The organism is Kitasatospora sp. NPDC022785, assembly GCF_055561295.1.
Window position 1 is genome coordinate 224216 of record NZ_JBVHHB010000008.1, and the last position, 56552, is coordinate 280767.

48 protein-coding genes and 5 tRNA genes (2 of these 53 running past the window's edge) are annotated in these 56552 nt (G+C 72.0%); 12 read left to right on the forward strand and 41 right to left on the reverse strand.

The annotated features are described in order from the left end of the window. Both ACZ3YO_RS15990 and ACZ3YO_RS15995 read left to right on the forward strand, forming a co-directional pair. On the forward strand, positions 1-1135 hold the 3' portion of the coding sequence (locus ACZ3YO_RS15990; protein WP_465569510.1) for a DUF2786 domain-containing protein. 179 nt of this gene lie to the left of the window's left edge; the window shows 1135 of its 1314 coding nt (coding positions 180-1314); its start codon lies beyond the left edge, outside the window; its stop codon occupies positions 1133-1135. 89 nt (positions 1136-1224) lie between these two features. Beyond that, a complete protein-coding gene (locus ACZ3YO_RS15995; protein ID WP_396321481.1) occupies positions 1225-2325 on the forward strand; it encodes an ADP-ribosylglycohydrolase family protein in 1101 nt (366 codons plus the stop codon). A gap of 58 nt (positions 2326-2383) precedes the next feature. Here the strand turns inward: ACZ3YO_RS15995 and ACZ3YO_RS16000 are convergent, their stop codons facing one another. The 21 genes from ACZ3YO_RS16000 to ACZ3YO_RS16100 all read right to left on the reverse strand — a co-directional run bounded on the left by ACZ3YO_RS16000 (position 2384) and on the right by ACZ3YO_RS16100 (position 26722). Continuing rightward, complete coding sequence (locus tag ACZ3YO_RS16000) at positions 2384-3721, reverse strand: serpin family protein (RefSeq protein WP_465569512.1); 1338 nt, start codon at positions 3719-3721, stop codon at positions 2384-2386. Positions 3722-3849: 128 nt separating this feature from the next. After that, entirely contained in the window at positions 3850-4845 is a 996-nt protein-coding gene (locus tag ACZ3YO_RS16005; protein ID WP_465569514.1) for an ADP-ribosylglycohydrolase family protein, read from the reverse strand. Between the two features lie 8 nt (positions 4846-4853). Continuing rightward, positions 4854-6068 carry a cytochrome P450 gene (locus ACZ3YO_RS16010; RefSeq protein ID WP_465569516.1) on the reverse strand — a complete coding sequence of 405 codons (1215 nt, stop codon included), beginning with the start codon at positions 6066-6068 and terminating at the stop codon, positions 4854-4856. Positions 6069-6131: 63 nt separating this feature from the next. Continuing rightward, positions 6132-6872 (reverse strand): SIR2 family NAD-dependent protein deacylase, encoded by a 741-nt coding sequence (locus ACZ3YO_RS16015; protein ID WP_465569517.1) that lies wholly within the window; start codon positions 6870-6872, stop codon positions 6132-6134. A gap of 275 nt (positions 6873-7147) precedes the next feature. Then, on the reverse strand, positions 7148-7756 hold the full coding sequence (locus ACZ3YO_RS16020) for a hypothetical protein (protein WP_465569519.1): 609 nt from the start codon (positions 7754-7756) through the stop codon (positions 7148-7150). Positions 7757-7954: 198 nt separating this feature from the next. Next, on the reverse strand, positions 7955-8644 hold the full coding sequence (locus tag ACZ3YO_RS16025) for a response regulator (protein WP_465569521.1): 690 nt from the start codon (positions 8642-8644) through the stop codon (positions 7955-7957). Next, positions 8641-9828: a sensor histidine kinase gene (locus ACZ3YO_RS16030; protein WP_465569523.1), complete on the reverse strand. Its 1188-nt coding sequence runs from the start codon at positions 9826-9828 to the stop codon at positions 8641-8643. Before ACZ3YO_RS16030 ends, ACZ3YO_RS16025 begins: the two co-directional genes overlap by 4 nt. A gap of 82 nt (positions 9829-9910) precedes the next feature. Next, a complete protein-coding gene (locus ACZ3YO_RS16035) occupies positions 9911-10582 on the reverse strand; it encodes a DUF4097 family beta strand repeat-containing protein (RefSeq protein WP_465569525.1) in 672 nt (223 codons plus the stop codon). A 198-nt stretch (positions 10583-10780) separates the two neighbouring features. Beyond that, positions 10781-10854 (reverse strand) — tRNA-Met (locus ACZ3YO_RS16040). Positions 10855-10998: 144 nt separating this feature from the next. Further along, entirely contained in the window at positions 10999-14889 is a 3891-nt protein-coding gene (locus tag ACZ3YO_RS16045) for a DNA-directed RNA polymerase subunit beta' (RefSeq protein WP_396321490.1), read from the reverse strand. Positions 14890-14992: 103 nt separating this feature from the next. After that, entirely contained in the window at positions 14993-18469 is a 3477-nt protein-coding gene (rpoB, locus tag ACZ3YO_RS16050) for a DNA-directed RNA polymerase subunit beta (RefSeq protein WP_396321491.1), read from the reverse strand. A 737-nt stretch (positions 18470-19206) separates the two neighbouring features. After that, the gene (rplL, locus tag ACZ3YO_RS16055; RefSeq protein WP_380608299.1) at positions 19207-19590 is read right to left on the reverse strand and encodes a 50S ribosomal protein L7/L12; all 384 of its coding nucleotides are present in this window, start codon (positions 19588-19590) and stop codon (positions 19207-19209) included. Between the two features lie 90 nt (positions 19591-19680). Beyond that, positions 19681-20244, reverse strand: coding sequence for a 50S ribosomal protein L10 (gene rplJ, locus ACZ3YO_RS16060; RefSeq protein WP_148644361.1), 564 nt, complete (start codon positions 20242-20244; stop codon positions 19681-19683). Between the two features lie 388 nt (positions 20245-20632). Then, a complete protein-coding gene (locus ACZ3YO_RS16065) occupies positions 20633-21493 on the reverse strand; it encodes an SCO4651 family lipoprotein (protein WP_465569528.1) in 861 nt (286 codons plus the stop codon). Between the two features lie 179 nt (positions 21494-21672). Next, positions 21673-22497, reverse strand: coding sequence for an SCO4651 family lipoprotein (locus tag ACZ3YO_RS16070; protein ID WP_465569530.1), 825 nt, complete (start codon positions 22495-22497; stop codon positions 21673-21675). Positions 22498-22593: 96 nt separating this feature from the next. Beyond that, positions 22594-23379, reverse strand: a complete 786-nt coding sequence (locus ACZ3YO_RS16075) for a hypothetical protein (RefSeq protein ID WP_465569532.1) — start codon at positions 23377-23379, stop codon at positions 22594-22596. Between the two features lie 247 nt (positions 23380-23626). Next, positions 23627-24349 carry a 50S ribosomal protein L1 gene (rplA, locus tag ACZ3YO_RS16080; RefSeq protein ID WP_396321495.1) on the reverse strand — a complete coding sequence of 241 codons (723 nt, stop codon included), beginning with the start codon at positions 24347-24349 and terminating at the stop codon, positions 23627-23629. A gap of 76 nt (positions 24350-24425) precedes the next feature. Next, on the reverse strand, positions 24426-24860 hold the full coding sequence (gene rplK / locus ACZ3YO_RS16085; RefSeq protein ID WP_376155943.1) for a 50S ribosomal protein L11: 435 nt from the start codon (positions 24858-24860) through the stop codon (positions 24426-24428). A gap of 162 nt (positions 24861-25022) precedes the next feature. Continuing rightward, positions 25023-25946, reverse strand: coding sequence for a transcription termination/antitermination protein NusG (gene nusG / locus ACZ3YO_RS16090; RefSeq protein WP_465569535.1), 924 nt, complete (start codon positions 25944-25946; stop codon positions 25023-25025). 212 nt (positions 25947-26158) lie between these two features. Further along, the gene (gene secE, locus ACZ3YO_RS16095; RefSeq protein ID WP_465548948.1) at positions 26159-26500 is read right to left on the reverse strand and encodes a preprotein translocase subunit SecE; all 342 of its coding nucleotides are present in this window, start codon (positions 26498-26500) and stop codon (positions 26159-26161) included. Between the two features lie 149 nt (positions 26501-26649). Further along, positions 26650-26722: transfer RNA gene (locus tag ACZ3YO_RS16100), tRNA-Trp, on the reverse strand. Positions 26723-27101: 379 nt separating this feature from the next. Between ACZ3YO_RS16100 and ACZ3YO_RS16105 the strand changes: the two genes are divergently transcribed. Together ACZ3YO_RS16105 and ACZ3YO_RS16110 are read left to right on the forward strand one after the other, a co-directional pair. After that, positions 27102-28349, forward strand: a complete 1248-nt coding sequence (locus tag ACZ3YO_RS16105) for a pyridoxal phosphate-dependent aminotransferase (protein WP_465569537.1) — start codon at positions 27102-27104, stop codon at positions 28347-28349. Positions 28350-28443: 94 nt separating this feature from the next. Then, the gene (locus tag ACZ3YO_RS16110) at positions 28444-29478 is read left to right on the forward strand and encodes an adenosine deaminase (RefSeq protein WP_465569539.1); all 1035 of its coding nucleotides are present in this window, start codon (positions 28444-28446) and stop codon (positions 29476-29478) included. 9 nt (positions 29479-29487) lie between these two features. On the opposite strand, the gene ACZ3YO_RS16115 is transcribed toward ACZ3YO_RS16110, so the two are convergent. From ACZ3YO_RS16115 to ACZ3YO_RS16140, 6 genes are all read right to left on the reverse strand, one after another. Continuing rightward, positions 29488-30531 (reverse strand): UDP-N-acetylmuramate dehydrogenase, encoded by a 1044-nt coding sequence (locus ACZ3YO_RS16115; protein WP_396321547.1) that lies wholly within the window; start codon positions 30529-30531, stop codon positions 29488-29490. Between the two features lie 84 nt (positions 30532-30615). After that, entirely contained in the window at positions 30616-31038 is a 423-nt protein-coding gene (locus tag ACZ3YO_RS16120; protein WP_405360177.1) for a MaoC family dehydratase, read from the reverse strand. Between the two features lie 4 nt (positions 31039-31042). Continuing rightward, positions 31043-31501, reverse strand: a complete 459-nt coding sequence (locus ACZ3YO_RS16125; RefSeq protein WP_148644350.1) for a MaoC family dehydratase N-terminal domain-containing protein — start codon at positions 31499-31501, stop codon at positions 31043-31045. Between the two features lie 115 nt (positions 31502-31616). Further along, complete coding sequence (gene rpmG / locus ACZ3YO_RS16130) at positions 31617-31781, reverse strand: 50S ribosomal protein L33 (protein WP_006604855.1); 165 nt, start codon at positions 31779-31781, stop codon at positions 31617-31619. Positions 31782-31864: 83 nt separating this feature from the next. Beyond that, positions 31865-31937, reverse strand: a tRNA-Met gene (locus ACZ3YO_RS16135). Positions 31938-31980: 43 nt separating this feature from the next. Continuing rightward, positions 31981-32053: transfer RNA gene (locus ACZ3YO_RS16140), tRNA-Thr, on the reverse strand. Positions 32054-32304: 251 nt separating this feature from the next. On the opposite strand from ACZ3YO_RS16140, the gene ACZ3YO_RS16145 reads away from it, so the two are divergent. Continuing rightward, positions 32305-33576, forward strand: a complete 1272-nt coding sequence (locus tag ACZ3YO_RS16145) for an amidohydrolase family protein (protein WP_465569542.1) — start codon at positions 32305-32307, stop codon at positions 33574-33576. Between the two features lie 317 nt (positions 33577-33893). Here the strand turns inward: ACZ3YO_RS16145 and ACZ3YO_RS16150 are convergent, their stop codons facing one another. The 8 genes from ACZ3YO_RS16150 to ACZ3YO_RS16185 form a co-directional block, all read right to left on the reverse strand. Further along, positions 33894-34568 carry a response regulator gene (locus tag ACZ3YO_RS16150; protein WP_465569544.1) on the reverse strand — a complete coding sequence of 225 codons (675 nt, stop codon included), beginning with the start codon at positions 34566-34568 and terminating at the stop codon, positions 33894-33896. After that, on the reverse strand, positions 34561-37170 hold the full coding sequence (locus tag ACZ3YO_RS16155; protein WP_465569546.1) for an ATP-binding protein: 2610 nt from the start codon (positions 37168-37170) through the stop codon (positions 34561-34563). Before ACZ3YO_RS16155 ends, ACZ3YO_RS16150 begins: the two co-directional genes overlap by 8 nt. A 131-nt stretch (positions 37171-37301) precedes the next feature. Next, positions 37302-37949 (reverse strand): K(+)-transporting ATPase subunit C, encoded by a 648-nt coding sequence (gene kdpC / locus ACZ3YO_RS16160; RefSeq protein WP_465569547.1) that lies wholly within the window; start codon positions 37947-37949, stop codon positions 37302-37304. A 16-nt stretch (positions 37950-37965) separates the two neighbouring features. Beyond that, positions 37966-40122: a potassium-transporting ATPase subunit KdpB gene (kdpB, locus tag ACZ3YO_RS16165; RefSeq protein WP_465569549.1), complete on the reverse strand. Its 2157-nt coding sequence runs from the start codon at positions 40120-40122 to the stop codon at positions 37966-37968. Continuing rightward, positions 40122-41783, reverse strand: coding sequence for a potassium-transporting ATPase subunit KdpA (gene kdpA, locus ACZ3YO_RS16170; protein ID WP_465569551.1), 1662 nt, complete (start codon positions 41781-41783; stop codon positions 40122-40124). Before kdpA ends, kdpB begins: the two co-directional genes overlap by 1 nt. Position 41784: 1 nt before the next feature. Next, positions 41785-41874, reverse strand: a complete 90-nt coding sequence (gene kdpF / locus ACZ3YO_RS16175; protein WP_465548966.1) for a K(+)-transporting ATPase subunit F — start codon at positions 41872-41874, stop codon at positions 41785-41787. A 329-nt stretch (positions 41875-42203) separates the two neighbouring features. Continuing rightward, positions 42204-44198: an APC family permease gene (locus ACZ3YO_RS16180; RefSeq protein ID WP_465569622.1), complete on the reverse strand. Its 1995-nt coding sequence runs from the start codon at positions 44196-44198 to the stop codon at positions 42204-42206. A gap of 291 nt (positions 44199-44489) precedes the next feature. Further along, a complete protein-coding gene (locus ACZ3YO_RS16185; protein ID WP_465569553.1) occupies positions 44490-46325 on the reverse strand; it encodes an APC family permease in 1836 nt (611 codons plus the stop codon). 372 nt (positions 46326-46697) lie between these two features. On the opposite strand from ACZ3YO_RS16185, the gene ACZ3YO_RS16190 reads away from it, so the two are divergent. Together ACZ3YO_RS16190 and ACZ3YO_RS16195 are read left to right on the forward strand one after the other, a co-directional pair. After that, positions 46698-47363: an HAD family hydrolase gene (locus ACZ3YO_RS16190; RefSeq protein ID WP_465569555.1), complete on the forward strand. Its 666-nt coding sequence runs from the start codon at positions 46698-46700 to the stop codon at positions 47361-47363. A gap of 58 nt (positions 47364-47421) precedes the next feature. After that, positions 47422-48162, forward strand: coding sequence for a hypothetical protein (locus tag ACZ3YO_RS16195; protein ID WP_465569557.1), 741 nt, complete (start codon positions 47422-47424; stop codon positions 48160-48162). Here the strand turns inward: ACZ3YO_RS16195 and ACZ3YO_RS16200 are convergent. Beyond that, a tRNA-Tyr gene (locus ACZ3YO_RS16200) sits at positions 48134-48214 on the reverse strand. The two genes, ACZ3YO_RS16195 and ACZ3YO_RS16200, sit on opposite strands and share 29 nt — an antisense overlap. Before the next feature lie 216 nt (positions 48215-48430). Between ACZ3YO_RS16200 and ACZ3YO_RS16205 the strand changes: the two genes are divergently transcribed. After that, entirely contained in the window at positions 48431-48919 is a 489-nt protein-coding gene (locus tag ACZ3YO_RS16205; protein WP_465569559.1) for a YajQ family cyclic di-GMP-binding protein, read from the forward strand. 66 nt (positions 48920-48985) lie between these two features. Here ACZ3YO_RS16205 and ACZ3YO_RS16210 read toward each other — a convergent pair whose 3' ends face one another. The 3 genes from ACZ3YO_RS16210 to ACZ3YO_RS16220 all read right to left on the reverse strand — a co-directional run bounded on the left by ACZ3YO_RS16210 (position 48986) and on the right by ACZ3YO_RS16220 (position 50521). Continuing rightward, entirely contained in the window at positions 48986-49594 is a 609-nt protein-coding gene (locus ACZ3YO_RS16210) for a hypothetical protein (protein WP_465569561.1), read from the reverse strand. Positions 49595-49733: 139 nt separating this feature from the next. Beyond that, positions 49734-50225 (reverse strand): hypothetical protein, encoded by a 492-nt coding sequence (locus ACZ3YO_RS16215; RefSeq protein WP_465569563.1) that lies wholly within the window; start codon positions 50223-50225, stop codon positions 49734-49736. A 41-nt stretch (positions 50226-50266) separates the two neighbouring features. Next, entirely contained in the window at positions 50267-50521 is a 255-nt protein-coding gene (locus ACZ3YO_RS16220) for a hypothetical protein (protein WP_465569564.1), read from the reverse strand. Between ACZ3YO_RS16220 and ACZ3YO_RS16225 the strand changes: the two genes are divergently transcribed. The 4 genes from ACZ3YO_RS16225 to mug all read left to right on the forward strand — a co-directional run bounded on the left by ACZ3YO_RS16225 (position 50484) and on the right by mug (position 54707). After that, entirely contained in the window at positions 50484-50810 is a 327-nt protein-coding gene (locus ACZ3YO_RS16225) for a hypothetical protein (RefSeq protein ID WP_465569566.1), read from the forward strand. The genes ACZ3YO_RS16220 and ACZ3YO_RS16225 overlap by 38 nt on opposite strands. Positions 50811-51674: 864 nt before the next feature. Further along, the gene (locus tag ACZ3YO_RS16230; protein ID WP_465569568.1) at positions 51675-52793 is read left to right on the forward strand and encodes an aminopeptidase P family protein; all 1119 of its coding nucleotides are present in this window, start codon (positions 51675-51677) and stop codon (positions 52791-52793) included. Between the two features lie 105 nt (positions 52794-52898). Further along, complete coding sequence (locus ACZ3YO_RS16235) at positions 52899-53948, forward strand: phosphatase PAP2 family protein (protein WP_465569570.1); 1050 nt, start codon at positions 52899-52901, stop codon at positions 53946-53948. A gap of 189 nt (positions 53949-54137) precedes the next feature. Further along, positions 54138-54707, forward strand: a complete 570-nt coding sequence (gene mug, locus ACZ3YO_RS16240) for a G/U mismatch-specific DNA glycosylase (RefSeq protein WP_465569572.1) — start codon at positions 54138-54140, stop codon at positions 54705-54707. Between the two features lie 29 nt (positions 54708-54736). On the opposite strand, the gene ACZ3YO_RS16245 is transcribed toward mug, so the two are convergent. Both ACZ3YO_RS16245 and ACZ3YO_RS16250 read right to left on the reverse strand, forming a co-directional pair. Then, entirely contained in the window at positions 54737-55411 is a 675-nt protein-coding gene (locus tag ACZ3YO_RS16245) for a response regulator (protein WP_465569624.1), read from the reverse strand. 59 nt (positions 55412-55470) lie between these two features. Beyond that, positions 55471-56552, reverse strand: the 3' portion of a protein-coding gene (locus ACZ3YO_RS16250; RefSeq protein WP_465569574.1) for a sensor histidine kinase. Its footprint extends 208 nt past the window's final position; 1082 of the gene's 1290 nt are visible here — the last part of the coding sequence; its start codon lies off the right edge, out of view; it ends in the stop codon at positions 55471-55473.

Sequence of the window (56552 nt, forward strand, 5' to 3'; positions counted from 1 at the left end):
GCTGGGGTACGCGGACACCGCGGTCGGACGGTGCTGGTCGGCGGGGTGGCGGCCGGCCGACCTGGCCCGGGTGGTGCGGCGGGAGCTGAAGCCGGTGCACCTGGCGCTCGCGCTCGACCTGATCGCCGCCGAGGGGCGACGGCGCCCGGCGGCCGCGCCGGACCGGCGCTGGCAGGAGCAGCTGCGCGAGCTGGAGGCCCAGGTCTGGTGGCAGGGCGACGAGGCCTACCTCGCCGCCTTCGCGCACCGGCACCGGCTGGACCGCTTCGCGCTGGCCACGGCGGTGCTGGAGCTGCTGCGGTCATGGGGCCGGCTGCCCCCGATCGCGCCGGTCGGCCCGGCGCCCGGCCGGGCCGGGGGCGGGCCCGGGACGCACCGGTCGTCGTCCGGCCCGGTGCCGGGTGAACCGCGGATGCTCTCCCGGATCCGGGCGCTGCTGGCGAAGGCCGAGTCCACCGAGTACCCGGAGGAGGCCGAGGCACTGACCGCCAAGGCCCAGCAGCTGATGGCGCAGCACAGCATCGACGATGCCCTGCTCGCCGTCGCGGCCGCCGACCGCAACGCCCCGGCGTCGCTGCGGATCGGCGTGGACAACCCGTACGAGGGCCCGAAGACGATGCTGCTGGACGCGGTGGCGGCGGCCAACCGGTGCCGGGTGGTCTGGGCGAAGGAGTTCGGCTTCTGCACCATCATCGGCTTCGACGCGGACCTCGACGGCGTCGAGCTGCTCTACACCTCGCTGCTGGTGCAGGCGACGCACGCGATGAACAAGGCCGGCTCGCGCCAGCACCTGGACGGCGCCTCGCGCACCAAGGCGTTCCGGCACTCCTTCCTGGTGGCGTACGCGGCCCGGATCCGCGAGCGGCTGGTCGCCGCCACCGAGCAGGCGACCAGCGACGCGGCGGCCGGCCGGCACCTGCGCGAGGACGGCACCGCGGAGCAGCTGGTACCGGACGAGCGGCTGCTGCCGGCGCTCGCGGCCCGGACCGAGGCGGTGGACCAGGAGGTCGGGCGGATGTTCCCGAAGCTGGTCTCGCAGCGGGTCCGGGTGAGCGACGGAGAGGGCTGGGCGGCCGGCCGCGCGGCCGCCGACCGGGCCGCCCTGCACGGCCGGGCCGGCGAGATCCGGTCGTAGGACGTCCCGCCACCGGCGGGGACGGGCGGGGCGGGAGCGGCCGGGCCTGATAGAACGGACTCCGGTAGACGCGAGGGGGAACGGTGGCGGTGACGGAGTCGGGGTACCCGGACCGGGTGCGCGGGGCGCTGCTCGGCGGAGCGGTCGGGGACGCCCTGGGCTGGCCGGTGGAGTTCCAGCAGCTGTACCAGATCCGTGAGCAGCACGGCCCGGCCGGCGTGACCGGACTGCCGTCCGGCGGCCGGATCGCCGAGGTCACCGACGACACCCAGATGACGCTGTTCACCGCCGAGGGCCTGATCCGCGGCTTCGTCCGGGGCTGGTCGGGCGGAGGCGGCTCCGTCCCGGAGGCCGTCCACGGCGCCTACCGGCGCTGGCTGCTCACCCAGAGCCAGGGCGCGCCGGACCAGCATCCGCTCCCCCGCCCGTACGACGGCTGGCTGCTGCGCCAGCCGTTCCTGTACGCGCGGCGGGCGCCGGGCAACGCCTGCCTGAGCGGGATGTCGTACCACCCGGAGTTCCAGGCGCCGGCGCCGTTCGGGCAGCCGGGGCCGATCAACGCGCACTCCAAGGGCTGCGGCACGGTGATGCGTTCGGCGCCGTTCGGGCTGGCCCGGCTGGGCGCCGAGCAGTCCTTCGGGCTGGCCGCGCAGTGCGCGCAGCTCACCCACGGGCACCCGACCGGCTACCTGGCGGCGGGCGCGTTCGCGGCGCTGGTGGAGCGGCTGGCGGACGGGGTGGAGCCGTGGGCGGCGGTCGGGCAGACCGTCGACCAGACCCGGGAGTGGCCGGCGTCCAAGGAGACCGTCCAGGCGCTGGCCCGGGCCGTCCGGGTGGCCGAGGAGTCCGAGCCGTCGGCGGAGGCGGTGGAGCGGGTCGGGCTCGGCTGGATCGCCGAGGAATGCCTGGCCATCGCGGTGTACTGCCTGCTGGCCGCCGGCTCCGAGCCCGACCCGGCCCGGGCGGCGCTGCTGCTCTCGGTGAACCACTCCGGGGACAGCGACTCCACGGGCGCGGTCTGCGGCAACCTGGTCGGCGCGGCCTACGGCGCCGCCGCCCTGCCGGCCGCCTGGACCGAGGCGGTGGAGGGCAACGAGACGCTGCTGCGGGTGGCGGACGACCTGCTGGTGTTGTTCGGCAGCCGGGAGCCGGCCCACCCGGCGCTCGGCGGCCGCTACCCGGCCTGGTGACCGGGTAGCGCTCAGCGCGCCTGCGGGTCGGTGACCTGGCCGAGGAAGAGCGGCCGGCTCAGCGCGCCTGCGGGTCGGCGACCTGGCCGAGGAACAGCGGCCGGCCGGTGGCGGTGTCCCGGATCAGGAACAGGAACGGCCGGTCGATGTGCAGCTCGACGGGGCGCTTCGGGGCCGCCGCGCCCGCCGCCTCCATCCCGACGCCGCTGCCGGCGGCGGCCACCGTGCCCTCCTCGTCCACCTCGATGGTGGCCTTCTGGACGACCGTGCCGATCTTCAGCCGCTCCTTCGCGCCGGGCCCGGGGATGCCGCCGAAGTCCGCGGCGTCGAAGGCGGCGTTGACGCCGAGCGCGCGCAGCGTCGGGGTCAGCTCGTTGGCCGTGTCGAAGTGGAAGCGCGGCAGTGTCAGGTCGACGGACTGGTCGGCGAGTTCGCCCAGGATCCGGTCCAGTTGGGCCTGGTCCAGGCCCTTGGTGAAGGCCGCGAAGCCGCCCTGCGCGGGCACCAGCAGGTCCATGGCCAGCCCGCCGTCCGCGTACGGGAGTTCGACGGCCTGCCAGGGCTCGCCGAGGATCCCGCCGGAGCCCTCGGCGTAGCGGAAGGTGCCGGTCCGGCCCATGGTGCTGACCGCGGGGGCCGAGCCGTCCAGGCGGTGGAACGGCTTGTCGGCGGTGTTCTCGGGCTTGAACGGGGTGGCCCACTTCGCCTTGAGATAGAGCGCGTCGGTGAGTGCCAGCCGGGTGTCCTTGTTGATCGCCTTCTCGCCGAAGAGGTCCTTGATCCGGCCTTCGGTGGCCTTCTCCACGGCCGCGTTGACGCTCTTGCGGGCGCCCTCCGGGTCCTTCGTGAAGTCGGCGGTGTGCACACCGGTGTCGAAGGCGGCGGCGAGGGTGGCCAGGTAGTCCTGGTTCAGCGGGAAGCCCTGCTGGGCCCAGAGGTCGTCGGACTGGCGCAGGGTCAGTCCGCCGGTGGGCGGGAGGCTGCGGGCGAGGGCGCCGGTGGCGAGGGCGTACTGCTGCGGGGTGAGCTCGGTGTGCAGGGCCTTGGCGAGCTCGTCGGCGGTGGCGCCGCGGGCGCCGGGCAGCACCATGGCGAGCGCGGTGGCCAGGCCCGACGGCGAGAGCACCATGTTGCGGCCGGCCTGGTCGGGCGCGGCGGTGAGGGTGTGCAGGAGGTCCAGGCCGAAGGCGTTGGCGGCGGCCGCGGTCGCGGCGACCTGGGCCGGGTCGGCGGGCGGCGACGAGGCGGGCGTGGAGGCGCGGACGACGAGGGGCTCGGCGGCGCCGGTGGAGCCGCAGCCGGTGAGGAGCAGCGGGGCGGCGAGTGCGGCGGTGACGGTCGCGGTGAGGAGCAGGACGGCCGGGCGGCGGCCGGTCCGGCGGGTTCGACTGGTCATGGCGGTTCGACGCGGCCCCCGCCCGGACGGTTCCGCCCGGCAGGCTCGTGCCGGGCGGAACCGTCCGGCACGAGGGTGCGCGGCCGGCCGCCGCCGGGGGCTGCCGCTCGCGGCACCGCGCCGGCGCGTCAGTCCCAGAGCGCGCCGAGCGCGAGCAGCTCGTCCCGGTGCTCGATCCGCTCCACCCAGTCCGCGGGCCAGGCCGACGCGCCGTGGTGGGCACCGGCGAAGGCGCCGGTCAGACAGGCGATCGAGTCGGAGTCACCGGAGGAGTACGCGGCCCGGCGGACGGCGGCCACCGGGTCGTCCGGCAGCAGGAGGAAGCAGAGCAGGCCGGTGGCGAGCGCCTCCTCGGCGATCCAGCCCTCGCCGGTGGCCAGGCACGGGTCCGCCTCGGCATCGGGCCGGGCCAGCGCGGCGTCCAGCCGGTCGAGGACGCCGAGGCACTCTCCCCAACCGCGGGCGATGAAGTGCTCCGGCGACGGGTCCTGGGCGTGCGCCGCGAGGTCGCCGAGCCAGAACTCGTCGTACCGGGTGCGGTTGGCCAGCGCGTACGCCCGCAGCACGGCGGTCAGGCCGGACGGCGGCAGGCCCTCGGCGAGCTTGCGGACGGCGTACGCGGTGAGGTCACTGGCGGCGAGCGCGGTGGGGTGGCCGTGGGTGAGCGCGGACTGCAGCTGGGCGGCCCCGGCGAGCTGGCGCGTCGTCAGCTCCTTGACCAGCCCGATCGGGGCGACCCGCATGTTGGCGCCGCAGCCCTTGGAGCCGAGGTCGCTCGCCTCCTGCCAGCGGCGGCCGCTGGAAAGCCGCTGGCAGGAGCGCATGCAGGTCATTCCGGGCGCCCTGTTGTTCTCCGGCGAGCGCCACCAGTCGACGAACTCCTCGCGCAGCGGCCGCTCCAGCCGCAGCGGGCCCAGCGGACCGTGCTCCAGGGCGGTGCGCAGGGCACGGGCGAGGGCGAGCGCCATCTGGGTGTCGTCGGTGACCAACGCCTTACCAGGAAGCGGCAGTTGCCGCCAGTCGGGGTCGTACGCGGCGATCATCTCGACCGTGCGGAACTCGGTCAGCCGACCCAGCGCGTCCCCGATCGCCAGCCCCAGCAGTGCCCCCGTCGCCTTGCCCACGACCCCTCCTATGCCTCGACCAGCAACTCCTTCAGCCCCCGGATCACGTAGCCCGGGCGCCACTCGGGCTCGCGGACCAGCCGCAGGCCCGGCGCCCGGCGCAGCAGCGCGCCGTACGACTCGGTGAGCTCCAGTCTGGCAAGGGGGGCACCGAGGCAGAAGTGAATTCCGGCGCCGAAGGTGATGTGCGGATTGTCGGTGCGGCCGAGGTCGAGCCGGTCCGGCTCGGCGAAGCGGTCCGGGTCGCGGTTGGCGGAGCCGAAGAGCAGCGCGATCTCGGAGCCGCGCGGGACGGTGACGCCGCGCACCTCGACGTCCTCCAGCACCCACCGCTCGAACATCTGCAACGGGGTGTCCCAGCGCATCAGCTCCTCGACGGCGGTGGGCAGCAGTTCGTCCACCGAGCCGCGCAGCCGGGCCAGTTCGTCCGGGTTGCGGAACAGCGCCCACCAGCCGTTGCCGGTGGTGTTGACCGTCGCCTCGTGGCCGGCGTTGAGCAGCAGCACGCAGGTGGAGATCATCTCCTGCTCGCTGAGCGCGTCCGAGCCCTCCTGGGCCTGGATCAGGGCGCTGATCAGGTCGCCGGCCGGGTCGGCCCGGCGCTCGCGGATGAGCGCGCGCAGGTAGTCGGAGAACTCGGTGCTCGCGGTGACGGCCCGGCGGGCTGTCTCCTCGGTCGGGTTGAGCTCGAACATGCCGGTGATGTCGGCGGACCACGGCCGCAGCAGGTGCCTGTCCGGCTCGGGGACGCCGAGCATCTCGGCGATCACGGCGACCGGCAGCGGTTCGGCGACGGCGGCGATCAGGTCGCCGCCGCCGGCCGCGAGCAGCCCGTCGACCAGCTCGCCGGCGAGCCGCTGCACGGTCGGCCGCAGCCCCTCGACCATGCGCGGGGTGAACGCCTTGGAGACCAGCCGCCGGATCCGGGTGTGGTCCGGCGCCTCCAGGTCGAGCAGCCCGTTGTCGTTGAGCGTGTGGAACGGCTCGTGCGCCGGGTCGGGCGCGGGCCGCCCGAACTCCTCGTGGGTGAACCGGTGGGTGTACGTCCGCCCGAGCCGCCGGTCCCGCAGCAGCGCGCTGACGTCCTCGTGCCGCGAGACCAGCCACTGGCCGGTCGGCTCGTGGTACGTCACCGGCGCGTGCTCGCGCAGCTCGGCGTACGCGTCGTACGGGTGGGCCACGAACGCCGCCGACCAGGGGTCGAACTTCGCCGTCGTCGTCATCGATCACTCCAGGCCGTGAGGGGGTAGCCGGGGTGATCATCGTATGCACGCGGCCTCGCAGGATTAAGGGTGTCCGGCCACCAGCTTCGCCACCAGCGCCGGGAGCGCGGTGGAGATCGGCTCGCGGATCACCTCGTCGGCGACCTCGTCGAACGGCGTGGGCTCGCCGTTCATGACGACCAGCCGGGCCCCGGACTCCCGGGCGATCTGCGGGAGCGCCGCCACCGGGTAGACCTGGAGGCTGGTGCCGACGGCGACGAAGAGGTCGCAGGCCTTGGCGATGGCGTCGGCCTGCTGGAGCACCACCGGGTCGAGGCTCTCGCCGAACATCACCGTGCGCGGCTTGAGCACACCGCCGCACTCCCGGCAGGGCGGGTCCGGCTCGCCGGCCGCCACCCTCTCCAGGACCCCCTCCATCGCGCCGGCCGCCCGGCAGTCCACGCACTGCACCTCCCGGGCGGTGCCGTGCAGTTCGAGCACCTTGCGGGCGGGCAGGCCGGCCCGCTGGTGCAGGCCGTCGACGTTCTGGGTGAGCACCCGCACCGGCAGGCCGCTGCGCTCCAGCCCGACCAGCGCCCGGTGGCCGGCGTTGGGCTCGGCGGCGAGCGCGCCCGCGTCCCGGCGCATCAGCCAGGCCCGGCGGCGGACCTCCGGATCGGCCAGGTACGGGCCGATGGTGACCAGCTCCTGGGCCTTCGGGTCACGCTGCCAGAGGCCGTTCGGGCCCCGGTAGTCGGGGATGCCCGAGTCGGTGGAGATACCGGCACCGGTCAGCACGGCGATCAGAGGGCGCTTGGCGTTCATGCCCCGGACGGTACGGGCCGGCGCTCCCCGGCCGCCACCGAAAATCCGGTGCGCCGCCTCGACCCCCGCCGTACACCGAGACTCCCGCCGTACACCGAGACTCCCGCCGTACACGATCCGGTCACCGCGACCGGACACCGAGGGCGCCCGCGGCACGGCCCCGCCGGCGCCCGGCCCGCGCGGCCCCCGGCCGTTCCGGCGACGGCCGGACCTCGGGCTGCGCCGACGCGGTCCGGGGGGCGCCCCACCCCCGTGGGAGCGGCCACCCCGGCCCGTCAGGCAACGGCCGGCTGCCGCGCCCCGCCGAAGCCGGCCAGCGGGGCCAGCGCCGCCAGGTAGAGCGCGGCGGCCACCGGGATCATCGCCAGGTCGGCCGCCGTCATCGCGGTACCGACCAGCATCAGCACCGGGCTCCACCAGCGCAGCGTGCGCGCCCGGCCCACCGAGGCCGCGACCAGCAGCGCCAGCAGGCCGACGTAGAACAGCAGCGGGCCCACCGAGTAGAAGGCCGGCAGCACCCCGGGCCGGCTCTGGATGCTGTCGAACAGCCGGTGCTGGTCCGCCTTGTCGACGGCCACCGCCCCGACGTACAGGTCGACGGCGATCTGCACCACCGAGGCCGCCAGGCCCGCGAAGGCCGCCCCCGTGGCTGCGCCGGCGGCGAGCCGGCCCGCCGTGGTGCGCGGTGCGAGCAGCCGGCGCAGGGCGGCGAGCACCGGGCCGAACAGCAGCAGCCCCACCAGCATCAGGCTGTGGCCGACCAGCCAGCCGGGGCCCGGATCCCGGGAGCCGTCCAGCAGCCGGATGCCGCCGTAGAGCGCCATCAGGGCGGGCCCGCCGACGACGGCGTACGGGGTGAGGCGGTCGGGCTTGGTGGTGGTCATGGGGGCTCCCCGGTCTGCGAGTTCGTTTCCGACACCCCAGATGCTGTCCGCCGGACCTCTCGTCGCGGATCGCCCGCACCGGCGAACCCGCCGCCTCCCCCGCGCGGGGGAGTCCCCGCAGGGCTCCCCCGCAGAGGGCCCCTGGCGGCCCCTGAAGAGCCCGGACGGGCCCCGCAGGAGTCCCCGGGGGCCCGGGTGTCAGCCCTCCCCCGCGACGACCGCCCCCGCCTCGTACGCGAACACCACCGCGTGCACCCGGTCCCGCAGTCCCAGCTTGCTCAGCACATTGCTGACGTGGGTCTTCACCGTGTGCTCGCTCACCACCAGCTCGGCCGCGATCTCCGCGTTGGAGAGCCCGCGCGCCAGCAGCCGCAACGTCTCCTGCTCGCGCACGGTCAGCTGCTCCAGCAGCCGGGACGGCGCCCGCACGCCCTGCGCGGACTGCGTCGCCCCGCCCGGCCGGCGGGCGGCGAACTCCCCGATCAGCCGCTTCGTCACCGACGGCGCCAGCAGCGCCTCGCCGGAGGCCACCATCCGCACCCCGTGCGCCAGGTCGTCCCGCCGGACGTCCTTCAGCAGGAACCCGCTGGCCCCCGCGTACAGCGCGTCGAAGACGTAGTCGTCGACGTCGAACGTGGTCAGCATGATCACCTTGGTGGCCGGGTACTCCGCGCAGACCCGGCGGGCCGCCTCCAGGCCGTCCATCACCGGCATCCGGACGTCCAGCAGCAGCACGTCCGGGCCGTGCTCGCGCACCGCCGCGATCGCCTCCACGCCGTCGCAGGCCTCCGCGACCACCTCGATGTCCGGCTGCGCGTCCAGGATCATCCCGAACCCGGCCCGCACCAGCTCCTGGTCGTCCGCGACGACCACCCGTATCGGCGTCATCCGCCCACCCTCTCCGCCAGGCCCGCTGCACCCAACGGCAGCCGGGCGCTCACCAGGAAACCCCTGCCCTCCGGCCCGGGCCCGGCCTCGGCACGCCCGCCGCAGGCCGCCGCCCGCTCCCGGATGCCGACCAGCCCCCGTCCGCCGGACCAGTCGCTCACCGTACGGTCGGCCCGCGGCCGCACCCCGTGCCCGTCGTCGGACACCACGACCTCCAGCTCCTCCCCCGCCCGGACCACCCGGACCGAGGCCGCGGCGGCACCGGAGTGCTTCACCGTGTTGGTCAGCGCCTCCTGGACGATCCGGTAGGCGGCCGCCTCCACGTCGGCCGGCAGCGGCCGGTCGGACCCGCCCAGCTCCAGCTCCACCCGCAGGCCGGCCCCGCGCACCCGCTCGGCCAGCGCGGCCAGCTCGGCAAGGCGCGGCTGCGGCGCCAGCTCCGGCGCCGCACCCTCCTCCTTCAGCACGCCGAGCACCCGCCGCAGCTGCACCATCGCGTCACGTCCCGAGTCGGCGATGGTGTCGAACGCCTTGATCGCCCGCTCCGGACTGCTGTGCACCACCAGCGGCCCCGCCTCCGCCTGGATCACCATCAGCGAGACGGCGTGCGCCAGGATGTCGTGCATCTCCCGGGCTATCCGGGCCCGCTCCTCCGCCACCGCCCGCGCCGCGTCACTGGCCGCCCGCTGCCCGGCCTCCCGCGCCCGCTCCGCCTCCACCAGCGCGAGCCGGCGCAGCTCGCGCACCAGCGAGCCGAAGACGAAGGTGCCGACGGTCAGCAGCAGGCTGAAGAACGCCCCGTTCACCGAGTGGGTGCCCAGGATGTTGGAGACGACCAGGACCACCAGCAGCAGCCCGCGCTGCCAGTCCCGGGCCCGGTCCGCCACCGTGTAGATGGTGAGCACCGCGTACACCGGGATCTGCGGCATCACCGAATGGGCGACCACCGACACCGGGACGGACGCCAGCCCGCTGAGCGCGGCCACCAGCAGCGGCGCCCGCCGGCGCCACGGCAGCGGCAGGGCCGTGCCGAGTGTCATCAGGTAGATCCACCAGGGCCAGGCGACGTCGTCGTTGTAGACCGACCAGACCGACACCCCGAGGGAGAGCAGTGCCAGCGGCACGTCCAGCACGTACGGGTTCACCCCGGCCATCCGGCTCCGCCAGCGCGCGATCAGCCCCATCACCGCTCCTCCCCCGGGTGCGGGGAGGCCGTCCCCGCGGAGACGATCATGCCTCACCGGGAGGACCACCGGCACGCGGCGCTCAGCCATGGGCGACCGTCACGCCCCCGGTCTCCGTCCGCGCCAGGATGCTGTGCTGCGCCCCCGGCTGCCGGGGCACCTCCACGTCGACCCCGCCGGTGCCCGCGCTCGCGTCCACCGCGTAGGCCTCTCCGGCCGGCACCTTCACGCGCACCCCGCCGGTCCCCGCCCGCGCCTCCACCTTGGCCGGCGCCCCGGCGAAGGACGCCTCGATGCCGCCCGTCCCGGTCCGCAGCAGCGCCGTCGGCGAGGTCAGCCCGCTCGCCTCCACCCCGCCGGTGTCGACCGTGGCCTCCACCTCGCCCGCCAGCCCGGCCAGCTTCACCCCGCCGGTCTCGGCGGTCACCCGCACCTTGGTCCCGGCCGGAACGTCCACCTCGTAGCCGATCCCGCACTCCTCGCAGTCGTACGTCAGCGTCAGCGTGCCGTCCTTCAGCTCGTGACTGCTCCGCGGTGCCTCGCCGTGGTAGCTCTGGTGCTCGGACACCTTCACCGCGTCCCCGCCACCGCGCACGGTGACCCCGCCGGTGTGCCCGGCGATCACCAGCTCCCGCACCGGCCCGGACACCCCGTAGGCGACGTCCCGGCGCTGCTCGTCGTCCCCGGCGAAGCACCCCGACATCCCGAGCAGCACCGCCCCGGTGATCGCCGCCGCCCCCAGCACCCGCTTCATTTCCGGCTCCCCTCCGACGTTGTTCCTCCGACGCCGAAGAGCCTGCCCCACCACCCCCGGGCTCCGCCTCGCCCACCCGGGCGGTTTCCCGGCCTCCCCCGCACGGGGGAGCCGGGGAGCACGACGATCCGGGGAACGCGAGGACCCCGGGAACGCCGAAAGGCCCGGAGGCTGAATGCCTTCGGGCCCTTCGATTTGTAGCGGGGACAGGATTTGAACCTGCGACCTCTGGGTTATGAGCCCAGCGAGCTACCGAGCTGCTCCACCCCGCGTCGGTAAACACGACTCTACGCGACCTCGCCCGGGAAACCTAATCGGCTTCGCTTCGCCCCGGATCCACGGCGGCGCCGGCCCGGAAACGCCGCCGGGCGGCCACCCCGTGAGGGGTGACCGCCCGGCGGTTGGTGACCGTGAACTCAGCCCGTGTACGGGCCGTAGTCGTAGTCGTCCAGCGGAACGGCCTGGCCGGAGCCGGCGCCGAAGGGCGACAGGTCGTAGTCGTCGTAGCCGACGGCCGAGTACATGGCGGCCTTGGCCTCCTCGGTCGGCTCGACCCGGATGTTGCGGTAGCGGGGCAGACCCGTACCGGCCGGGATGAGCTTACCGAGGATGACGTTCTCCTTGAGGCCCAGCAGCGGGTCCGACTTGGCGTGGATCGCCGCGTCGGTGAGGACCCGGGTCGTCTCCTGGAAGGAGGCGGCCGACAGCCAGGACTCGGTGGCCAGCGAGGCCTTGGTGATACCCATCAGCTGCGGACGGCCGGAGGCGGGGTGACCGCCCTCGGAGACCACACGACGGTTCTCCTGCTCGAAGCGGCCGCGCTCGACGAGCTCGCCCGGGAGCAGCTCGGCGTCGCCCGACTCGATGATCGTCACGCGGCGGAGCATCTGCCGGATGATGATCTCGATGTGCTTGTCGTGGATCGACACACCCTGCGAGTTGTAGACCTTCTGGACCTCGGCGACCAGGTGGATCTGGACGGCACGCTGGCCCATGATCCGCAGCACGTCGTGCGGGTTGGTGGCACCCATGGTCAGCTTCTGGCCGACCTCGACCGCCTCGCCCTCGCTGACGAGCAGCTTCACACGCTTCGAGACCGGGTAGGCGATCTCGTCGGTGCCGTCGTCCGGCGTGACGACCAGCTTGCGGGTCTTCTCGGTGTCCTCGATGCGGACCCGGCCCTGCGCCTCCGAGATCGGGGCCACACCCTTGGGGGTACGGGCCTCGAAGAGCTCGACGACACGCGGCAGACCCTGGGTGATGTCGTCACCGGCCACACCACCGGTGTGGAAGGTACGCATGGTCAGCTGGGTACCGGGCTCACCGATGGACTGGGCGGCGATGATGCCGACCGCCTCACCGATGTCGACCAGCTTGCCGGTGGCCAGCGAGCGCCCGTAACACATGGCGCAGGTGCCGACGGCCGACTCACAGGTCAGGATCGAGCGGGTCTTGACCTCGCCGATGCCGTGGCGGATCAGCTCGTCGATCAGCACGTCACCGAGGTCGGTGTTGGCGGTGGCAAGGAGCTTGCCGTCCACCGTGATGTCCTCGGCGAGCATGCGGGCGTAGACGCTGGTCTCGACGTCGTCCGTCTTGCGCAGGACGCCGTTCTCGACCGTGCCGATCGCCAGCTTGAGGCCGCGCTCGGTGCCGCAGTCCTCCTCGCGGATGATGACGTCCTGCGAGACGTCGACCAGACGACGGGTGAGGTAGCCCGAGTCGGCGGTACGCAGGGCGGTGTCGGCCAGACCCTTACGGGCACCGTGGGTCGAGATGAAGTACTCGAGAACGGTGAGGCCCTCACGGAACGACGCCTTGATGGGACGGGGAATCGTCTCGTTCTTGGCGTTGGACACCAGACCACGCATACCGGCGATCTGGCGCATCTGCATCATGTTTCCACGAGCACCCGAGTCGACCATCATGAAGATGGGGTTCGTCTTCGGGAAGTTCGCGTTCATGGCCTCGGCGACCTCGTTGGTCGCCTGGGTCCAGATGCCGATGAGCTCCTGCTTGCGCTCGTCGTTGGTGATCAGGCCGCGCTCGTACTGACGCTGGACCTTCTCCGCCTTCGCCTCGTAGCCCTCGAGGATCTGGGGCTTGGTCGGCGGGACGACGACGTCGGAGATCGAGACGGTGACACCCGAGCGGGTGGCCCAGTGGAAGCCGGCCGCCTTCAGGTTGTCCAGGGTCGCCGCGACGACGACCTTCGGGTAGCGCTCCGCCAGGTCGTTGACGATCGCGGAGAGCTGCTTCTTGCCCACCTCGTAGTCGACGAACGGGTAGTCCTCGGGCAGCAGCTCGTTGAAGAGCGCGCGGCCCAGGGTGGTCTTCAGGCGGAAGGACTCGCCCTCGAACCAGCTCGACTGACCGTCCTCGTCGACCGGCGGGGTCCAGCCACGGGGCGGGACGGTGCCGATCGGCAGGCGGACGTCGATGACCGCCTGGACGTCCAGCTCCTTGGCGTCGAACGCCATGACGGCCTCGGCGGTGGAGGAGAAGGAACGGCCACCGCCCTTCACCTCCTCGCGGTCCGAGGTGAGGAAGAACAGACCGAGCACCATGTCCTGGGTCGGCATGGTGACGGGGCGACCGTCGGCCGGCTTCAGGATGTTGTTCGAGGACAGCATCAGGATGCGGGCCTCGGCCTGCGCCTCCGCGGAGAGCGGCAGGTGGACGGCCATCTGGTCACCGTCGAAGTCCGCGTTGAACGCGGTGCAGACGAGCGGGTGGATCTGGATGGCCTTGCCCTCGACCAGCTGCGGCTCGAAGGCCTGGATGCCGAGGCGGTGCAGGGTGGGTGCACGGTTCAGCAGCACCGGGTGCTCGGCGATGACCTCTTCGAGGACGTCCCACACGACCGGGCGCGCGCGCTCGACCATGCGCTTGGCCGACTTGATGTTCTGCGCGTGGTTCAGGTCGACCAGGCGCTTCATCACGAACGGCTTGAAGAGCTCCAGCGCCATGGCCTTCGGCAGACCACACTGGTGCAGCTTGAGCTGCGGGCCGACGACGATGACCGAACGGGCCGAGTAGTCGACTCGCTTGCCGAGCAGGTTCTGACGGAAACGACCCTGCTTGCCCTTCAGCATGTCGCTGAGGGACTTCAGCGGACGGTTGCCGGGGCCCGTGACCGGGCGGCCGCGACGACCGTTGTCGAACAGGGCGTCGACGGCCTCCTGGAGCATGCGCTTCTCGTTGTTCACGATGATCTCGGGGGCACCGAGGTCGAGAAGCCGCTTCAGGCGGTTGTTGCGGTTGATGACGCGGCGGTACAGGTCGTTCAGGTCGGAGGTCGCGAAGCGGCCACCGTCCAGCTGCACCATCGGACGCAGGTCCGGCGGGATGACCGGGACGCAGTCCAGGACCATGCCGTTGGGCTTGTTGGTGGTCTGCAGGAACGCGGAGACGACCTTGAGGCGCTTCAGCGCGCGGGTCTTCTTCTGGCCCTTGCCGGTGCGGATGATCTCGCGCAGGCGCTCGGACTCCTCCGCCAGGTCGAAGGTCTCGAGGCGGTCCTTGAGGGCCGCCGCGCCCATCGAGCCGGAGAAGTAGGTGCCGAAGCGGTCGCGCAGCTCGCGGTAGAGCAGCTCGTCGCCCTCGAGGTCCTGGACCTTGAGGTTCTTGAAGCGGGCCCACACCTCGTCGAGACGGTCGAGCTCGCGCTGCGCACGGTCGCGCAGCTGCTTCATCTCGCGCTCGGCACCCTCGCGCACCTTGCGGCGCACGTCGGCCTTGGCGCCCTCGGCCTCCAGCTCGGCCAGGTCGGTCTCGGCCTTCTTGGCACGGGCCTCGAGGTCGGAGTCGCGGCGGTTCTCGATCTGCTGGCGCTCGACCGAGACGTGCGCCTCCAGGGACGGGAGGTCGCGCTGGCGGCGCTCGTCGTCGACCCAGGTGATCATGTAGGCGGCGAAGTAGATGACCTTCTCGAGGTCCTTCGGCGCCAGGTCGAGCAGGTAGCCCAGGCGGGACGGGACACCCTTGAAGTACCAGATGTGGGTGACCGGGGCGGCCAGCTCGATGTGGCCCATCCGCTCACGGCGCACCTTGGCGCGGGTCACCTCGACGCCGCAGCGCTCACAGATGATGCCCTTGAAGCGGACGCGCTTGTACTTGCCGCAGTAGCACTCCCAGTCCCGGGTCGGACCGAAGATCTTCTCGCAGAAGAGTCCGTCCTTTTCGGGCTTCAGGGTGCGGTAGTTGATGGTCTCCGGCTTCTTGACCTCGCCGTGCGACCACTGGCGGATGTCGTCGGCGGTGGCCAGGCCGATGCGGAGCTCGTCGAAGAAGTTGACGTCAAGCACTGGTCGTCAAGCCCTCTTTCGTAAGTCGAGAGTCGTTCGTGTGGTCTGAGGGGGGCCTGGGGGCGGGCCGGCTCTCAGTGGTTGAGAGCCGGCCCGGCCTCCGTCAGACCTCTTCGACGCTGCTCGGCTCGCGCCGGGACAGGTCGATGCCGAGCTCCTCGGCGGCGCGGAACACGTCCTCGTCGGAGTCCCGCATCTCGATGGACTGGCCGTCCGAGGACAGCACCTCCACGTTGAGGCAGAGCGACTGCATTTCCTTGATGAGGACCTTGAAGGACTCGGGAATGCCGGGCTCGGGGATGTTCTCGCCCTTGACGATGGCCTCGTAGACCTTCACGCGGCCGAGAACGTCGTCGGACTTGATGGTGAGCAGCTCCTGCAGCGCGTAGGCCGCGCCGTACGCCTCAAGGGCCCACACCTCCATCTCACCGAAGCGCTGACCACCGAACTGCGCCTTACCACCGAGCGGCTGCTGGGTGATCATCGAGTACGGGCCGGTCGAACGGGCGTGCAGCTTGTCGTCGACCAGGTGGTGCAGCTTGAGGATGTACATGTAGCCGACCGAGACCGGCATCGGGAACGGCTCGCCGGAGCGGCCGTCGAACAGCCGGGCCTTGCCGGTGGAGTTCACCAGGCGCTCACCGTCACGGGTGAGGGTGGTGTTGTCCAGCAGGCCGGTGATCTCGTCCTCGCGGGCGCCGTCGAAGACCGGGGTGGCGAGGTTGGTGCCGCCCTGGACGGTGTCGGCGCCGATCGCCTGCAGGCGCTGGGCCCACTCGTCGGCGAGGCCGGAGACGTCCCAGCCCTGCTTGGCGAGCCACCCGAGGTGAATCTCCAGGACCTGCCCGGGGTTCATTCGGGACGGGACGCCCAGCGGGTTGAGGATGATGTCGACCGGGGTGCCGTCCTCCAGGAACGGCATGTCCTCGACCGGCAGGATCTTGGAGATGACACCCTTGTTGCCGTGACGGCCGGCGAGCTTGTCACCATTGGTGATCTTGCGCTTCTGGGCCACGTAGACGCGGACCAGCTGGTTGACGCCCGGGGGCAGCTCGTCGCCCTCTTCGCGGTCGAAGACGCGGACGCCGATGACCTTGCCGGACTCACCGTGCGGCACCTTCAGCGAGGTGTCGCGGACCTCACGGGCCTTCTCGCCGAAGATCGCGCGGAGCAGGCGCTCCTCCGGGGTCAGCTCGGTCTCACCCTTGGGCGTGACCTTGCCGACCAGGATGTCGCCGGTGACGACGTCGGCACCGATGCGGATGATGCCGCGCTCGTCGAGGTCGGCGAGGACCTCCTCGGAGACGTTCGGGATGTCCCGGGTGATCTCCTCGGGGCCGAGCTTGGTGTCACGGGCGTCGACCTCGTGCTCCTCGATGTGGATCGAGGAGAGGACGTCGTCCTGGACGAGGCGCTGCGACAGGATGATCGCGTCCTCGTAGTTGTGACCCTCCCACGACATGAACGCCACGAGCAGGTTCTTGCCGAGGGCCATCTCGCCCTCGTCGGTGCAGGGACCGTCGGCCAGGACCTGGCCGGCCTCGACCCGGGCGCCCTCGTCCACGAGCACCTTCTGGTTGAAGGCGGTGCCCTGGTTGGAGCGGGTGAACTTGGCGGCGCGGTACGTGGTGTACGTGCCGTCGTCGTTGGCCACGGTGACGTAGTCGGCCGAGACCTCCTGGACGACACCGGCCTTCTCGGCGGTGATGACGTCCGCGGCGTCGACGGCGCAGCGGTACTCCATGCCGGTACCGACCAGCGGAGCCTCGCTCTTCAGCAGCGGCACCGCCTGGCGCATCATGTTCGAGCCCATGAGCGCGCGGTTGGCGTCGTCGTGCTCGAGGAACGGGATCATGGCGGTCGCGACCGACACCATCTGGCGCGGCGAGACGTCCATGTAGTCGATCTCGGTGCCGGGGATGTAGTCGATCTCGCCACCGCGGCGGCGGACCAGGACACGCGGCTCCGCGAAGGTCAGCTCCGCCGTCAGCGGGGCGTTGGCCTGCGCGATGACGTAGCGGTCCTCCTCGTCGGCCGTGAGGTAGTCGACCTGCTCGGTGACGACACCCTCGATGACCTTGCGGTACGGGGTCTCGATGAAGCCGAAGGCGTTGACCCGGCCGTACGAGGCCAGCGACCCGATCAGACCGATGTTCGGGCCTTCGGGGGTCTCGATCGGACACATGCGGCCGTAGTGCGAGGGGTGCACGTCACGGACCTCGAAGCCGGCGCGCTCACGGGAGAGACCGCCGGGGCCGAGCGCGGACAGACGACGCTTGTGGGTCAGGCCCGACAGCGGGTTCGTCTGGTCCATGAACTGCGACAGCTGGCTGGTGCCGAAGAACTCCTTGATGGAGGCGACGACCGGCCGGATGTTGATCAGGGTCTGCGGCGTGATCGCCTCGACGTCCTGGGTGGTCATGCGCTCGCGCACGACGCGCTCCATACGAGCCAGACCCGTGCGGACCTGGTTCTGGATGAGCTCGCCGACGTTGCGCAGACGACGGTTGCCGAAGTGGTCGATGTCGTCGACCTCGACCACGATGTCGCGGCCCTCGTCGTCACGCCACTCGGTCTCGCCCGCGTGCAGCTTCACCAGGTACTTGATCGCACCGATGATGTCGGGCTCGGTGAGCACGCCGGAGTCCAGCGACTCGGCGTTGCCCAGCTTGCGGTTGACCTTGTAACGGCCGACCTTCGCGAGGTCATAGCGCTTCGGGTTGAAGTAGAGGTTCTCCAACAGCGTCTGCGCGGCCTCACGCGTGGGCGGCTCGCCCGGGCGCAGCTTGCGGTAGATGTCCAGCAGCGCGTCGTCCTGGCCCTGGGTGTGGTCCTTCTCCAGGGTGGCGCGCATCGACTCGTACTCGCCGAACTCCTCGAGAATCATCTCGTTGGTCCAGCCGAGCGCCTTGAGCAGCACGGTGACGGACTGCTTGCGCTTGCGGTCGATGCGGACGCCGACCATGTCGCGCTTGTCGATCTCCATCTCCAGCCAGGCACCACGCGAGGGGATGACCTTGCAGGAGTAGATGTCCTTGTCGGACACCTTGTCCAGGGTGGAGTCGAAGTACACACCCGGGGAGCGGACCAGCTGCGAGACGACGACACGCTCGGTGCCGTTGATCACGAACGTGCCCTTGTGGGTCATGAGCGGGAAATCGCCCATGAAGACCGTCTGAGACTTGATCTCACCGGTCTCGTTGTTGGTGAACTCGGCCGTGACGAAGAGCGGAGCCGCGAACGTGAAGTCGCGGTCCTTGCACTCGTCAATGGAGTTCTTCGGCGGCTCGAAACGGTGGTCGCGGAAGGTCAGCGACATCGACCCGCTGAAGTCCTCGATCGGGGAGATCTCTTCGAAGATCTCCTCCAGACCGGACTTCGTGGGGACGTCCTGACCACTCTCCAGGGCCGCCTCGACCCGGGACTTCCAGGCCGCGTTGCCGAGCAGCCAGTCAAAGCTCTCGGTCTGCAGGGCCAGGAGGTTCGGGACCTCGAGGGGCTCCTTGATCTTCGCGAACGAGACGCGGAGCGGGGCGGTGGATGCGGCGGAATTGTTCGAGGCGTTGCGCGGCGCGGCCAAGAGGGGGGTCCTTCCGAGGGCTCGGAGCTCACTACGCGCGTACCGGCCGGGCCTGGAAAGGCTTGGTCCCACCTCCTCGCCACTGGCCTCTGCCGGGGGTGAAACCCGAGGTCAGAGCCGTTTTGCGGAGGCGGTGCCAGACCCCTTCAGGGCAACGCAAACTCCGGGCGACGAGTCACGGAGCAGCTAACAGGCAGCGCAAAGGGACAGTGTAGCCAAACGGCACACTGCTGTCCAGCTCTGATTCGGAAACCGAATCGGAGACTCCTCCCGGTAGCCGGCGGACGCGAACGCCCACCGGGTACTGCACTGGCCCGGACACTCCCGGGCCTCCACGACTCACGTGGAGTCACTTCCCGCCGGAGACGCTGGTTATGCATCCAGCAACAAACCAACCGGGCGGACTCGCGCCTTGAGAATCGCGCGCCGCGCCTGGTTCGTCAAGGGCCCGCCTCCGGCGCGGACCTCGACCCGTCTATCGCTGCGAACCCGCCCGGCGTTACAGAAGCCGTGGTGAGAGCCACTCTCGATGACAGCGATCACCATACCCGTCCGCACCGACACTGCCGAGTGCGCTCTCGGCCACACCGGTGGATCCCCGCCGCCGTACCCGCCCCGGGCCGGGTACGCGAAAAGGCCGGGCCGACCACCCGCAAGGGTGATCGGCCCGGCCTCAGGCAGCCTCAGCCCCCTGAGGGGCGTGGAGGCACCTCCCGGCCGTCATGGCCGGGGAGGAGTCACTTGACGGTGACCTTGGCGCCAGCGGCCTCGAGGGCAGCCTTGGCCTTCTCGGCAACGTCCTTGGCAACCTTCTCCAGGACCTTGGCACCAGCGGTGTCAACGAGGTCCTTGGCCTCCTTCAGGCCGAGGGAGGTCAGGGTGCGCACCTCCTTGATGACCTGGATCTTCTTGTCGCCGGCACCGTCGAGGATGACGTCGAACTCGTCCTGCTCCTCAGCGGCCTCGGCGGCCGGGCCGGCAACGCCGGCGGCGGCAACGGCAACCGGGGCGGCCGCGGTGACGTCGAACTTCTCCTCGAAGGCCTTCACGAAGGCAGCGAGCTCGATGAGGGTGAGCTCCTCGAACTGCGCGAGCAGCTCGTCCTGGGTCAGCTTCGCCATGATTGGCGTCCTTCCACTAATTCGGCAGGTGGTGCCGTATGTACGGGTTGGCGGGCGTACGGGCCCGCAGCGAGGCGTGAGCCTGCCGAATTACTCGGCGGCCTCGTCCTCGGCGGCGGGAGCCGGCGTACCGGCACCGCCCTGCTCGACCTTGTCGCGCAGCGCGTCCACAGTGCGGACGAGCTTCGACGGCAGGGCCTGGAAGAGCGCAGCAGCCTGGGACTGCTTGGCCTTCAGGGCGCCGGCCAGCTTGGCGAGCAGCACCTCGCGGGACTCGAGGTCCGCGAGCTTCTTGATGTCATCGGCGGACAGCGCCTTGCCGTCAAGGACACCGCCCTTGATGACGAGAGCGGGGTTCTCCTTGGCGAAGTCACGCAGAGCCTTCGCCGACTCCACCGGGTCACCGGTGACGAAGGCGACAGCCGTCGGACCGTTGAACTGGTCGTCGAGCTCCGTGATCCCGGCCTCGTTGGCAGCGATCTTGGTCAGCGTGTTCTTCACCACGGCGTACTGGGCGTTGTCACCCAGCGAGCGACGCAGGGTCTTGACCTGCTTCACCGTCAGACCGCGGTACTCGGTCAGTACGGCCGCGTTCGAGGCGCGGAACTTGTCCGCGATCTCGGCGACGGCAGCAGCCTTGTCGGGCCTAGCCATAGGCTTACGCCTCCTTCCGTGATGTCGAAGTCCGGCCGACCGCAAAAGTCGACCATTCTCGCCTCGGACCGACCGGACGGAAGGAAAGCTCCTGCAGAAAAGCAGATGAGCCCCGGTGCGCAGGCGCACGGGGCTCAGTACGACCTCGACAGGTCCACGTGCGAACACGCGGGACCCGGAAGTCCAAGCTCCAAACAATCCTGCGCGGGCTGCCTGCGCTGAAAGCGCAGATCCTTCGGTCGCCCACTCCCTTGCGGAAGCACGGCGACAACCAGCGGTCTTTGGCTTCGGCAACAGTAGCCGGACCCCGCCGTCCGGGGCAAATCGCCCAGGACCACCGCCCGCGGACGGGACGGACGGGCCGGACGGGACTGGTCGGCGGGCCGGCTCAGCGGGCCAGCGGAGAGACGTTGCGGGTGCCCGCGTCGACGGTGTCCGCCTCGGCCGGGGCCTGGGCCGAGAGGGCGCCGGCGAACTCGGAGTAGAGCACCGAGTCGTCGGCCCGGCCGCTCTCCCCGGTGCCGGTGCGCTGGAGCTTCACCAGCTGGTCCTTGTCGTTCAGCCAGAGGTCCAGGGTCAGCGAGGCCGATCCACCGGGGGCGAGTGCGGCGCGCAGGCCGTCCCGACGGGCCTGGCTCAGCTGGGTCTGCGCGGCCGCGTACCGCTCGGCGTTGGTGGTGACCCGGTAGTGCTCGACCGTCGAGTCCTCGGCCTTCTCCTCGCCGACGTACTGCGCCGCCACCCCGTCCGCGGTCGCGGCGGCCAGCGCCTCGACCGGGTTGAGCAGGTCGATCAGCCCTGCGTACGGGATCTCGCGGTGGCCGTCCGGGCCCGGCGCGCCGCTGAACCGCTCCCAGTGCCGGCCGCCGAGCCGGGCCGCGGTGGCGGCGTCACCGCCCTGGTAGGCCACGGTGTCCACGACGATCAGCTGCTCGGCCTCGGCCGGGGTGGAACGTCTGACCTGGAGGGCGGTCTTCGGCAGCCAGAACAGCGGGCCGGAGCCGGCGTCCGGCCCGAGCCGGTAGCTGACCTTGGCCCGGCGCGCGGTCTGCATGGCCAGCTGGGCGGAGAGCAGGACGCCGTGCGGCGACCGGTCGGTCGGCTTGGCCGGGCCGGTCGGGGAGGCGCTGGTCGGCGTCGGCGTCCCGGAGGGCGTCGGCGGCGTGCCGCCGTTCCCGCCGCACGCCGTCAGCCCGCCCGCCAGCAGCGCGGCGGCCACCGCCGCCGCCAGCCGCTGCCGCACCGCCATGGCCCGCTCCCCTTCCGTCCCTGTTGCGCCTGTTCCGAGCCACCTTGCCACCAACTGCCCGGCCGGCCGGTGGCGCCCCCCTGGCCCGGCCCGGTGAACCCGGCGCGCTCCGCGACGCGCCCCGGGGTCGGAGCCGGGACCGGGGCCGGGACCGGGACCGGAGGGAGAGCCCCCTGGGCTCAGCCGCCGAAGAGCCTGGAGAAGTCGGAGCTCTTGCCGACGTCGGCGAAGGCCGGCGCCTCGATCTTGGGCGCGGCACCCAGGCCCGAGTACTTGACCGTGACGGCCTGCTGCTCGCCGTTCTTGTTGCCGTAGCCCTTGAGCTGGACGAGCTCCTGGGCGCCGTTGATCCAGAAGTCGACGGTCATCGTGTTGCCGCCCGCGGCGAGGGTCTGCTGGACGGCGGTGCGCTGGTCGTTGCCGAGCGCGCTCATCGCCTCGGTCAGCTTGGCGACGTCCTCGACCGCGCGGTAGTGCGTGGTGTCGACCCCGCCGACGGCCTCGGCCCCGACCTTGGTCGGCTTGCCGACCTGGGCCGCCACCGTGAGCTGGAGCACCGGGTTGCTCAGCTGGGTCACGGTCAGGAACATCCCGGCCATCGGGCCCACGCCCGGGTCCTGGGGGGTGACCTTGGCCCAGTGCTTGCCACCCAGGGCGGCCGTCACGTCGGCGCCGCCACCGAGGAAGATGTCGTCGCCGACCACCCGCGTCTTGGTGGACGCCTTGCCCTTGCCGGCCACGTCGACATCGGTTCTCTTGCTCCACTGGGCCGTACCGGCCATGGAGTTGTCGGGCAGGGCCAGCTCGACATTGCCGTTGGCGGCCTTCTGCATCACCACGGCCGAGGCGGCCAGCGCGGCCTTCGGGTCGAGGCCGGAGGACTTGCCGGCGGCCGGGCCCTCCGCGGACTTGGTGTCCGTGTTGCCGTCACCGCCGCAGGCCGTCAGTCCTCCGACCAGGACGGCGGCTGTGACGACGACGGAAGCGAGGCGCAGAGCACGCATGAAGAAACCCCCAATGAGGCCCGATTGTCAGGTAATACGCAGCGGACTCTAACGGATCGTCAAAGTCCGCCTGACAACGGCCACCCCCCGAACGGCTCAGCCCGTCGCGGCAGGGCTCTCCGCAACCGGCCCGAGGTCGGAGAGGTCGGTCGTGGTGACCACCTTGGCGGTGCCGCCCTGGACGGTGGCGCGGAGCCGGAGCAGCCGGTCACCGGGGGCGACCCAGAAGTCGTAGCCGATCGCCGTGACCCCGCGCTGCCGGTAGTAGGCGAGCAGGACCGCGAGCCGGTCGGCGGAGAGCCCCTGGTCGGCGCCGAAGAAGTCGGCCACCGCCGCGGAGCCCTGGTAGTGCGCCACCGTGGTGCCGGCCAGCTGCTCGCCGCCGAGCGAGGTGAGCTTCCCGGCCAGGGCCATCGAATGCGCCGGGCCGCCGGGGTTGGCGATCAGCCCGCTCAGCCAGCCGCCCGCGTACGCCGCGCCCGGCGCCCGCGGATCCAGCGACTCGGCGTCGGCCCGCTCGGCCCGCTTCGCAGGCGCCCCGTCGTACGCGAGGTCGAGCGCGCCGTCCCGGGCCTCGAGCCGGGCGGTGCCCAGCTCGTCGGTGACGGCCAGCTCGACCGCGTCCCGGGCGCCCCAGGAGACGGCCCCGGAGGCGGTGCGCCGCCCGGCCGGACCCTCCTCGGTGACCTGCACGCGCGTGCCACCGGAGTCGTCCAGGTTCTGCGCGGCCGAGAGCAGCACCTGCTTGGGCGGCCGGACGGTCGCGGGCGCGCCGGCGGGCGTGCGGTCCCCCGAGACGGCCAGCAGGCTGCAGGCGGTGAGACAGCCGGCGAGCAGCAGCAGGGCCGCCCCCCAGACGGCGGGGCGAAGGGCGGGCGGCACGGCACACTCCGACGGTCACACGGTAATTCACATGATCTGACCGGCTGAGCGTACGACGAGCCGCACCACACGTCCTCCCCGGCCCGGTCTCGATCCGGACACGACGACCGCTCGGAGGACGACCGCCCCGGGAGCACGGCCCGGGCCGGACACGACGACGGGCCCGCACCCCCGGTGAAGGGGGTACGGGCCCGTCGTACGGACTACTGCTGCGCCCAGGACGCGGCTACCGGTGTGAGCTCGGGGCTCAGACGGCGGCCGGGTCCTCCTCGACCAGGAGGTTGCGGGTGCGGTTCGGGTCGACCAGGATGCCGGGGCCGATCGTGGTGGAGATCGCGGTCTTCTTGATGTAGCGACCCTTGGCGGCGGACGGCTTGGCGCGGAGCACCTCGTCCAGCGCGGCGGCGTAGTTCTCGACCAGCTGCTCGTCGGTGAAGGAGGCCTTACCGATGATGAAGTGCAGGTTCGAGTGCTTGTCGACGCGGAACTCGATCTTGCCGCCCTTGATGTCGTTGACAGCCTTGGCGACATCGGGGGTGACGGTGCCGGTCTTCGGGTTCGGCATCAGGCCACGGGGACCGAGCACGCGGCCGAGGCGGCCGACCTTGCCCATGAGGTCCGGGGTGGCGACGACGGCGTCGAAGTCCAGCTTGCCCTTGGCGACCTCGTCGATGAGCTCGTCGGCACCGACGATGTCGGCGCCCGCAGCACGCGCGGCCTCGGCACGCTCGCCGGTCGCGAAGACCAGGACCCGAGCGGTCTTACCGGTGCCGTGCGGGAGGATCACGGTGCTGCGGACCATCTGGTCGGCCTTGCGCGGGTCAACGCCCAGACGCATGGCGACCTCGACGGTGCCGTCGAACTTGCTGGTGCTGGTCGCCTTGGCGAGGCGGATGGCCTCGAGGGGGGCGTAAAGGCGGTCGCGGTCGACCTGAGCGTCCGCGGCCTTCAGAGCCTTGCTGCGCTTCACTGCTGCTCCTGAGTGGGGAATGGAGTCGTGGTATGTACGGGCCGCGCAGGCCCTACCACATGGATGAGAAGGGTGATCAGCCCTCGACCGTGATGCCCATCGACCGGGCGGTGCCGGCGATGATCTTGGACGCGGCGTCCAGGTCGTTGGCGTTCAGGTCGGGGAGCTTGACCGTGGCGATCTCGCGGACCTGGGCGGCCGTGAGCTTGGCGACCTTGGTCTTGTGCGGCTCGGCGGAGCCCTTCTCCACGCCCGCGGCCTTCAGGATGAGGCGCGCGGCCGGCGGCGTCTTCGTGATGAAGGTGAAGGAACGGTCGTCGTAGACCGTGATCTCCACCGGCACGATCATGCCGCGCTGCGACTCGGTCGCAGCGTTGTAGGCCTTGCAGAACTCCATGATGTTGACGCCGTGCTGGCCCAGCGCGGGGCCGACCGGCGGCGCCGGGTTGGCCGCACCGGCGTTGATCTGGAGCTTGATAAGCCCCGTGACCTTCTTCTTCTTGGGAGGCATTTCTCTCCGGGTCCTTCCGAGAGGTGATTGCTGGTGCATGCCGGACCGGGGCGACACCCGGCCGCCAGCACACACATCGGACCAGGCTAACGCGGATGCGCCGCTGGACCAAAACGACTTCGGGGCGGGGCCGCAGCCCCGCCCCGAAGCCGAAGCTCAGTGCTAGTTCTTCTGGATCTGGTCGAAGGAGAGCTCGACCGGGGTCTCCCGGCCGAAGATCTCGACCAGGCCCTTGACCTTCTTCGAGTCCGGGTTGATCTCGTTGATGGTCGCCTGCAGGGTGGCGAAGGGGCCGTCGGTGACGGTGACGGAGTCGCCGACCTCGAAGTCGAGCACCTGGATCTCGCTCGGCTTGACCGGCGAGGGCTTGCCGGCCTCCTTGGCCGCCTGGCGCTCGACGTCGGGGGCGAGCATCTTGACGACCTCGTCCAGGGTCAGCGGGTACGGGTCGTAGGCGTTGCCGACGAAGCCGGTGACACCGGGGGTGTTGCGCACGACGCCCCAGGACTCCGGGGTGAGGTCCATGCGCACCAGGACGTAGCCGGGGAGCTTGTTCTGGCGGATGGTCTTGCGGTCGCCGTTCTTGATCTGGACGACCTCCTCCTGCGGCACCTCGGCCTGGAAGATGTACTCCTCGACGTTGAGCGAGACCGCGCGCTGCTCCAGGTTCTGCTTCACCCGGTTCTCGTAGCCCGCGTAGGTGTGGATCACGTACCACTCGCCGGGCATGAAGCGCAGGTCCTCGCGGAACTTGGCGACCGGGTCGACCTCGGCCTCGACGACGGCCTCGGCCTCGTCGGCAGCCTCGTCGGCCTCGTCGGCAGCCTCGTCGGCCTCGTCGGCGGCCTCCTCGGACTCCTCGGCGGCGAGCTCCTCGTCGGCCTCCACGTGCAGCGCGGCCTCCTCGGCCGGCTCGCCGGCCTCGGCCTCGTCGTACGCCTCGGCCTCGTCCTCGTCGCTGTCCGCGGCGTCCACGATCTGCTCGGCGGACTCGGCTTCGTCAGCCAGCTCGGCCGCGTCCAGCTCGGCGGCGACATCCGCCTCGCGGACGGTCTCGTCGGCGTCGTACAGGGGGGACTCAGACACGGTGGCTGCTTCTTTCCTGGAGATGGTGAAGGTGGCGCGCTCCGGGACCGCTCCGGCGCCGCTACCGCTCACGCGGGCGCCAGGAGATGCCTCGGAGACTTCAACAGTACCGAGTCAACGGTAGCGGCCTCGTACGTCCGGCGCCGACAGCTCGACCCGGACCGAAGAATCGGCCCGGGTCGGAAAGCTGTTTCAAAGGTGGGGCGGCTCGGTCAGCCGAAGACCCAGAGGCTGAGCTTCGAGAACCCGTAGTCGAGGGCTGCGACGAAAGCCATCACGACCACGACGAACACGACCACGACGGTGGTGTAGTTGACCAGCTCGCTGCGGGTGGGCCAGACGACCTTGCGCAGCTCGGCGATGATCTGGCGGTAGAACAGGGCCAGGCGGGCGAAGACGCCCTTCTTGGCCCGCTTGCCGGACTTCTTGTCGCCCGAGCGGCCTCGCTTGCGGTCGCGGCGCGACTCGCCGGCCGGCGTGGTCTCGTCAGCGCCGTCGGCACCCTCGGGGTTGCCGCTCTCAGGCGTTGCGGTGGAGCCCGTGGTCTCCGTCACTCGTCCTCACCTGAATCCGGGTCCTGCCGAGCATCACCTGCGTACCCGATCGGGCACGAGCGGCCGGCTAAAGCGGTGCTGTTCGGTGCCCTCTCCGCATCAAGCCCGTTCGCTCTGTGGAGCGAACGGGCTGAATACGGATCAAGCAGCAGGGCAAGAGGGACTTGAACCCCCAACCGCCGGTTTTGGAGACCGGTGCTCTACCAATTGAGCTATTGCCCTACGGCGCCTTGCGGCTCCTGTAGCGACAACCAACCTACCGCATCTCCCCCCGCTGTATGCACAGGCGGTGGAAGTCTTGGCTTCTCGGTGGCCGTCGAGCAGTGAGTGTACGTGGTTGAGGGGGGTTTGGTCGAACCTCTTCTGCGACCCCCTGTGCCGACCCGCCGCCATGCATGGCAATCGGACGAGCCCGTACATGTGACTCCTCCACCCCGCGGACGGGACGGCTTCTCACTCGGCTCCGCAGAGCGTCGTGACGGCCAAGCCCTGACCGCTGTCCTTGGACAGGTCGCCGATGCTACTACGGTGCTCCGAGATCAAAGAGACATATGGTGAAACCCCCGTGCCCGGTCCGTCCCGGTTCTGCGACCATGCAGGCATGAGCGCTTCCACCCCGCAGCCCGACAGTTCCGTCCGCCCCGCCGACCGGAGGGTCTCCGCCCGGATCGGCGCGATCGCCGAGTCCGCGACCCTCGCCGTGGACGCCAAGGCCAAGGCCCTCAAGGCGGCCGGCCGTCCGGTGATCGGCTTCGGCGCCGGCGAGCCGGACTTCCCCACCCCGGACTACATCGTCGAGGCGGCCGTCGAGGCCTGCCGTGACCCGAAGAACCACCGGTACACCCCGGCCGGCGGCCTGCCCGAGCTGAAGGCCGCGATCGCCGCCAAGACGCTGCGCGACTCCGGCTACGCGGTGGACGCCTCCCAGGTCCTGGTGACCAACGGCGGCAAGCAGGCGATCTACGAGGCCTTCGCCGCGATCCTCGACCCGGGCGACGAGGTCATCGTCCCGGCCCCGTACTGGACCACCTACCCGGAGTCGATCCAGCTGGCCGGCGGCGTCCCGGTCGAGGTTGTCTCCGACGAGACCACCGGCTACAAGGTCTCGGTCGAGCAGCTGGAGGCCGCCCGCACCGAGAACACCAAGGTGGTCCTCTTCGTCTCGCCGTCCAACCCGACCGGCGCGGTGTACACCGAGGCCGAGGCCCGGGCCATCGGCGAGTGGGCGCTGGAGCACGGCCTCTGGGTGCTGACCGACGAGATCTACGAGCACCTGGTCTACGGCGACGCGACGTTCACCTCGCTGCCGGCCCTGCTGCCCGAGCTGGCCGACAAGACCATCGTCGTCAACGGCGTGGCCAAGACCTACGCGATGACCGGCTGGCGGGTGGGCTGGGTGATCGGCCCCAAGGACGTCGTCAAGGCCGCGACCAACCTGCAGTCGCACGCCACCTCCAACGTCTCCAACGTCGCGCAGCGCGCCGCGATCGCCGCCGTCAGCGGTGACCTCGCCGCCGTGCACGAGATGCGCACCGCCTTCGACCGGCGCCGCAGGACCATCGTGAAGATGCTCAACGAGATCGAGGGCGTCGTCTGCCCCGAGCCCGAGGGCGCGTTCTACGTCTACCCGTCCGTCAAGGGCCTGCTGGGCAAGGAGATCCGGGGCAAGCGCCCGCAGACCTCCGGCGAGCTGGCCGCGCTGATCCTGGACGAGGCCGAGGTCGCGGTCGTCCCCGGCGAGGCCTTCGGCACCCCGGGCTACCTGCGCCTGTCGTACGCGCTGGGCGACACCGACCTGGTCGAGGGCGTCGGCCGGATGCAGAAGCTGCTCGGCGAGGCGACCGCCTGACGGCACCCGCCCGACGCGACCGCCCCCTTCACCCCTTCGGGGGACACGAAGGGGGCGGTTCCCGTATCCGGGCCCGATGCGGCAGTATCGGCGGATGGAACGCCTGCTGATTCCGCGAGACGTCAGGGACCTCCCCAAGGCCCACCTGCACCTGCACTTCACCGGCTCGATGCGACCCGCCACCCTGCTGGAACTGGCCGACAAGCACGGCGTCCGCCTGCCGGAGGCTCTCAGCTCCGGCGAGCCGCCCCGGCTGCGGGCCACCGACGAACGCGGCTGGTTCCGCTTCCAGCGCCTCTACGACACCGCCCGGTCCGTCCTGCGGGACGAGTCCGACATCCGCCGGCTGGTCCTGGAGACCGCCGAGGACGAACGCCGGGACGGCTCCCGCTGGCTGGAGATCCAGGTCGACCCGACCTCGTACGCGCCCCGGCTCGGCGGCCTGATCCCCGCGCTGGAGCTGATCCTGGACGCCGTCCGGCACGCCGCCGAGGTCACCGGCGTCGGCATCCGCGTCCTGGTCGCGGCCAACCGGATGAAGTCCCCGATGGACGCCCGGACGCTGGCCCGGCTGGCCGTCCGGTACACCGACCAGGGCGTGGTCGGCTTCGGCCTCTCCAACGACGAGCGGCGCGGCCTCGCCCGGGACTTCGACCGGGCCTTCGACATCGCCCGCAGGGGCGGGCTGCTGGCCGCCCCGCACGGCGGCGAGCTGGCCGGCCCGGAGTCCGTCCGGGACTGCCTGGACGACCTCGGTGCGGGCCGGATCGGCCACGGCGTCCGGGCCGCCGAGGACCCCCGGCTGATGCAGCGGCTGGCCGACCGTCAGGTCACCTGCGAGGTCTGCCCCTCGTCCAACGTCTCGCTGGGCGTCTACGAGCGGGCCGAGGACGTCCCGCTGCGCCGGCTGTTCGACGCGGGCGTGCCGCTGGCGCTGGGCGCCGACGACCCGCTGCTGTTCGGCACCCGGCTGGCCGCCCAGTACGACCTGGCCCGCGACGTGCTGGGCTTCGACGACGCCGAACTCGCCGAGCTGGCCCGCCAGTCGGTGCGCGGCTCGCGCGCGCCGGAGAGCACGCAGAAGGAGCTGCTGGCGGACATCGACACCTGGCTGGCGGACGCCCCCTAGGGACGCCCGCTAGAGCTTGACGCCCACCATGACCGGCTCGTTGACCAGCTCGACGCCGAACGCCGCCCGGACACCGTCGCGGATCTCCCGGGCCAGCGCCAGCAGGTCCTCGGCGGTGGCCGCGCCGCGGTTGGTCAGGGCCAGGGTGTGCTTGGTGGAGAGGGTGGCCGGACCGCTGCCGTAGCCCTTGCCGAAGCCCGCCTTGTCGATCAGCCAGGCGGCCGAGGTCTTGGTGCAGCCGTCCGGCGCCGGGTAGGCGGGGGCGGTGAGGTCGCGTTCGGCGGCCAGGGCGAGGAAGGCGTCGTACTGCTCGGCGGTCAGTACCGGGTTGGTGAAGAAGGATCCCGCCGACCAGGTGTCGTGGTCCGCCGGGTCGAGCACCATGCCCTTGCCCGCGCGCAGCCGCAGCACGGCGTCATAGGCCGTGCGCAGCGCGACCGGCTCGCCCTGCTCGACGCCCAGGTGCCTGGCGGTCTCGGCGTAGCGGACCGGGGTGGAGAGCCCGCCGTTGTCCGCCAGGGCGAAACGGACCCGCAGCACGACGTGGCGGTCCGGGTCGGCCTTGAAGCGGCTGTGCCGGTAGGAGAACTCGCACGCGGCGCCGGAGAGCGTCACGACCTCGCCGGCCCGGCGGTCGTAGGCGACCACCTCGGTGACGGACTGCGCCACCTCCTGGCCGTACGCGCCGACGTTCTGGACGGGCGTGGCGCCGGCCGAGCCGGGGATGCCGGCCAGGAACTCGATGCCGGCCAGGCCGTGCTCCACCGTCCGGGCCACCGCCTCGGCCCAGACCTCGCCGGCGGCCAGCTCCAGGGTGGTGCCGTCCAGCGCGAAGCCGGTGGTGGCGATGCGCAGCACCGTCCCGGCGAAGCCGGCGTCGCCGATCACCAGGTTGGAGCCGCCGCCGATGACCAGCAGCGGCTCGCCGGCGGCGTCGGCCTCGCGGACGGCGGCGACCACCTCGTCATCGGTGGTCGCGGTCACCAGGCGGCGGGCCGGACCGCCGAGGCGGAGCGTGGTCAGCGGGGCGAGGGGGGCGTCGAGTTCTACCAGCACGCCCCCAGCGTACGGGGAGGAGCGGGGGCGGCCCCTCCCCCGTACGCGTCCTCGGGGGCGGGGCAGGCCCCCGTCGTGCGCTCAGGCCAGCCGGACGACGGCGCGGGACATGCCCAGCACCTTCTGGCCGCCGTAGGTCGCCACCAGGTCGACCTGGACCTTCCGGTCGTCCAGCAGCTTGGCCACCTTGCCGGTGACCTCGATCACGGAGCCGACCCCGTCGTTGGGCACCGGCACCGGACGGGTGAACCGCACGCCGTACTCGACCACGGCTCCCGGGTCGCCGACCCAGTCGGTGACCACCCGGATCGCCTCGGCCATGGTGAACATGCCGTGCGCGATGACGTCCGGCAGGCCCACCTCCTTGGCGAACTTCTCGTTCCAGTGGATCGGGTTGAAGTCGCCGGAGGCGCCCGCGTACTGCACCAGCGTGGCGCGCGTCACGGGGAAGGACTGCGCGGGCAGCTCGGTGCCGGCCGCGACCTCGTCGAAGCTGATCGCCATGGCGTTACTCCCCCGCCTCGTCGGCGGCCCGGGCCACCAGGGTCATGACCGACGTCACCACGTGCTCGCCGCTGGCGTCCGACACCTCGCCGCGCACCGTGAGCACGTCGTTGCCGGCGAGCGACTTGATGTTGTCGATGGTCACGGCGACCGAGAGGCGGTCACCGGCCCGCACCGGGCGGGTGTAGGCGAACTTCTGGTCGCCGTGGACCACGCGGCTGTAGTCCAGGCCCAGCTCCGGGTCCTGGACCACCTGGGCGGCGGCCCTGAAGGTCAGCACGAACGGGAAGGTCGGCGGGGCGATGACGTCCTGGTGGCCGAGCGCCTTGGCGGCCTCCGGGTCGGTGTACGCCGGGTTGGCGTCACCCACGGCGACCGCGAACTCGCGGATCTTCTCCCGGCCGACCTCGTACGGCTCGGTGGGCGGGTACGTCCGCCCGATGAAGGAGGGGTCGAGTGCCACGGGCAACTCCTCGAAAGTCCGGTGGATGACGAAAAAGACTCCGGGCCGCACCCAGAGAGGGTGCGGCCCGGAGTCGAAGACCTGAATCACACAGGCCCGGCGCCCTGCAACAGGGTCAGCGGGTCTCGCGGTGCGCGGTGTGCGAGTTGCAGCGGGGGCAGTGCTTCTTCATCTCAAGACGGTCCGGGTCGTTACGCCGGTTCTTCTTGGTGATGTAGTTCCGCTCCTTGCACTCCACGCAGGCCAGCGTGATCTTCGGGCGGACGTCGGTGGCAGCCACGGGAGTGCCTTCCTTGGACAATGAATAAGAACACAACAAGAGTAGCCGACCGGGAGTGCGATCTCCCGACCGACTACGCGGGGTAGCGGTGACCGGACTTGAACCGGTGACACAGCGATTATGAGCCGCTTGCTCTACCAACTGAGCTACACCGCCACAGTGATCCGGAGCACAGCCGAAGCTGACTCCTTTTCACCAGAGCCCCCATGCGGAATCGAACCGCAGACCTTCTCCTTACCATGGAGACGCTCTACCGACTGAGCTATAGGGGCGAACGAGGAAGAGATTACACGTTCCGCGCCCAGAGGTGAAATCCGTATCCCGACGCGAAGACCGCAGGTCGGCGGCGTGCACGGACGAGCGATCGAAGGCCGGGTGTTCGAACGGCCCTCCGGCGGCGCGGCCCGACCCGATACGACTATTGCCCGCCTCCCGGCGCCCCGCGCCCGCGCGCCATAGGCTCGTCGCTCATTGATCGGGACGGGCCGGGCAACTCGACGGGCCAGCGAGAAGGAGCCGGGCGATGGACAGCGCAGCCGCCGACGGGCCGCACTCCGGGCCCGGCCCGGCGGCCAACCCGCTCGGGCACGGCCCCGTCCTGCTGCTCACCGACGCCCGGCTCGTCGACGGCCGGGTGGTGGACGTACGGATCAGCGGCGACCGGATCCAGGCCGTCGGCACCGCCGGCAGCCTCGGCCCGCTGCCCGCCCTCCCCGGCGCCCCCACGGCCACCACCGGCGCCCGGATCGACCTCAAGGGCTACCTGCTGCTGCCGGCCCCCGCCGAGGCGCACGCCCACTACGACGTCGCCTTCGCCGCCGCCCTGCCCACCCCGCCGCCGGAGACCCCCTCCGACCTCACCCGGCGGGTCACCGAGGCCGCGCTCACCTCGCTCGGCTACGGCGCCACCGCCCAGCGCACCCACGTCCGGATCGGCGACGTGCACGGGCTGCGCAGGCTGGAGGCGGTGCTCACCGCCCGGCAGGCGCTGCGCGGGCTCGCCGAGCTCCAGGCCGTCGCCATGCCCCGGCTGCTCACCGGCCGGGCCGGGGCCGACGGCCGGGCCCAGCTGCGCGACGCGCTCAAGCTGGGCGCCACGGCGGCCGGCGGCTGCCCCGAACTCGACCCGGACCCGGCCGGGTACGTCCAGCTGCTGCTGGAGGCCGCCCGGGAGGCGGACTGCCCGGTCGACCTGCACACCACCGGCGCCGACCCGGCGCAGCTGGCCCGGCTGGCGAGCGCGCTGGCGCCGCTGCGTCCGCGGGTGGTGCTCGGCCCGTGCGGGTCGCTGGCTCCGGGCGCCCCGACGGTGCTGGCCACCAGTGGCGTCCGGGTGGTCTGTCTGCCGCAGAACGGCTGCTGCACCGGGCTGGAGGGCCGGCCGGGCGGCCTGCGGCCGGGGCTGCTGCGCGAGCTGGTGGACGCCCGGGTGCCGCTCGCGGCGGGCAGCGGCGCGCTGCGCGACCCGGCCAACCCGGTGGGGCGGGCGGATCCGCTGGAGGCCGCGTACCTGCTGGCGGCGGGCGGGGTGCTGGCTCCGGAGGCGGCGTACGACGCCGTGGCCAACCAGGCCCGCGCGGCGCTCGGGCTGCCGCCGGTCCGGGTGGACGCCGGGTTCCCGGCGGAGCTGCTGGCGGTGCGCGGGGACAGCCTGGCGGGTGCTCTCGCGGGCGGGCACAGCCGGCTGGTGGTGCACAGCGGACGGGTGGTCAGCCGGACCAGTGCGGTGCGGGAGTTCGCCGACACGGTGGTGCTGGCGCTGCCCCGGCAGTCGGGCAGCGCGGGCGGGGGCTGACATGGACGGTGATTCGGGGACGATTGGCGCTGGGCCGCACGCCCCCCTCACCTGTCGGCTACCTCGGGTGGCGGCTCTGGAGAAGCCCCAGGCACCCCCACGTGACTCCTCCACCCCGCGAGCGGGGCGGCTTCTCACTCAGGTCCGTAGGCCCTCGTGACGGCCAAGCCCTGCCCACTGCCCGGAGGCAGGATCACAGAACGAGTGAGCGACGGGGTCGCGCTTGCCACGCCCATATGTGACCCCGGCTGACCGGCATGGGCGTACGTTGCCTGCCAATGACCGGTCTGCTGGCAATCCGTAGAGATGACGTCTGGTCAGGGCTCGTACCGGTAGCCGATGCCGGGCTCGGTGATCAGGTGGCGCGGCCGGGCCGGGTCGCGTTCCAGCTTGCGGCGCAGCCCGGCCAGGTAGACCCGCAGATAGTTGCCGTGCCCCTCCTGCGCCGGGCCCCAGACCTCGCGCAGGATCTGCCGTCCGGGCACCAGCCGGCCCGGGTTGGCGAGCAGCAGGGCGAGGATCCGCCATTCGGTCGGGGTGAGCCGGACGGGGCCGTCCGGGCCGGTCACGGTGGTCGCGGCGAGATCCACGACATGGTCGCCGATCACCGGCGCGGCCGGGGCGGGGGTGCCGGGCAGCCGGCGCAGCACGGCGCGCAGCCTGGCCAGCAGTTCCTCCATCAGGAACGGCTTGGTGAGGTAGTCGTCCGCCCCGGCGTCGAGCGCGTCCACCTTGTCGGCGGCGCCGGAGCGGCCGGAGAGCACGATGATCGGCACGTCGCTGCGGCTGCGCAGGCCCCGGATGACGTCCATGCCGTCCAGGTCGGGCAGGCCGAGGTCGAGCAGGACGGCGTCAGGCGCGGTGTGCGCGGCGCGGTTCAGGGCCTCGCCGCCGCTGGCGGCCGTCCGGACGGCGTACCGGCGGGCGCTGAGGTTGATCCGCAGGGTGCGCAGCAGCGCCGGTTCGTCGTCGACGATCAGGATCTCACTCATGCGGCGCCCCTCCCGGACGGTCGTCGTGAACGGTCTGCGCGGCGGGCAGGGTGAGCAGCATGGTGGTGCCGCCGCCGGGGGTGTCCTCGACCTCCAGGCTGCCGCCCATGGCCTCGGCGAGGCCGCGGGAGAGGGCGAGGCCGAGGCCGACACCGGTGGTGTTGTCGGTGTCGCCGAGGCGCTGGAAGGGCAGGAAGACGCGGTCGCGGTCCTCGGGGGCGATGCCGGGGCCGCGATCGATAACGCGGATCTCGACCCGGCCCTGGTGGTGGCTGGCGGCGACCAGGACGGGGGCGCCGGGGGCGTTGTGCCGCAGCGCGTTGGTGATGACGTTGGCGAGGACGCGTTCCAGCAGCGGCGGGTCGACCAGCACGGCCGGCACCGCGTCCAGGTCCAGCGGCTGGACCGGCGCGTACGGGTCGGGGAGGGTGTCCAGCGCCCGGGGCAGGATCTCGTCGAGGTGGGTCTCGGCGAGGTGGAGGGTGAGCGCGCCGGCCTGGAGACGGCTCATGTCGAGCAGGTTGTCCACCAGCCGGGTGAGCTTGACCAGGGACTCGTCGGCGGTGGCCAGGAGTTCGGCCTGGTCCTCGGGCGAGAACTCGACGTCGGGGCTGCGCAGTGAGCCCACCGAGGCGAGGGCGGCGGCCAGCGGGGTGCGCAGGTCGTGGCTGACGGCGGCGAGCAGGGCGGTGCGCATCCGGTCCGCGGCCTTGATCGGCTCGACCTCGGCGGCGGCCACGGCGAGCCGGTCGCGTTCCAGCGCGGCGGCGACGTGCGCGGCGAAGGCGGTGAGCACGCGCTGGTCGGCGGCGGGCAGCCGGCGGCCGGTGAGGACGAGCACCGCGTCGGCGCCGACCGGGATCTCGGTGGTCTCCGCCGGCTCGCCGCTCCGGACTCCGTCCTCCCGGCCGGTCCGAACGTCTCCGGCCCGGCCGTCGTCGGTCCGGCCGTCGTCGTCGCAGCGGGCCAGCACCTCGCCGCCGGTGCGTTCCAGCAGGGCGACGGAGTCCATTCCGAAGGCCGTCCGTGACTTCTCCAGCAGGGCGGGCAGCGCGTCGGCGCCGCGCAGCACGCTGCCGGCGAGGGTGGAGAGGGTCTCGGCCTCGGCGGTGGCCCGGGCGGCCCGGGTGGTGAGCCGGCTCGCGTGGTCGACCACGGTGGAGACGGCCAGCGCGACGGCGGCGAAGACGACCAGCGCGACGATGTTGTTGGTCTCGCCGATGGTCAGGGTGTGGACGGGCGGGATGAAGAAGTAGTTGAGCAGCACCGAGGCGACGACCGAGGCCAGCAGGGCGGAGGTGGCGCCGCCGAGCAGGGCGACGATCACCACGCCGAGCTGGAAGATCAGCGCGTCGGTGGTGAGGTTGACGGTGCCGTGCGCCTGCGAGAGCAGGGCGGTGAGCAGCCAGGGCAGCACCAGCCCGGCGAGGTAGCCGGCGATGGTGCGGCGTTTGGAGTGGCGGCGGCCGAGCGAGGGCAGCCGGCCGCGGCCGGTGAACTCGTGGGTGACCATGTGGACGTCGATGTCCTCGGAGGCGTCCACCGTGGTCTCGCCGATGCCGGGGCCGGTGAGGAAGCGGGTGATCCGGCCGCGCCGGCTGGTGCCGAGGACGAGCTGGGTGGCGTCGTGGGCGCGGGCGAAGGCGAGCAGCGCGGTGGGGATGTCGTCGCCGACGACCACGTGGTAGCTGCCGCCGAGGGTCTCGACCAGCTGCCGCTGCTGGGCGAGCGCGCCGGCGGAGGCGCCGGCCAGGCCGTCGCTGCGGGTGACGTGGACGGCGAGCAGGTCGCCGCCGGCGGTGCGGTCGGAGATCCGGGCGGCGCGGCGGATCAGCGTCTCGCCCTCGGGGCCGCCGGTGAGGGCGACCACGACGCGTTCGCGGGTCTCCCAGACGCGGTCGATGTTGTGGCTGGCCCGGTAGTCGCGCAGCCCCTCGTCGACCCGCCCGGCCACCCAGAGCAGGGCGAGCTCGCGCAGGGCCGTGAGGTTGCCGACCCGGAAGTAGTTGGAGAGCGCGGCGTCCACCTTCTCCGCCCTGTAGACGTTGCCGTGGGCCATCCGGCGGCGCAGCGCCTGGGGGGCCATGTCGACGAGTTCGATCTGGTCGGCCCGGCGGACCATCTCGTCCGGGACGGTCTCGCGCTGGGGGATGCCGGTGATCTTCTGGACGACGTCGTTCAGCGATTCCAGGTGCTGGACGTTGACGGTGGTGATGACGTCGATCCCGGCGTCGAGCAGCTCCTCGACGTCCTGCCAGCGCTTGGCGTGCCGGCCGCCGGGGATGTTGGTGTGCGCCAGCTCGTCCACCAGCGCGACCGTGGGCTTCCGCCGCAGCACCGCGTCGAGGTCCATCTCGTCGAACTCGGCCTCGCGGTAGGAGCGGTTGAGCCGGGGAACGGTCTCCAGGCCGGTGAGCATGGACTCGGTGTGCCGGCGCCCGTGGCACTCGATGAAGCCGACCACGACGTCCGCGCCGCGCTCCTGTCTGCGCCGGGCCTCGTCCAGCATCCGGTAGGTCTTGCCGACACCGGGGGCGGAACCGAGGTACACCCTCAGCCGGCCGCGGCGGGGGCCGGTGCCGGGGGTGAGGTCGCGGGCCATGGGCGCTGCTCTTTCGTCTTCTTCGTACGAGGGTCAGGGCGTACGTCGGCCGACCCGGGTGCGGGGTGGTGCCCCGGCCCGGGTCGGCCCGTCTCACTGGTCCAGCCGGTCGGCCGTCACTTCTGCCTCCGTCATTTCTGCTGGGCCAGAGCCTTGTTGAGCAGGACGACGTTGACGCCCTCCTGGCCGAGGAAGCCGAGCGAGGGGCCCTCGGTGTACTTCTCGATGAGCTTGTTCAGCGTCTCGGGCGAGACGTTGCCGCGGGTCTTGGCGACCCGGTCGGCCTGCTCCTTGGCGTAGGCGACCGAGATGTGCGGGTCGAGGCCGGAGCCGGAGGCGGTGACCGCGTCCACCGGCACGGTCGCCGGGTCGACGCCGTCGAACGCGGCGACGGCCTTGCGCCGCTCCTCGACGGTCTTGGTGAGGTCCTCGCTGTTCGGGCCCTGGTTGGAGGCGCCGGAGCTCTTCGGATCGTGGGCGCCGGGCCGGGGCTGGAACCACTGCGGGTCCGGCTTGGCCTCCTCGTTCGCGTCGTCCCCCGTTGTCGAACCGGAAGGGTTCTGCTTCGGCAGGTCGTAGTTCTGGCCCAGCAGGCTGGAGCCGGTCTCCTTGCCGTCGGCGGTCTTCACGATCGAGCCGTTGGCCTTCCCGCTGAAGGCGGCCTGGCCGATGCCGGTGACCAGCAGCGGGTAGGCGAGGCCGAGGATCACCGTCATCACCAGCAGCATCCGCAGCGCGGTGAAGTGCGTGCGCACGGTGGTGGGCAGGGGCTTGGACATCTGGGGTTCTCCTCTCTCAGCTCAGACCGGGGATGAACTGGACGACGAGGTCGATCAGCTTGATCCCGACGAAGGGGACGACCAGCCCGCCGAACCCGTACAGCCCGAGGTTGCGGCGCAGCAGCGAACTGGCGTCGGACGGACGGTACTTGACGCCGCGCAGGGCGAGCGGGATGAGGCCGACGATCACCAGGGCGTTGAAGATGATCGCCGAGGTGATGGCGGACTGGGGGCTGTGCAGGCCCATGACGTTGAGCTTGTCCAGGCCCGGGTAGACCGCCGCGAACATCGCCGGGATGATCGCGAAGTACTTCGCGACGTCGTTGGCGATCGAGAAGGTCGTGAGCGCGCCGCGGGTGATCAGGAGCTGCTTGCCGATCTCGACGATCTCGATCAGCTTGGTCGGGTTGGAGTCCAGGTCGACCATGTTGCCGGCCTCCTTGGCCGCCATGGTCCCGGTGTTCATCGCGACACCGACGTCGGCCTGGGCGAGGGCGGGGGCGTCGTTGGTGCCGTCACCCGTCATCGCGACCAGCTTGCCGCCGGACTGCTCCTTCTTGATCAGGGCCATCTTGTCCTCGGGGGTGGCCTCGGCGAGGAAGTCGTCCACGCCCGCCTCCTCCGCGATCGCCTTGGCGGTCAGCGGGTTGTCGCCCGTGATCATGATGGTCTTGATGCCCATCCGGCGCAGCTCGTCGAACCGCTCCCGCATGCCCTCCTTGACCACGTCCTTGAGGTGGATGACCCCCAGGACCTTGGCCGGGTCCGCACCCGCCTTGGTCGCCACCACCAGCGGGGTGCCGCCGGCCGCCGAGATGCCGTCCACCAGGGTGGAGACCTCGTCGGTGACGGTTCCGCCGTTGTTCGCCACCCAGGTGGTGACGGCGGCGGCGGCGCCCTTGCGGATCTGGTGCAGGCCGCCCGCGCGTCGCCCGCCCGAGTCGCCGCGCCCCACGACGTCCGATTCGTCCAGGTCGACGCCGGACATCCGGGTCTGCGCGGTGAACGGCACCCAGGTGGCGTGCGTCAACTCGCCCTGCGCACGCGCCCGCAGGCCGTAGCCCGTCTTGGCGAGGACGACGATCGAGCGGCCCTCCGGGGTCTCGTCGGCCAGCGAGGAGAGCTGGGCGGCGTCCGCCAGCTCCTCGGTGGAGACGCCGGTGGCGGAGAGGAACTCGGCGGCCTGACGGTTGCCGAGGGTGATGGTGCCGGTCTTGTCGAGCAGCAGGGTGTTGACGTCGCCGGCCGCCTCGACGGCCCGGCCGGACATCGCCAGCACGTTCCGCTGGACCAGCCGGTCCATGCCGGCGATGCCGATCGCGGAGAGCAGCGCGCCGATCGTGGTCGGGATGAGCGCCACGATCAGGGCGACCAGCACGATCGTCGACTGCGGGGCGCCCGCGTAGGTGGCCATCGGCTGGAGGGTGACGACCGCGACCAGGAAGACGATGGTCAGCGAGGCCAGCAGGATGTTGAGCGCGATCTCGTTCGGCGTCTTCTGCCGGGCCGCGCCCTCGACCAGGGCGATCATCCGGTCGATGAACGACTTGCCCGGCTCGGAGGCGATCTTCACCACGATCCGGTCCGAGAGCACCTTGGTGCCGCCGGTCACCGCGCTGCGGTCACCACCCGACTCGCGGATCACCGGAGCCGACTCACCGGTGATCGCCGACTCGTCGACGGACGCGACGCCCTCGACGACGTCACCGTCGCCCGGGATGATCTGCCCGGCCTCGACCACCACGTGGTCGCCCAGCCGCAGCGCCGTCCCGGAGACCTCCTCCTCCGCCTGACTCTTCGGCCAGTCGAGCAGCCGGCGGGCCATGGTGTCGGTCTTGGTCTTGCGCAGGGTGTCCGCCTGCGCCTTGCCGCGGCCCTCGGCGACGGCCTCGGCCAGGTTGGCGAAGATCGTGGTCAGCCAGAGCCAGACGGTGATCGACCAGGCGAACACCGACGGATCGGCCATCGCGGCGACGGTGGTGACCACCGAGCCGACCTCGACCACGAACATCACCGGGTTCTTCACCATCACCCGGGGGTCGAGCTTCCTCACCGCGTCGGGCAGCGACGAGACGAGCAGCTTCGGGTCCAGCAGGCCGCCGGAGACTCTGTGCGGCGCCGCGGCGGGCGCCTCCGGCAGCGGGGCCGGCTTCTCGGTAAGGGTGGACGACATCAGGAGAGACCTTCCGCGATCGGCCCGAGGGCCAGGGCCGGGAAGTAGGTGAGGCCGACGACGATCAGGACGACGCCCGACAGCAGGCCCACGAACAGCGGCTTGTGGGTGGGCAGGGTGCCCGGGGTGGCGGGGACGGGCTGCTGCTGCGCGAGCGAGCCGGCCAGCGCCAGGACGAACACCATCGGCAGGAAGCGGCCGAACACCATCGCCAGGCCGATCGCGGTGTCGTACCAGTCCGTGTTGACGGTGATTCCCGCGAACGCCGAACCGTTGTTGTTCGCGCCCGAGGTGAAGGCGTACAGCACCTCGGAGAAGCCGTGCGCACCGGAGTTGAGCATCCCCGCCCGCTCGCCGGGCAGTGCCATCGCCACACCCGTGCCGACCAGCACGATCGTCGGCGTGGTCAGGATGTACAGGGAGGCGAACTTCATCTCCCGCCCGCCCAGCTTCTTGCCCAGGTACTCCGGGGTGCGGCCGACCATCAGACCGGCCACGAAGACCGCGACGATGGCCAGCACCAGCATCCCGTACAGGCCCGAACCGGTACCGCCGGGCGCGATCTCGCCCAGCATCATGTTGAACATCGTCAGCCCGCCACCGAACGGCGAGTACGAGTCGTGGAAGGAGTTCACCGCACCGGTCGACGTCAGCGTCGTGGACGCCGCGAACAGGCCGGAGGCCGCGATGCCGAACCGCTGCTCCTTGCCCTCCATCGCCCCGCCGGCCGCCTGCATCGCCGCACCGGAGTGCTGGGCCTCGAAGAAGGTGATCAGCGCGACCGAGGCCACCCAGAACAGGCCCATCACCGCGACGATCGCGTAGCCCTGGCGGTGGTCGCCCACCATCTTGCCGAAGGCCCGCGGCAGCGCGAACGGGATCAGCAGGATGAGGAAGATCTCCAGGAAGTTGCTGAGACCGGTCGGGTTCTCGAACGGGTGCGCCGAGTTGGCGTTGAAGAAGCCGCCGCCGTTGGTCCCCAGCTCCTTGATGACCTCCTGCGAGGCCACCGGTCCGCCCGGGATCGCCTGCGGGTCTCCGGCCAGGGTCGCGACCTCGTGGAAGCCGTGGAAGTTCTGCACCACGCCGGTCGCGATCAGGGCGACGGCGAAGACGACCGAGATCGGCAGCAGCAGGCGCAGGGTGATCCGGGTGAGGTCCACCCAGAAGTTGCCCAGCCGGTCCGTCCGGTTGCGGGTGAAACCGCGGATGAACGCGGCCACGATCGCGATGCCGACCGCCGCCGAGACGAAGTTCTGCACCGCCAGGCCCGCCATCTGCACCAGGTGCCCCATCGCGGACTCGCCGCTGTAGGACTGCCAGTTGGTGTTGGCGACGAACGAGATCGCGGTGTTCCAGGCCTGGTGGCCGGGCATCTGCTCGACCCCGAGGTTCAGCAGCAGGTGGCCCTGCAGCCGGATCAGGCCGTAGAGGAAGAGCACGGAGACGGCCGAGAAGGCCAGCACCGAGCGCAGGTAGACCGGCCAGCGCTGGTCGGCGTCGCCGTCCACGCCGATCACCCGGTAGATGCCGCGCTCGGCTCTGAGGTGCTTGGAGGTGGTGAGGACACGGGCGATGTAGTCGCCCAGGGGGCGGTAGCACAGGGCCAGGGCGCCCACCAGGGCGATGACCTGCAGCCAGCCCGCGAGAGTGGAGCTCATGTCAGAACTTCTCCGGGTAGATCAGCGCCACGACGAGGTAGCCGACGAGGGCGACGGCCACGATGAGACCTGCGACGTTCTCGGCGGTCACAGCTTCTCCACCCCCCGCGCGATCAGGGCGATGACGGCGAACACGGCGACCGTGACACCGACGTAGATGAGATCCGACATGGGCTCCACCACAGTGGTTCGGAGGTGGCCGCGGCCGGCCCTCGACGGGCCCGGTGCGGCACCGGCGGAGGGCCGGCAGAGCCAGCAAAGCGCCCTCACGGGGCGTTACCGCCGTTCTTGACGCCCTCCATACGGCGCCCGTTCGATTGTTGACGAGGTCCATACGGGGGCGTCCCCGCGCGGCGCCCGTGTCCGGGCACGTGAAGGGCCCCGGACAGCGGTGCTGTCCGGGGCCCGGCCGGCTGCCCGTCAGGCGTTCTCGGGCGCCGGCAGCTTCTCGTACTCCGACCTCGCCGCCGGCTCGCCGCGGCGCACCGCGCCCGGGGCACGGCGGGACGGGTGGTACGCCTTGGTGGAGGAGGTCAGCTGCCACGGCACGCTGATCACCATCACGCCGGAGGTGAACAGCAGCCGGCTCTTCAGCCAGAGCGCCGACTGGTTGTGCAGCAGGTGCTCCCACCAGTGCCCGACCACGTACTCGGGGATGAAGACCGCCACCGCCTCCCGCGGGCTGCTCCGGCGGTACTCACGGACGTACTGGACGACCGGCTTGGTGATCTCCCGGTAGGGCGAGTCCAGTACCTTCAGCGGCACCTGGACGTCCAGTTCCTCCCACTGCCGCTCCAGCTCCTGGGTGGCGTCGCTCTCCACCGCGACGGTCAGCGCCTCCAGCGAGTCCGGCCGGAACGCCTGCGCGTAGCCGAGCGCCCGCAGGGTGGGCTTGTGCAGCTTGGAGACCAGCACGATCCCGTGCACCCTGGACGGCCGCACCGACTCCTCCCGCGGGTCGTCCACCGCCAGTTCCTCGGCCACGCTGTCGTAGTGCCGGCGGATGCCGCGCATCATCACCCAGAGCACGATCGCCGCGACCACGGCCAGCCAGGCGCCCTGGGTGAACTTGGTCAGCAGCACGATCACCAGCACCAGCGCGGTGGTGACCGCGCCGAACGCGTTGATCACCCGGGAGCGCTGCGCCGAGCCCCGGACGGCCGGGTCGGTCTCGCTGCCGAGCACCCGGTTCCAGTGCTTCACCATGCCGATCTGGGAGAGCGTGAAGGAGGTGAAGACGCCCAGGATGTAGAGGTGGATCAGGCTGGTGACGTCCGCGCCGTACAGCCAGAGCAGCCCGCCGGCCACCACCGCGAGCGCGATGATGCCGTTGGAGAAGGCGAGGCGGTCGCCGCGGGTGTGCATCTGCCGGGGCAGGTAGCGGTGCTCGGCCAGGATCGAGGCCAGCAGCGGGAAGCCGTTGAACGCGGTGTTGGCCGCCAGGATCAGCACCAGCGCGGTGACGGCCTGGATGAAGTAGAAGAGGAAGCTCTGGTCCCCGCCGAAGATCGCGGCCGCCAACTGGGCGATCACGGTCTGCTGCGGCGCGGTGTGGCAGTCCCCGGGGAAGCCGGTCAGCTGGCAGGCGTCGTCGGTGATGTGCACCTTGGCCATCAGGGCCAGCGCGGTGATACCGACGAACATGACCACGGCCGTGGTGCCCATCACGGCCATCGTGGCGGCGGCGTTCTTCGACTTGGGGGCCCGGAACGCCGGCACGCCGTTGGAGATCGCCTCGACGCCGGTCAGCGCCGTACAGCCGGAGGCGAACGCCCGCAGGCCCAGCATCAGCAGGCCGAGCCCGGCCAAGGTGTCCTTCCCGTCCACCGGCAGGATCCCGTACGAGGCGCTGGCCGCCACCGGGGTGTCCCCGAAGGCCGCCTTGATCAGGCCGGTGACCACCATCAGCACGATGCCGCCGATGAACAGGTACGTCGGCGCCGCGAAGGCCTTGCCGGACTCCCGGACCCCGCGCAGGTTCATCGCCGCCAGCAGGACGACGAAGCCGACCGCCAGCTCGACCCGGTAGTCGGCCAGCGAGGGCAGCGCCGAGATGATGTTGTCGACGCCCGAGGCCACCGACACCGCGACCGTCATCACGTAGTCGACCAGCAGTGACGCCGCCACCACCAGGCCGGAGTTGGCGCCCAGGTTGCGGGACACCACCTCGTACGAGCCGCCGCCGCTCGGGTAGGCGTGCACGACCTGGCGGTACGACATCACGACGACCGCCATCAGCGCGACCACACCGGCCGCGACCCACGGGGTCAGGTACAGGAAGGCGGTGCCACCGACGGTGAGCACCAGCAGGATCTCCTGGGTCGCGTAGGCGACCGAGGAGAGCGGGTCGGAAGCGAAGATCGGCAGGGCCAGCCGCTTGGGGAGCAGCGTCTCGCCCAGCTCCTCGCTGCGCATGGCCTTGCCGATCACTAGGCGCTTGAGCGCCTGGGGCACGTTGAACACATGGGCGAGCGTAAGGGTCTGAAACGGGCTGGCAATAAGCCTCGGCGGAGTGTCCCGCGGGCCCGGCACGCCCATTGGGCGGAGTGTTCCCGCAGGTCGAAGCCGCTATGTGCGGGCCGTACCGGGCCGGTCGGGGGCGTTTCGAGGGCATTGAGCCCCCCCGTTAAGACATCGTCAAGATATGACGATCGGATCGAACATTTGGGACATATGTCATCAATTCGCCTCCGCTGTCCCGGTGCGCTACATCCGCATCCGGAGCCGGCAGACCACCGCGTCGGTGTGGCGGCGCAGGGCGCGGTCGATGACGGCGCCGCGCCGGTTCTGCAGGGCGCGCTGCCAGGGGCGGGCCGGTTCGACCTCGGGGATCAGGACGGTGAGGCGGTCGTAGGCGTGCTCGGTGGCGAGGTCGTTGACGAGGGCGGCGATCGGCGGGCCGAGCCGGCGGTGGCCGTCGGGGATCTCCACCAGCGGCACCCCGGGCTGCCAGAGCTCCCAGTCCCGGCGCAGCGCCTCGGCCTCGGCGCCGTCGTGGACGACGGTGACGGCCATGACCTCGTCGCCGAGGGAGAGGGCGGCGGAGAGGGCGTCGCGGGTGAGGCGGGTGATCGCGGTGACGGGGACGACGACCAGGCTGCGCTGCGGGGTGAGGGGGCCGGGGATGCGGCCCAGCTCCAGGCGTTCGCCGATCCGGGCGTAGCTGCGGTGGATCGCCTCGAAGAGGGCGACGAGCAGGGGCAGGGCGAGGCAGATGCCCCAGGCGCCCTCGGTGAACTTGGTGCCGGTGACGACGACGGCGGCGATGCCGGTGAGGAGTGCGCCGAAGCCGTTGAGGGCGGCCTTGGCGTGCCAGTGGGCGGGTTTGTGCTGGGACCAGTGGCGGACCATGCCGACCTGGCAGACGGTGAAGCCGACGAACACCCCGATCGCGAACAGCGGCACCAGGCTGTTGACGTCCCCGCCCGAGCCCACCAGGAGCACGGCGGAGACCGCGGCGAGGAACAGGACACCGTGGCGGTGGACCTGGCGGTCGGCGCGCAGGGCGAAGACGTGCGGGAGGTGGTTGTCGCGGGCGAGGAGGTGGAGCAGGACGGGCAGCCCGCCGAAGGAGGTGTTGGCGGCCAGTCCGAGGAGCACGACGGTGGCGAACTGGACCAGGTAGAAGCCGGCGCCGTGGCCGAGCGAGGCGTCGGCGAGCTGGGCGAGGACGGTGACCCCTTCCACCGGCTGGAGGTGGAAGCGGCCGATCAGCACGGCCAGTCCGATCAGCATCACGCCCAGCAGCGCGCCGAGCGCGACCTCGGTGCGCTGCGCGCGTTTGACGCCGGGGGTGCGGAAGGAGGGCACGGCGTTGGCCACCGCCTCCACGCCGGTCAGCGCCGAGCAGCCGGCCGCGAAGGCCTTGAGCAGCAGCAGGGCGCCCACGGCGGTGGCATTGCCGGCCAGCGCGGAGGCGTGGCCCTCGGCCGCGGCCGTGCTCGCCGGCGCGTCCCGGAACAGGCCCACCACGATGATCGCCAGGATCGAGAGCACGAAGACGGCGGTGGGTGCCATGAACCAGCGCGCCGACTCCGCGATCCCCCGCAGGTTCACCGCCGTGACCAGCGCCAGCACGCCCAGGCAGAGCCAGACCCGGTCGCCGTACAGGCCCGGCACCGCCGAGGTCAGCGCCGCCACCCCGGCCGTCACCGACACCGCCACGTTCAGCACGTAATCGATCACCAGCGACGCCGCCGCGGTCAGCGCCGTCCGCCGCCCCAGATGCGCCTTGGCCACCGCGTACGAGCCGCCGCCATCCGGGAACGCCGCGATCACCTGCCGGTACGACGCCACCAGCACCGCCAGCAGCACCGCGATCGCCACCGTCACCGGCACCGTGAACCCGAGCCCGTACGCCCCGGCCGCCGCCAGCACCAGCACGATCGACTCCGGCCCGTACGCCACCGATGCCATCGCGTCCAGCGACAGCGCCGCGAGCCCGCCCAACGCACTCAGACGGTGCCGCTCGTCCGGCCCCGCCCCGGTATCCGGAGGCTCGGGCTCGGCGGTGACGGCCGGGGTGGCGACGGGGCTGGACATCTGAACGGAACCTCCGCAGTCGGGCTGTTGCCCCCGATCCTGCGGGCCGTCCGGCCCCTCACCCCTGTCCCCCTACGCATTCCTGACGCCCCGGCGGGCACCCTTGACGCCCCGTTGACGAGCGCGGGGAGGTGATGGACGGGGCGGGGAGGTGATGGACGGGGGCGGGCGGACCGTTGTCCCGGCGGGCGCCGGTTGGGAAGACGATCAGCTCGTACGGAGGACTCCCGGCGCATGCTGACACGTCCGGGATGCTCAGCGGGGAGGCTGAAAGGCCCAGCCCACCCCCTGGGGAACACTTTGCTGCCTTCAAGACGTAATTGCAAGCAATGCGCAATAACGCCCGGACCACCCCTGCGCTACCCTCCGCACATGAACCGTCACCCCGAGCCACTCCTTCTCGTCGACCTCGACCACACCCTGGTCGAACGCGACGGCGCCGCGGATGCCTGGGCCCCCGCCTTCTGCACCACCCACGGCCTTCCCGCCGAAGCCGCCCCCACCGTCTTCGCCCTGTACCGCGCCGACCGCTCCCCCGGCGGCTTCACCCGGATCGCCGACCGCTACGGCCTCCCGCACTCCGGCCGGACCCTCTGGGACGCGCACGTCGCCCAGGAGGCGGCCCGCACCCACCTGCTCCCCGGCGTCCCCGACGCCCTCGCCACCCTCCGCGAGGCCGGCTGGACCATCGGCGTCGTCACCAACGGCAGCACCGACATCCAACGCGCCAAACTCGCCCGCACCGGCCTGATCGACGCCGTCGACGCCGTCTGCGTCTCCGAGGAGGCCGGTGCCCGCAAACCCGCCCCCGAGATCTTCCGCCTCGCCGCCGCCCGCCTAGGCCGCCCGCTCACCCCCGCCGCCTGGATGGTCGGCAACAACCCCGCCACCGACATCCGCGGCGCCCACGCCGCCGGCCTCCGCTCCATCTGGATCACCCCGGCCCCCGCGCCGCTGCTCCCCCCGTCCCACCCCGCCCCCACGCACACCGCCCCCGACACCCCCGCCGCCGTCGCACTCCTCCTCGCCATCCCCTGACCCCGGCCCAGCCCCCTGGCCCGGCGAACCAGTGGTCGAACCTGGCGAAACCGCGCGCATGCTGAACGCGCCGGCGGTCAAGCTCGACGGTGGGAAGGCCGCCCCGTCCGTCATCCTCCGCAAGCGCCGGATCCTGCACCACGTCCTCGGCCACGCGGTCTCGCACGACACCCGGGGGCTGAAGCACCGGGCCGAGAAAGCCACCCGTCCCGTGCCCATTCCGCCGGAGCTGGTGGCGCTCCTCCGGGAGCACGTGGATCAGTACGGCACGGCGCCGGAAGGAAGGCTGTTCCGCACGTCCCGCGACGGGATGGTGCAGGAAAGCAGCTACCGCGCGATCTGGGCGAAGGCCCGCGCGCGGGTCCTGGGCCCGGCCGACCTTGCGACGCCGCTTGCCAAGCGCCCGCACGACCTACGCCACGCGCGCGTCTCGCTCTGGCTGAACTCCGGGGTGGACGCCACCGAGGTGGCCCGGCGAGCCGGCCACAGTGTGGCCGTCCTGCTTCGGGTGTACGCCAAGTGCATCCACGGGGCCGAGGACCACGCGAACGACCTGATCTCCCAGCGGCTCCAGCGCAGGGCTCCCTTGCCGACCGGCCCCTGCTCCTGGTCCGTGTCTGGTCCGTACGCCCTGGTCAGGGCCGGGATTCAGGCGAGCCGGGGTGAGACAAACCCACCTAAATCGCCCCCTGGACTCCATGCCCTTTCGAACAAAACAGAACCGGCCCTGAACCACGTTTCCGCAGTTCAGGGCCGGTCTGGTAATCCAGTGGCTGGTGCAGGGTTCGAACCTGCGTAGCTTGCGCGACAGATTTACAGTCTGCTCCCTTTGGCCGCTCGGGCAACCAGCCAGGATTGGTGTCTCGCGGGGGCTTGCCCCGTTCGACTTCGTAAACGATACCCGATGCCGGGGGGTGGTTCGCCACTCGATTGGTCACGTGATGATCAAGGGGTGTGGCGTGGCTGTCGGGGGCGGGGGCGGGGTGCGGCTGGATAGGCTTGGGTGGCGGACGTCCGGTGGGGCGGGCCGTGTCAGTGAAGCCACAGCATCAAGGAGACCAACACCCATGGCCGACTCCAGTTTCGACATCGTCTCGAAGGTCGAGTGGCAGGAGGTCGACAACGCGATCAACCAGACCTCCCGTGAGATCGCCACCCGCTTCGACTTCAAGAACGTCGGCGCCGAGATCAGCCGCTCCGGCGAGACGATCGAGATGAAGGCCAACGGCGAGGAGCGGGTGAAGGCCGTGCTGGACGTGCTGCAGAGCAAGTTCATCAAGCGCGGCCTGTCGCTGAAGGCCCTGGACGCCAAGGAGCCGCAGCTGTCCGGCAAGGAGTACAAGATCTTCGCGGACGTGAAGGAGGGCATCTCCCAGGACGATGCCAAGAAGGTCGCGAAGATCATCCGGGACGAGGGCCCGAAGGGCGTGAAGGCCCAGGTGCAGGGCGACGAGCTGCGGGTCAGCTCGAAGAGCCGTGACGACCTGCAGACCGTGCAGGCCCTGCTCAAGGGCAAGGACCTGGACTTCGCGCTCCAGTACGTGAACTACCGCTGACCCCTGCGGTGCGCGCGGTGAGGCCCCGGTCCCGGGTTCGGGGCCGGGGCCTCTCGCATCGGCGGGTCAGCCGGCGGCGGGCCGGGGGTGGGCGGCGGCGAGGCGGGCCGCGGCCACGGTGTCCGCGAGGGACTGGGCCTGCGCCTGGAGGGAGGCGAGTTGCTCCGAGCGGCTCGGCGCGCCGGCGCCGGGGAGCGTCGGCGGGGCCGGGGCGGTCACCGGCGGTGCCGGCAGCTGGCCGAGCAGACCCTGCAGGATGGCCTGCAGCGAACCGACCAGCTGCTGCACGACGCCGAGGTCGGGGAGGGAGGACGTCAGGGACGAGACCAGGCCGGTCACCGTGCTGACGAGGTCACCGACCGTCCCGAGCAGCGCGGTCGGGTCGGGGGTGGCCGGAAGGGCCGGGGCGGCCGGCAGGGCGGGCGCGTCGGGCGCCGGTGCGGCGACCGGGGGCACCGTGACGGGCAGCGGCACGTCGGCCGGGCGGGCGGGGACCGCCGGGACCGCGGAGAACCCGGGGACGGCCGACAGGGCCGACAGGCCCGGGACGGCGGCGGAGACGGGGGTGCTTCGGGGGGCCGCGGCTTCGTTGCCGGCGGCGGTGGCGGACGCCGTGGCGACCGGGGTCAGCACAAGGGCTGCGGTCAGCGCGGCGGCCGTCCAGGTGGCACGCATGGGTGTTGCTTCCTCTCGATGCGAAACAGGCGAGATCGCCTGATTCACACGGTGGGGCAGGCCAGTTGGCCCAGCCACCGCACGTACGCCGAACGGGCCGGACGGTGGGCAACACGCGGGGACACACCGGAAGGAGCGGCTAGCCGGCCGCCGCCCAGTGGGCGGTGCTGGAGTGGGCGGGCAGTCCGACGGCCTCGAACTCGTCGGTGCAGCCGCCCTCCACGCGGGCGCCGATCCGGCGCAGGGCGCGGGATATCGGGCTGCCCTCGGGCGGGAAGGGCTCGAACTCGGCGCTGGTGAGCGGGCCGAGGTCGAGGTGGCCGTCGGCCCAGACGGCGGCGCGCTGGATGCCGGTACCACCGAAGTAGTCGGCCTCCACGCAGGCGATCGGGCCGGCCTTGGACCAGGCGGCGACACGGAGCCCGAGCCCGTCCGGGAACCACGCGAAGCCGGCGGTTCCGCCCGATGCCCCGATCCCGCCGCCGAGTTGGAGGGCGGACAGGAAGGCGGGGGTGGCCGGGATGAGGGCCAACCCCTGGGCCAGCGGGCTGAGGTGGGCGACCGGCACCTCGGCGGCGGCCACCGCGAGCAGCTCCGCCGAGCCGATCAGCGCCTGAAGTTCGTATGGCATTCAGTCATCCTGAACCACGGCACTGACACTCCGCCCGGCATTTACGATTCCGTGCCTGGAAGGGAATCGCCCCCGGCGGGCGGCTCCGCCCGGAAGCCGTAGAGCAGGGTGAGGACGGTCACGTCCACCGCGTCCTCCGCCACGCTCCGCTCCTCGCTCATCAACTCGTCGAAGATCTCGCCGAGTTGGCTGCGGAGCCGGACCAGCCGGGCCGGGTCGAGCCGGAGCGAGAAGTCGGCGAACAGGCTCTGCGTCCCGGTGACGCTGGCGCCGCTGCTGCCGGGCGGGGCCGTCACCGTCTTCGCCGCGCTGTTCGTGGTGGGGCTGGGGACGCCGACGCTACGGGTGATGATCGACCTCCTGGTGTTCCGCCGGGTCTCGGACGAGCCGCGCGGGCGCGTGGTCTCCGCGACCATGACGCTCCTCACCGTCGGCATGCCGGCCGGGATGCTCGGCAGCGGACTGCTGCTGGACCACCTCTCCCCCGCCGTCGCACTGGCCACGGTCGCCGCGCTCGCCGCCGCCCTGCTGCCCGCGACTGCCGGCCGGACGCTGCGCCGCCCCACCTGGCCGGCCACGTCCTGACCGCGGCGCGCCGGTCACGGGGCCTGAGCGCTTGGCCCAACCGCTGGGCCCGACCGCTGGGCCCGACCGCGGGGCCGGGCCCCCCGCCCACCGGCCGTCACGGAGCCCCGCGTAAGCCGGACCTCCGACACGGGCCCCTGACACCCACTCACCCATGCGGGTGCACGCGGCATGCGACGCGCCGGGCAACCGGGTGAAACTGGCCGAGTACGGCCGGCCCACCCTCCGGGGAGCTCCCGGCCGGGCGACGGGGCCGCACCCGAGGAGGACTCTCATGGGTTCCATGGACGCACCCTCGCCCGGCCGGGGCAGCCCGGGCGGTCCGACCACCACCCGGGAGCGCGGCGAGGCGGTGGCCGCCCGGACGGCCGGCGCGCCACGGATGTCCCGGCCGGCCCTGGCGCCGATGACCACCGGCCCGGTGGGCCGGCCGGCGCTCCGCCCCGACCATGGCGGTGTACGGCCCGGCCGGCGTCTTCCTCCACCGCGTCCCGGCGGTCGTCTCCCCGCCTCCGACCGCGCTGGTCTCCGCCGAGCCGGTGTCCGGCCGGGAGGGCGGGGTCCACCGCCGGGTGCCGGAGGTCCTGTCGAAGCCGCTCGGCTCCCTCACCGTCCGGCGCCGGTCCGCGATGACGTTCCTTTCCTCCCCGTCGCTGCTCGCGTACGTGGCCTCGACCGTCGCCCGCGTGGTCGACCCGGGCGCGATCGAGCCCATCACCAACGTCGAGGCGCTCTTCCTCCGGCACTACGCCGGCGCCCCCGGGCGTGATAGAGCGTCAGTACCCAGTCGGATCCGCACCCACAGGATCCGCACCCAGCAGACTCCGGCCGAGCGCTGTCGACACAGGAAGGCGGGAGATCCCCGTGCCACGACCGTTCACCACCGAGGACTACACCGCCCGGCTCGCCCGGGCCACCGCCGACGCGTCCGCCGTCGGGCTCACCGGCCTGGTCGTCGCGCCCGGCCCCGACCTGCTCTACCTCAGCGGCTACCAGCCCACCGCGATCACCGAGCGGCTGACCGCGCTCGTCCTCTCCACCGGACGCGAACCCGCCCTGATCGTCCCCACGTTGGAGCGTCCGGACGCCGAGAAGGCGGCCGGCGCCCCCGCCCTGCGGCTGGTCGACTGGACCGACGGCGAGGACCCCTACGCCACCGCCGTCCCGCTGCTCGACCCGGCCGGGCGGTACGGCGTCTCCGACAACGCCTGGGCTATGCACCTGCTCGGCCTCCAGGCCGCCCTGCCCGGCACCGGCTGGACGTCACTCACCGAGGCGCTGCCGATGCTGCGGGCGGTCAAGGGCACCGACGAGCTGGAGCGCCTGGCCGCGGCCGGCGGCGCCGCGGACGCCGCCTACCGGGGCATCCTGGAGGTGGAGTTCGCCGGCCGGCGGGAGACCGACGTGGCCGCCGACCTCACCGCGCTGCTCATCCAGTACGGGCACAGCCAGGTCGACTTCACCGTAGTCGGCTCCGGCCCTAACGGCGCCAACCCGCACCACGAGGCCGGCGACCGGGTCATCCGGCCCGGCGACACCGTCGTCCTGGACTTCGGCGGCCTCAAGGACGGCTACGGATCCGACACCACCCGGACCGTGCACGTCGGCGCCGACGTGCCGGACGAGGTGCGGAAGGTGCACGACGTCGTCCGGCGCGCGCAGCAGACCGCGTTCGAGGCCGTCCGGCCCGGGGTGAGCTGCCAGGAGATCGACCGGATCGCCCGACGGGTGATCACCGACGCCGGGTACGGCGAGTACTTCATCCACCGGACCGGCCACGGCATCGGCATCACCACGCACGAGCCGCCGTACCTGGTCGAGGGCGAGGAGCGGCCGCTCGTCCCCGGCATGTGCTTCTCGATCGAGCCCGGCGTCTACCTGCCCGGCCGGTTCGGAGTGCGGATCGAGGACATCGTGACGGTGACCGAGCAGGGCGGACGGCGGTTCAACAACACGCCGCACGAGCTGGGCATCGTGTCGTAGCCGCCCCCCGACGGGCGGTCCCGACTGGGCTTTCTGAGTCTTTTCTGTGCGACGGGCCGTTCGCGTGAAGAGTCCTCCAAGAATGCCTTGCTAGCTTCGACCGGCATGACCAAACTGCTCCGCCCGGCGCCGCTCCCACCCACGCGCGCCGGGCGGCTGCGTCCGGTGACCCGGCCGCAGCCCGGTGCGCGCGCCAGCGCCCTGGCCCGGCTCCGGCTGCTGGCGTGGCCGCTCTACCTCCTCGCCCTGCTCTGGTACCTGCGGACGTACGGGCTGCCGTACTCCAACGACGTGGTGTTCTGCTGGCTGATCGGCGCGCTGCTGGCCGCGGCCGTGCACAGCGGGCACGGACGGCGCGGCTTCCTGCTCGTCCTGCGGGACTGGGTCCCGGTGATGGCCGCCGTCTGGGCGTACTCGCTGCTGCGCGGCTACGGCGCGCACACGCCGTGGGCCCCGCACTGGCGGCCGCAGCTGCGCGCCGACGAGGTGCTCGGCCTCGGTGAGACCTGGACCGTCCGCCTCCAGAACGGGCTCTACACCCCCGGCTCGCCGCGCTGGTACGACTACGCCGCGGTCACCGTCTACATGTCCCACTTCTTCATGGTCTTCGTGGTGCTGGCCGTACTCTGGCGGCGCCACCACGACCGGTTCAGGCAGCTGCTCGGCTGCTACCTCGCGCTGACGTTCGCCGGCTTCGCGACGTACCTCCTCTACCCCGCCGACCCGCCGTGGCTCACCGCCCAGGAGGGGCACATGCCGGCGCTCACCCGGGTGGTGTCGGACGTCCTCACCGGGAGCGGGCTCCAGCGGGCCGGGTCGATCTTCGAGAACGGCAGCCGGTTCGCCAACGACGTCGCCGCGATGCCCTCGCTGCACTCCGCCTACCCGGCGATGCTGCTCTTCTTCTTCTGGCCGACGGCCTCCCGCGGGCTGCGGGTGCTGCTCTTCGCGTACCCGCTCGCGATGGCGTTCACCCTGGTGTACGGGGCGGAGCACTTCATCGTCGACATCTTCGCGGGCTGGGCGTACGCGGCGGTGGTGGTGTTCGGCGCGCGGTGGCTGCGGGCGCGGCGACGGGCCCGGCAGAAGGAGCTGTTGCGGGACGGGCCGACGGCGGTGCCCGAGGCGGCCCCCGGGGTGTCGCTCCGGCCCTGACCGGCGAGGACGGGGCGAGGCGGCGGCGCGGATCGGGGTCGGCGCGGATCGCGGCCGGCGCGGGTCGGAGCCGGCGCGGGTCGGAGCCGGCGCGGCTCCGGCGGCCGGGTCGGAGGGCCTGGCGGCGGTACCTTCGCCGGCCGAACGGCCCGCCCGCAGGGCCGCCGTGGCGCCGTCGGCCCCTCCCCCATGGGCCAGACTGGGGCGGTGCCCACTCCCCTGAAGCCCACCGCCGAACAGCTGCTCGCCGCCCGCGACACCACCATCCCGGACGTCGCCGCCCCCGGACTGCGGGTGCTGTTCTGCGGGATCAACCCCGGGCTCTGGTCCGGCGCCACCGGCCACCACTTCGCCCGCCCGGGCAACCGCTTCTGGCCCGCCCTGCACCGCTCCGGCTTCACCCCGCGCCAACTCCGCCCGGACGAACAGGCCGAACTGCTCGGCCTCGGTCTCGGCATCACCAACGTCGCCCCGCGCGCCACCGCCAAGGCGGACGAACTCACCGCCGACGAACTGCGCGAGGGCGGCGCCGCCCTAGCCGACCGGGTGCTGCGGCTGCGCCCGGGCGTCCTGGCCGTGCTCGGCATCGGCGCCTACCGGACGGCCTTCGGGCGGCGGACGGCGTCCGTCGGACGCCAGGAGGAGGGCATCGGGGAGACCGAGGTCTGGGTGCTGCCCAACCCGAGCGGCCTCAACGCGCACTACACACTCGACGGGCTGGCCGAGGAGTTCCGGCGGCTCCGCGAGGCGGTGCGGTAGCCGCGTCGGCGTGCGCGGCCGCGCGGGGCTCAGGCACGCAGGAACTCCAGGACGGCCAGCACCCGGCGGTGGGTCTCCTCGGCCGGGGGCAGGTCCAGCTTCATGAGGATGTTGCCGATGTGCTTGCCCACCGCCGCGTCCGACACCACCAGCTCACGGCAGATCGCCGCGTTGGACCGGCCCTCCGCCATCAGCGCCAGCACCTCGCGCTCGCGCGGGGTCAGCCGCTCCAGCGGGTCCCGGCGGCGGCGCAGCAGCTGCCGCACCACCTCCGGGTCGACCACCGTGCCGCCGGCCGCGACCGTGCCGACCGCAGCCGCGAACTCCTCCACCTGGCCGATCCGGTCCTTCAGCAGGTAGCCCACGCCCGATCCGTCCCCGGAGTCCAACAGCTCGGCCGCGTAGGAGCGTTGCACGTACTGGCTGAGGACGAGCACCGGCAGCCCCGGGCGCCGTCCGCGCAGCGCCACGGCGGCCCGCAGACCCTCGTCGGTCTGGCCCGGCGGCATCCGGACGTCGGTGATGACGATGTCCGGCGTGTGCTCGGCGACGGCCTCGTGCAGCGCCTCGGCGTCGCCGACGGCGGCCACCACCCGGTGGCCGAACCGGCCCAGCAGGCCGATCAGGCCCTCGCGCAGCAGCACGCCGTCCTCGGCGAGGACGATGTCCAGAGGGGTGACCCCGGACCGGCCGGGGCGACCCACCGACTCACCGGAGTGGCTCACGGACCGTACGGGGTGACCCACCGGCTCACCGGGGTGGCTCACAGGCTGATCGGGGTGCACGGGATCTCCACACGCAACAGGGTCGGCCCGCCGGGCGGGCTGCTCACCGCCAGTGTGCCGTCCACGACGGCGACCCGGTCGGCCAGGCCGGTCAGCCCGCTGCCGGCCGCCGGGTCGGCGCCGCCCCGGCCGTCGTCCGCGACCTCGATCGTCAACCGGCCGTCCACGTACCGGCCGTCGACGCGGGCCCGGCCGGCGCCGCTGTGCTTGGCGATGTTGGCGAGCGCCTCGGAGACGGCGAAGTAGCCGGCCGACTCGACCGGGGCCGGCAGCCGCCCTGGCAGGTCGAAGCGGGTGGCCACGGGAACGGGCGAGCGGTCGGCGGCATCCGCGCAGGCGTCCGGCAGGCCGCGGTCGGTGAGCACCTGGGGGTGGATGCCGTTGATCAACTCGCGGAGCTCGGCCAGGACTTCGCCCGCCTGACGGTGCGCCTCGGCCAGCCGGGCGGAGAGCTCGCCGCCCGGCTCCGCATCCAGCCGGGCCAGGCCGAGCGTCATCGTCAGCGCGACCAGGCGCTGCTGGGCACCGTCGTGCAGATCACGCTCGATCCGGCGTCGCTCCGCCTCGAAGGCGTCCACCAACCGGGCCCGGGAGCTGACCAGTTCGCCGATCCGCCGCTCCTGCCCGCCCGGCCCGGCCACCAGCCGGACCAGCGCCGCCCGGCCCGCCGCCACCGCGGTCAGCGGGTACGCGAGCAGCGGGAGCAGCAAAGCCCCGCCCACCCCGAACAGGGCCGCGACGGGCAGGGAGTGGACCTGCCAGAGCTTCAGCACGTTCACCTGCTCGCCGTCCAGCAGCAGCAACGGCAGCGCGGCGAGCAGGTACCCGGGCACGGCGAGGGCGCAGCCGACCACCACCAGGTCGATCGGCCAGAGCACGAACGCGGCGAGGCCGGTGAGGCCCAGCTCGCGCCAGGTCGCCTGCTCCCGGTAGCGCAGGCGCAGCCAGGCCGGGAGGCCGGGGCGGTCGGGCACGCGATGCGGGTCGGGGACGCCCGTACCGTCGAGGAGGCGCAACAGCCGCCGCTCCCACGCCGCGTACGGCACCCCGACCAGCGCCA

What these genes read in the sequence shown, in the direction of transcription:
- ACZ3YO_RS16235 (WP_465569570.1), top strand. Translation starts at nt 52,899, where the DNA reads ATGACCAAACTGCTCCGCCCGGCGCCGCTCCCACCCACGCGCGCCGGG.
- ACZ3YO_RS16065 (WP_465569528.1), bottom strand. Translation starts at nt 21,493, where the DNA reads ATGGCGGTGCGGCAGCGGCTGGCGGCGGCGGTGGCCGCCGCGCTGCTG.
- ACZ3YO_RS16105 (WP_465569537.1), top strand. Translation starts at nt 27,102, where the DNA reads ATGAGCGCTTCCACCCCGCAGCCCGACAGTTCCGTCCGCCCCGCCGAC.
- kdpC (WP_465569547.1), bottom strand. Translation starts at nt 37,949, where the DNA reads ATGTCCAAGCCCCTGCCCACCACCGTGCGCACGCACTTCACCGCGCTG.
- ACZ3YO_RS16190 (WP_465569555.1), top strand. Translation starts at nt 46,698, where the DNA reads ATGAACCGTCACCCCGAGCCACTCCTTCTCGTCGACCTCGACCACACC.
- ACZ3YO_RS16180 (WP_465569622.1), bottom strand. Translation starts at nt 44,198, where the DNA reads ATGCGCAGCGAGGAGCTGGGCGAGACGCTGCTCCCCAAGCGGCTGGCC.
- ACZ3YO_RS16025 (WP_465569521.1), bottom strand. Translation starts at nt 8,644, where the DNA reads ATGACGCCGATACGGGTGGTCGTCGCGGACGACCAGGAGCTGGTGCGG.
- ACZ3YO_RS16155 (WP_465569546.1), bottom strand. Translation starts at nt 37,170, where the DNA reads ATGGCCCGCGACCTCACCCCCGGCACCGGCCCCCGCCGCGGCCGGCTG.
- ACZ3YO_RS16145 (WP_465569542.1), top strand. Translation starts at nt 32,305, where the DNA reads ATGGACAGCGCAGCCGCCGACGGGCCGCACTCCGGGCCCGGCCCGGCG.
- ACZ3YO_RS16035 (WP_465569525.1), bottom strand. Translation starts at nt 10,582, where the DNA reads ATGAAGCGGGTGCTGGGGGCGGCGGCGATCACCGGGGCGGTGCTGCTC.
- mug (WP_465569572.1), top strand. Translation starts at nt 54,138, where the DNA reads ATGGGCCAGACTGGGGCGGTGCCCACTCCCCTGAAGCCCACCGCCGAA.
- rplL (WP_380608299.1), bottom strand. Translation starts at nt 19,590, where the DNA reads ATGGCGAAGCTGACCCAGGACGAGCTGCTCGCGCAGTTCGAGGAGCTC.
- ACZ3YO_RS16030 (WP_465569523.1), bottom strand. Translation starts at nt 9,828, where the DNA reads ATGGGGCTGATCGCGCGCTGGCGGAGCCGGATGGCCGGGGTGAACCCG.
- ACZ3YO_RS16150 (WP_465569544.1), bottom strand. Translation starts at nt 34,568, where the DNA reads ATGAGTGAGATCCTGATCGTCGACGACGAACCGGCGCTGCTGCGCACC.
- kdpA (WP_465569551.1), bottom strand. Translation starts at nt 41,783, where the DNA reads ATGAGCTCCACTCTCGCGGGCTGGCTGCAGGTCATCGCCCTGGTGGGC.
- ACZ3YO_RS16015 (WP_465569517.1), bottom strand. Translation starts at nt 6,872, where the DNA reads ATGAACGCCAAGCGCCCTCTGATCGCCGTGCTGACCGGTGCCGGTATC.
- ACZ3YO_RS16000 (WP_465569512.1), bottom strand. Translation starts at nt 3,721, where the DNA reads ATGACCAGTCGAACCCGCCGGACCGGCCGCCGCCCGGCCGTCCTGCTC.
- kdpB (WP_465569549.1), bottom strand. Translation starts at nt 40,122, where the DNA reads ATGTCGTCCACCCTTACCGAGAAGCCGGCCCCGCTGCCGGAGGCGCCC.
- ACZ3YO_RS16120 (WP_405360177.1), bottom strand. Translation starts at nt 31,038, where the DNA reads ATGGCGATCAGCTTCGACGAGGTCGCGGCCGGCACCGAGCTGCCCGCG.
- ACZ3YO_RS16195 (WP_465569557.1), top strand. Translation starts at nt 47,422, where the DNA reads ATGCTGAACGCGCCGGCGGTCAAGCTCGACGGTGGGAAGGCCGCCCCG.
- ACZ3YO_RS16185 (WP_465569553.1), bottom strand. Translation starts at nt 46,325, where the DNA reads ATGTCCAGCCCCGTCGCCACCCCGGCCGTCACCGCCGAGCCCGAGCCT.
- ACZ3YO_RS16110 (WP_465569539.1), top strand. Translation starts at nt 28,444, where the DNA reads ATGGAACGCCTGCTGATTCCGCGAGACGTCAGGGACCTCCCCAAGGCC.
- rplJ (WP_148644361.1), bottom strand. Translation starts at nt 20,244, where the DNA reads ATGGCTAGGCCCGACAAGGCTGCTGCCGTCGCCGAGATCGCGGACAAG.
- ACZ3YO_RS16020 (WP_465569519.1), bottom strand. Translation starts at nt 7,756, where the DNA reads ATGACCACCACCAAGCCCGACCGCCTCACCCCGTACGCCGTCGTCGGC.
- ACZ3YO_RS16215 (WP_465569563.1), bottom strand. Translation starts at nt 50,225, where the DNA reads ATGCCATACGAACTTCAGGCGCTGATCGGCTCGGCGGAGCTGCTCGCG.
- ACZ3YO_RS16210 (WP_465569561.1), bottom strand. Translation starts at nt 49,594, where the DNA reads ATGCGTGCCACCTGGACGGCCGCCGCGCTGACCGCAGCCCTTGTGCTG.
- ACZ3YO_RS16010 (WP_465569516.1), bottom strand. Translation starts at nt 6,068, where the DNA reads ATGACGACGACGGCGAAGTTCGACCCCTGGTCGGCGGCGTTCGTGGCC.
- ACZ3YO_RS16070 (WP_465569530.1), bottom strand. Translation starts at nt 22,497, where the DNA reads ATGCGTGCTCTGCGCCTCGCTTCCGTCGTCGTCACAGCCGCCGTCCTG.
- ACZ3YO_RS16205 (WP_465569559.1), top strand. Translation starts at nt 48,431, where the DNA reads ATGGCCGACTCCAGTTTCGACATCGTCTCGAAGGTCGAGTGGCAGGAG.
- rplK (WP_376155943.1), bottom strand. Translation starts at nt 24,860, where the DNA reads ATGCCTCCCAAGAAGAAGAAGGTCACGGGGCTTATCAAGCTCCAGATC.